We start from the raw sequence: 50,369 nt of genomic DNA on the forward strand, positions 1-50,369 counted from the left end.
TTGTTCGAAACCTAGGATTACGCCAATCCATGTCTAGAAGAGGGAACTGTTGGGATAACGCTCCTATCGAATCATTTTTTGGTCATCTTAAAGATGAAGTTGATATAAATACATGTAAAACAATTGAGGAGCTTCAACGGGAAATTGACCAATATATCCGTTATTATAACCAAACTAGATATCAATGGAACCTAAAAAAGATGACTCCTGTACAATACAGAAATCATCTTCTTCAAGTTGCCTAAGCCTTTTTTTAAATGTCCTTTACAAAGGGTACATTTTAAAATTGGAGGGCATTTTTTGTTATTTTTGTTTTGCAATTTCTGCTCTATTAGGTGCAAGTGGAGGTTGTTCTAACCATTTATTTTTCACCATAACATTAAACCAGTTTTTTGTAACCATAAGATTTTGTAAAATAGTTGCTTCATAAGTGGCCACGAGGTCAGTTCGCATGGCTGCTGCTAGACCTGTCCCATGATAGGTTTGTGCAGTTTGAAACAAAAATCCCATGTGATACATTAACAACTTATCAGAAAATGGAGAATCAGTTGAAATTGTCACCTCAGTTTCCAATGATTTTGGAACTGGTAAGTTATCAGCTTGGAGTATTTTTGCTAATGCTTTTATTTGTCCATCCGAAGTTTTCTCAGATTCAGTTAAAAATTTTCTTACTTCTTTAGACTCCGCCACCTGGCTGAATGCAATAGAAAGGGTTTTAGCAATAATACTTTTTTTTAAGTTAAAAGAAATAGTAATGATTTCGGTAGCAGCAAGAGTTCTACCCTTCCCAAAAAGACCGTCTTTGAAATCATTGCTTGAAATATATTGAGGGTGTTCATATGCATAAAATAATGGGTCTCGCTGAAAAAGTCCTTTATCAAGCAATAACTCAATCGTTTGGTGGTACATCTTTTTCGCATCGTTATCACATGAGTCGTAAAAATCCCTTAGGTCTTTTCTAACAGAAATGCCTAATGCTGTGATATGTCCTAGTAATCCATGTAAAGTCATTACATGTAAATATTGAAGGCAGAATGCATCTGTAAACAATCTCTGTTTGCCTAAATACAAGTCCGATTCGTTAAATCCAATTGGTACAGGAAACCCCTCATTCTCAAAAAAAGTGATAATTTGCCTCTTTTGTTTTTCGAATGTCTTGAGAGCATCATTAAAAATGGCTTTTATTGCTTCATCTTCAATAATTGAGTACATATATTTATTTACTACATCTACCGCTGTTCCGTTTACATACTCGCCCCATAAAGAACCAATTTCAGAAGATGTCAATTTTAATTTTTCCGTATCCATAATTTCACCTCCTAAGTATTATTTCCCGTTTTAAGAAGTGGTATAAATTTTTTTGGTTTTAATGTGAGCTGAGAGTTTTCTGTATTGCTTTTATAGGCCTATGGAGAAATTAGATTGTGAAGAATTGTACTTAAAGTAACAGTTGCTTTTGTTCCATAGGCTTTGCAATAATCTTGAACAATCGGGCCAGATTGTTGAAGAAAGGTTTATTCTTAGAATAATTAGCCTTTGAGAGAGGTGATGGTTAGCTGAGCATGATACAATGAATTTGAAAGTCTCGCCAAAAAATTGGTGAATTGCTAATTTAAGGAGGAAATGGAATGTTTACATCAGTAAATGATTTCTTAAACGAATGGAAGCAAGAAGCAGCTGTTACCCAAAAAGTGCTGGATGTGCTTACGGATGAATCTTTGCATCAGGAGGTTTCTCCAGGGTTATACAGCATTGGAAGCTTGGCTTGGCACATTAGTGGAGCAGCTTACTACTTTCCTTCACAGGTTGGAATAAAATTTGAGATTCCTGATCTTCAAAAAGAGGCACCGACATCAGCTGCTGAAATCAGCGAGACCTACAAGATAGTAAGTCAGAGGTTAACACAAGCATTTTCTGAACAGGTTTCAGATGAAAAAATGAACAAAATGGTGAATTTATTTGGAATGGACATGCCAGTACAAGCTGTTTTCCGTCTGCTAATTCAACATCAGGCTCATCATCGTGGACAATTGACTGTCCTTATGAGACAAGCCAACTTAAAAGTTCCTGGCATATATGGTCCTAGCAAAGAAGAATGGGAAGCAATGAATGCTCAAAAGAGCTGATATTGTTGATTTAAAAAAGGCCGGCGCCTGCCGGTTTATTGTACAAAAATTTCTCCAGGAGGTAATAAAAAATGGCATTCACATCCAAAAATATCTTTATCAATTTATCAGTAAAAGACGTGAATAAGTCCACCAATTTTTTCAAGGAGCTTGGTTTTGAGTTCAACCCACAATTCTCCGATGAGACCACATCTTGTATGATCATCAGTGACAACATCTTTGCAATGATTATGATTGAAGAACGTTTCAAGGGATTTAGTAAGAAGGAAATTGTGAACACTACCACTTCTGCCGAAGCAATTCTCAGCTTTTCAGCTGAAAGTCGGGATCAAGTGGATGAGATCGTAAATAAGGCATTGTCATCTGGTGGTAAATCTTTTAGTGAGCCTCAAGATCATGGATTTATGTATATATGGGGGTTTCAGGATTTAGACGGTCATTTATGGGAAGTTGCTTATATGGATGAAAGTGCAATGAATCAAGAATAAACTTTAAGGTTTAAAGTCGAAGCAAGCTTAATATATAAAGGAAAGGGATGATGCCTTAAATGGTATCATCTTTTTATATCTAAGGTAGCAGTTTAGTACAATAAGATATACATAAAAAACCTAGCTTTTTAGGCTAGGTTTTATCGCTATGCACAGTCTTCGACACAACACAAGAATCATAACAATTTTAAAAATCTATTCCTCCAGTCCTCTGCAAGGGCATCAACTGTCAATATTTTTTCAATGGATGCTTTATCTTGTTTTTGGTGAAATAGAATTTGTGTAGCAAAAGATACGGATATTTCTTTTGAGTGTTTTTCCAAAAGAGTTATTTCCGAATCGAACATAATCGTTCCTTCTTCCAATACCCGAAAAAAATAACCAGTTAGAGTTGTCTCAATCACTTTCTTTAAAAATTGTTTTTCCTCGTTATAATTGGAAATCGTTACACAAGGTACCCTCCCTTGTGTTATTTGAAGAATAGCATCCCCTATTTTATATATGTCACCAATACAAACCTGTTCTTCTGTCATCCCTGCTGCAGTAATATTTTCCCCAAAAGCAGGAAGCATAAGCTTTTTTTGAAATACCTCTTCCCAATAAGAGTAATGCTCGAATGGATACAAACATACTACACGGTCTGGTCCCCCGTGAAATTGGTGATTTGCAACATCATCACCAACAATGCCGGGTTTCCCCACCTTAAAGGCTTGTACAGCTGATTTTCCAATTCCAGAAAATTCTTTTTTATTATTCCAATTATATTCCTTCGGCTTTCCAACAGCTAAATTAATAATTTTTCGATTCAATTTGAATTTACCTCACTTCTACAGAACCCCAAAATCAAAATGCTAATATAAATTGTATTATACTAGTGTCACTTGAAAAAGGCACAGTTTTAAAAAAACAATAGGGGCAGAAGGGGTGGGATACAAAGAAGGTGGAAATCGCAAGCCTGCCACTATCAACAGACAACCTAGGGCGACGGTCAGGGAGTCGACCAATTCGAACTTGGAAAAGGTTAACATACTTTTAGAATATGTGAAGGGATGTTCTTAAACTTCTTAAAAAAACTTTAAATTTTGTAATATTAAAAACCAGCCTAATTATCAGACTGGTTTCGCTAAATTTAAGCTGTTTGCTTTTTATTTTTTCTATCTTGCTCGTTCTTCCTTTTTCTATCTTTTGACTTATTTGCTTTAGACTTTCTAAACATTAGAATTAATCCTGCATTGAACATGAGGGTCCAAACAAGTGCGAATTGATTGCCACTAAAATAGATTCCTACTATCGGAATCAATAGAAATACGATGCCTCTCGGAAAAGAGTATGTTCTAGGATTTAGCGCCATCAAAACGGAAACAGCAACAATCAACGAAGTAATCTTGTTATTCCCCAAAAAGGAATTTTGAGTATAATTTACATAGCCGTAATACGCGAATGATCCTATAACGGCTATTAAGGATAGATAAAATCTTATAAAGGCACGTTTATAAAAAAGAATCCAAATAGCAGCAAAATTAACGACTGCACATATTCCAATCACCATTAAAGTTGCGGTAAAAGGGCTGGCAGGACCTTTCATGTAGTTTAGTAGGAAATGGAAGTTATACCAAACAGCTGCTACTACAAAAATCTTAAAGACTAGCTTTACCCAGGACATCTCCAATTTCGTTTTCGATTTCGTTTTCTTTATCTTTTTTGACGATCTGGAATTAGAGGGGGTGGCACCTTCCGTCTTTTCCTCTACATCTTCTTGGTTCTTTTTCCTGTCCTTAAACGATTGTCTTGATTCTCTAGTAGGTTCCCTTCTCGCTTCCTGTCTAGTAGGGTACTCACTAACTCTATATTCTTCGTCATTCATTTTTTCTTCATCTTCATGTTGTTCTTCTGAATCTGAATGATATTCCAATGGATCTTCACCTCAAGGATTTTTTAATCATTATAGCTATTTCTATATTAGTAGGGTAACTAGGTCTTGTCCAATTTTTTTACCTATTCCATAAAAAATAGCTTCATTTTAACCATCGATGTGACATAATATTGAACAAATAAGGGGCGGAAGGATCCGTCCCTTTGATTATGTAATTTAATTTGGACTATCACCAAAGAGATTTTATGAGGTTAGGAGAATGAGAAATGAATCGACCATCCATTACGTTGGGAAATGCCAGGTCAATTGATGAAGTCATTTGGCAATTGGACCAAATTATTGCAATGAGTATCGAAAATAAAAACAAAATCGGCTATTTTGCTTCTTTGTACCGAATGGTAACTGTTCGAGTGAAAACAGGTATTCTGAATAACGAATTTGAAGACGGAGTCAGAATGGAGCGTTTGGATGTATGTTTTGCCAATTACTATCTGAATGCGCTGAATGACTATTTAAACGGAAAACCGACCAACCTCAGCTGGCAAGTCGCCTTTCGTTGCACACGAAAACGAAGACCGATTGTTCTTCAGCATTTACTGCTCGGCATGAATGCCCATATCAATCTCGATTTAGGGGTAGCTGCTGCCATGACCGGTAAAAATGCTGATATTTCATCGCTAAAAGATGATTTCATGAAAATAAACAGTATATTGGCTTCGCTCGTCGATGAGGTTAGAAGTGACCTGGATCAGATTTCGCCATGGATTGGATTTTTGGACCGGATTGATCCGAATGCTTCGAAAGCCATCATCAATTTCAGTATGGAGAAAGCACGTAATTATGCTTGGGACTTTGCACAGAAACTGGCTGCTGCAAAAGAATCGGATTGGGAGCAGCTCATAATCAATCGGAATCATGAGATTGAAGCAATTGGTAAAAAGGTTGCATATCCTGAGATTTGGATGTTAAAAGCCGGGCTGTGGCTGATTCGCCTTCGAGAATCCAATAATATTGGGCGAAACCTGGATCTCTTGAACCATCATAAATTTGAATCAAAAGCAGAGGGCGGTATTCAATTGTTATAAAAAAAGGGGGACATTTTTACGTTTTGGAGAATTCTTAATGCCTCTTTTTCATTAACATAAAAATTTCAAAAAGATATTTTGTGTTTTTTTGTCTAATTATGTAGGTCACATTATAGATTATAGGTACGTTCTTATTAGAATAAATGTGAAAGCGCTTAAGGGCAATTTATAAATAAGAGGTGTAAACATAAAAACGGTAGTGACGGTTTACAGTAATCAAGTGTACTTTGCGGATCACAAGGACGTGAAACACCCAAATTCATAATTTATAGGTCAGTTTGCTAATATGAAGGACTCTGTCCTAAGGAGTTTTTTGGTAAAAGTGGAATAGTTATAGTTTATCGGAGATGTTTTTTATATTATCACATTCTATTCGAATGAAAACACTCCAATGTTTTAGGGTTTATATTTTAATGACCTTGCTACGCTTCAGCAACTGCTTAGAGTCCTTAAATAATAATGAAGATTTATAGAAAGGAAAGAGGGATAATGCTTCTTAAGAATGCACTGGAATTAAGCAAGGGTATAAATGAAGACCGGCGGATTATGTATGATGCAGTACAGAATAAGGGGATCTATGATCCGGAAGTAAGAAAAATCAGCCAACAATTGAATAAGAAAATTATTGCGCTGCAAAAGATGATGAATGAAATGGATCCCTTACCAGGAGAATCATCCCATTAACAAGTTGCAAAACGTGTTTAGGTTGGGGGAGTCTATGTTAAACGGAATAGCTGATCCTCTTGTCGGGATCAGCTATTCGCCATTTGGAAGAGTGCAAACGCAAGTAAGAGGGTGGCAAACTCAGATGGCGAACAGTTCATATTCTATTTTTCTAAAAAAAGATGCTCAGACCAGGTCTGAACATCTTTTTTTATACATCTAATTTGCTATTTTTGAAGTTGAATCCTCTTCGGAATACTCCCAGCATTCAACGTTTTCAATACCTTCAATGCTATCTTTATAAAAAACAGGATCTTTGCCGGCTTTTTTCTGTTTCACGTAATCTTGTAAGGCAGCAAATGCCACTTTTGATAATAAAAGAATGGCGATTAAGTTCACAATAACCATGAAGCCCATAAATAAATCCGCCATATCCCATACAACCTGGATCTTTGCCACCGAACCGAATATTATCATGGCTAACACGCTTGCTCTGTATATTATCAGCCATACTTTGTTTGTGTTTAAGAATCGAATATTTGTTTCCCCGTAATAGTAGTTACCAATTAATGCACCGAATCCAAATAAGAAAATAAAGATTGCAAGACAGCCGGATGCCCAAGAACCGACATGTTCACTTAATGCCGCTTGTGTAAGGGCAATTCCCTCTAACCCTGGTTTTTTCCAAGCATCAGAAAGTAAAATAATAAAGGCAGTGCTTGTACAAACGATCAGTGTATCCGTTAATACGCCAAATGCTTGGATCAGTCCTTGTTTCACCGGGTGACTGGTTGTGGCTGTTGCGGCAACGTTTGGTGCACTCCCCATACCAGCTTCATTCGAGAATAAACCGCGTTTAACTCCATTCATCAGCGCAGCACCGATGGAACCGCCTGCGATTTGTTGAAGGCCAAACGCATTTTTTACAATAAGAGAAAGAACTTCTGGCATTTTTGTGATGTTGGTAATAACCACAAATAAGGCGCAACCAATGTATAATACGGCTAGAACCATAACTTTGTATTCAGCCATTTTTGCAATCCGCTTCACACCGCCAAAGATGATCGCAGCGAAAGCGATGGCCATGATAATCCCTAAAGTTAAACGATTTGCGCCAAAGGAGTTCTCAAAAGCAATGGAAACCGTATTGGATTGTACAGAATTGAAAACGAGACCGAAAGAAAGAGTAATTAAAATGGAGAAAAATACGCCCATCCAACGTTTGTTTAATCCTTTTTCCATATAGTAGGAAGGACCGCCGCGGAAACCATTTTTATCTTTTACTTTATATACTTGCGCTAACGTACTTTCAATAAAGCTGGATGCTGAGCTAATAATCGAAATAATCCACATCCAGAATACCGCTCCAGGACCGCCTAAAGCAATTGCAATCGCAATTCCGGTGATATTGCCTGTCCCGACGCGGGCGGCCATGCCTATACAGAAGGCTTGGAATGGAGAAACGTGATCTTTAGAACTCGTTCTTCCTTCCATTAAAACGCGAACCATTTCCTTTAACATTCGAAACTGTACAAATTTCGATTTGAATGTAAAATAAAGACCGGAGAAAACAAGCATAATAATGAGTAATTTTGACCAAAGGAAATCGTTTGTTACACCAACCAGATTTTGCAGTAATTCTTGCATTCCATCACCTCATATTAAAATTTTAGTAGCTTTATATAAACTCTTTTAGATAAAAGAGTTTCCCCTATTTTGAAAAAAGCGCTTTCATTCCATCTGGATGAGAATTTTGTCTTTACTATAAATTCTGTTTTTAATATAAATTGCGGACTACAAAAATAAACAAAAATCTACAAAAAGACTAAAAAAAAAAATTCAGGTTTTTGAATTTTTTTAAAATACACTATTCTAGTGCAATATGATCTCTATCTCAATAACACGGGAAACCTGGCGTCTTATCCCGTTGAATTGCAATATACTAGCATCTTCTAATTTAAAAGGTTTTTATTTAGATCAAGAATTAGATTATATTCTTATGATTATAGGTTCTCGTAATAATATTATGTCAACCATAAATTAAACTCAATTCGACTAGTTGTTAAAGTAAATTGGTAAAAAGAGTAGAAGTGGATATGGCTGTTTCTGGATTTATATTCGAAAAACCGATAGAAACAACAGAATAGGACAAAGGAGTTATTTTAATCTTCTGAATAATAAATTACAATATTGGTATATTTTAGAAAAGGTGGCGATGTGAATGAAAGCGCTTAGATCGATGTTATTATGGGGGCTAATAGCAGCTCTCGGTGCGGCAGGTTTTGCTGTGATGGCCTTAAACAGCGGCGAAAGCATTAATGCCGTGTGGCTTTTAACAGCTGCAGTATGTGTCTATGCCATTTCTTATCGATTCTATAGCAGGTTTATTGCTCATAAGGTGTTCCAGCTTGATGACAGACGCAAAACACCTTCAGAAATCCATAACGACGGAAAAGATTATGTACCAACAAACAAATGGGTACTCTTCGGCCACCACTTTGCAGCCATTGCCGGTGCAGGACCATTAGTCGGGCCCATTCTTGCAGCCCAAATGGGATATTTGCCGGGAACCATCTGGATTGTCGTTGGGGTGGTGCTGGCTGGTGCGGTTCAAGACTTTATCATTCTATTTGGCTCAATGCGGCGAAATGGAAAGTCACTCGGTGAAATGATTAAAGATGAAATGGGCCGCGTCACTGGTTTGATCTCGATGATTGGTATTTTAGGAATTATGATTATTCTATTAGCCGTATTGGCCCTGGTGGTCGTGAAAGCATTGACTGGCAGTCCATGGGGGATGTTTACCATTGCAGCCACGATACCAATTGCAATTTTTATGGGAATTTACATGCGTTATATTCGTCCAGGCCGGGTTGGTGAAGCATCCATAATCGGAATTGTATTATTACTTTTCTCCCTCTATTACGGTCAAACAGTAGCTGAAACTCCTGAATTAGCTAAGCTGTTCACCTTTAAAGGGGAAACCATCGCCATCATGATGATCATCTATGGATTTATTGCTTCAGTTTTACCTGTATGGCTTCTATTAGCACCTCGTGATTATTTAAGTACGTTTTTAAAAGTGGGAACGATTCTTGCATTAGCCCTAGGAATCATTATTGTTGCACCGAATCTGGAAATGCCTGGCCTGACGAAATTTATTGATGGGACGGGTCCGGTATTTGCCGGGAATCTCTTTCCATTCTTATTTATTACCATTGCCTGTGGGTCCGTTTCTGGGTTCCATGCCCTGGTCTCCTCGGGTACAACCCCTAAAATGATTGAGCGTGAATCACATGCACGACCAATTGGATATGGGGCGATGCTGACAGAATCATTTGTGGCCATTATGGCAATGATCGCGGCATGCGTATTGACTCCAGGGGTTTATTTTGCGATTAACAGTCCACCTGCCCTGATCGGAACGGATGTTGTCCAAGCAGCAAATACTGTTTCTAGTTGGGGATTTACCATCACTCCAGATATTCTGCAAACACTTGCCAAGGATGTGGGGGAGCAAACGATTCTTTCTAGAACCGGTGGTGCACCAACCCTTGCGATTGGGATGGCGGTGATTTTTTCAAAAATTATTGGCGGTAAGGCGTTAATGGCTTTTTGGTACCATTTTGCCATCCTGTTCGAAGCCTTGTTCATTTTAACGACCGTTGATGCTGGGACCCGAGTAGGGCGTTTTATGATTCAAGACTTACTTGGAACGGTTAATAAGCCTTTTGCAAAAACGGAATCTTTCTTTCCCAATATTATTGCAACAGCCTTGTGCGTTGCTTGCTGGGGGTATTTCTTATATCAAGGCGTAATTGATCCGTTAGGCGGTATCAATACGTTATGGCCGCTTTTTGGAATCGCCAACCAAATGTTGGCCGGAATTGCCTTGCTGCTCGGTACAACGATTCTTTACAAAATGGGCAAAAAAGCATATGTATGGGTCACACTGTTGCCAACAACGTGGCTGCTAATTGTCACATTAACGGCAGGCTGGCAAAAATTATTTCATGAAAATCCGAAAATCGGCTTCCTCGCTCATGCGGATATTTTTAGTGAAGCAAATGCTACGGGAAAAATCCTTGCTCCTGCAACGACGGCAGCACAAATGAAGCAAGTGATTATCAACGATTATGTGGATGCAACGCTTACAGCCATTTTCATGATTGTAGTCATTGTCGTGTTAATTTCTGCACTCCAAATTTGGTTTAAAGTCCTAACCAATCAAAAGTTACCGTTGAACGAATCACCCTATGTTGGACGGGATACAGGAGGCGATTTTCAACATTATGCTTAACAAAATAAGAGAATTCAACGCCTACAGGAAGCAATTCATCAGTTTGCTGGTCGGAGTTCCAAGCTATGAAACCTATGTCGAACATATGGAATTGCACCATCCGGACATGCCGGTTAAATCGCGAAAAGAGTTCTTCTGTGAAGCACAGGAGGCACGGTATAACGCGAAGGGCGGGAAGGTTTCAAGGTGCTGTTAAGCTTTTGTCTAACATGAGCACTGTTCGCCATTGATCGGTTGGCTTATGAAGACCATTTTCCAAGGGATCTCCCAGAGTTTTGTGCTTCTTGGAAGTTATGAAGACCATTTTTTAAGGGAATCCCAGAGATTTGTCCTTCATTGAGGTTATGAATACCATTTTCAAAGGGGTATCCTTGGGTTTCGTGCTTCATTGAGGTTATGAAGACCATTTTCCAAGGGGTATCCTTGGGTTTTGTGCTTCATTGAGGTTATGAAGACCATTTTTAAAGGGTGCTCCCAGAGTTTTGTGCTTCATTGAGGTTATGAAGACCATTTGCAAAGGGGGATCCCTTAAATTTGTCCTTCATCGAGGTTATGAAGACCATTTTCATAGGGGAATCCCCGAGATTTGTCCTTCATCGAGCTTATGAATACCATTTTCAAAGGGGTATCCCTTAGATTTGTCCTTCATCGAGGTTATGAAGACCATTTTCTAGAGGAATCCCAGAGATTTGTCCTTCATCGAAGTTATGAAGACCATTTTCAAAGGAGAATCCTTAAAACTTGTCCTTCATTGAGCTGATGAAGACCATTTTCAAAGGAGTATCCCTTAAATTTGTCCTTCATTGAGCTGATGAATACAATTTTCAAAGGGGAATCCTTAAAATTTGTCCTTCATTGAGCTGATGAAGACCATTTTCAAAGGAGTATCCCTTAAATTTCTCCTTCATTGAGCTGATGAATACAATTTTCAAAGGGGTATCCCTAAAATTTGTCCTTCATTGGGTATGAAGACTATTTTCCAAGGGGAATCCTTGATTTTTGTCCTTCATTGAGGTTATGAATACCATTTTTTAGGGGCATCCCAGAGAGTTGTCCTTCATCGAAGTTATGAAGACCATTTTCAAAGGGGTATCCCTAAAATTTGTCCTTCATTGGGGTATGAAGACTATTTTCCAAGGGGAATCCTTGATTTTTGTCCTTCATTGAGGTTATGAAGACTATTTTCAAAGGGGAATCCTTGATTTTTGTCCTTCATCGAGGTTGTGAAGACCATTTTCTAGGGGAATCCCAGAGATTTGTCCTTCATCGAAGTTATGAAGACCATTTTCAAAGGGGTATCCTAAAAATTTGTGCTTCATTGAGCTGATGAAGACCATTTTCAAAGGGGTATCCCTAAAATTTGTCCTTAATTGAGGTAATGAAGACCATTTTCAAAGGGGTATCCTAAAAATTTGTGCTTCATTGAGCTGATGAAGACCATTTTCAAAGGGGTGTCCCTTAAATTTGTCCTTCATCGAAGTTATGAAGACTATTTTCAAAGGGGAATCCTTGATCTTTGTCCTTCATCGACGTTATGAAGACCATTTGCAAAGGGGAATCCTTAAAATTTGTCCTTCATTGAGGTTATGAAGACCATTTTCAAAGGGGTATCCCTAAAATTTGTCCTTCATTGAGCTGCCGAAGAACATTTTTAAAAGGATATCCCTTAGTTTTGTGCTTCATCGAGCCGGTGAAGACCATCTTCAAAGGGGAATCCCTACCTTTTGTCCTTGATCGGAACGGTTGGATTATAAGAGGGTATATTGAATTTCCAAAAACACATGCACATATTCTAACAACCGCCCATATAGTAACTTCTGTGGGTAAAATGTTAGGAAGGAAGAGTGAACAATGAATAAAACTCAATTAATAATACCAGCGAAAAACATGTGTAAAGATGGGAAAAATGGTTATAAGGTAATAGAATTCAATGTATCGGATCCAAGCGAAAATTTATTTGCAGTAGTTACTCCAGTAAAAAAGCAATAAAAATAATCCCAAACTTGTAAAACTATCTTTTTAGTATTGAAACATAGAAAGATGGTTTTCTTTATTTTTGAAACATTCTATATGGTCCCTAAGTTACATACCTATGTACTATTCTTCATTATTCAATCAATGTCTCAGTAATGTTGTTAAATTAAATGAAGGGGGAAGTGGGATCATGTTTTATAGAAAAACAAAGGAGATTGATAGTCAATTCGAAGCGATTACAACTTTAGATGAAGTCCAGATTGGCGGACTTAAACAGACTATCCTCATTAGAGGAGAAAACACAAATAACCCGTTAATGCTGTTTTTACATGGCGGACCTGGAACCGCCCAAATCGGCTTGGCTCCTAAATTTCAAAGGGATTTAGAAAAACACTTTACAGTAGTGAATTGGGACCAACGGGGCGCAGGGTTATCCTACTCCAAGGAGTTAAAAAAAGAAGACCTGACGATTGAAAATATGGTAAATGATTCAGTTGAATTAATTCAATACCTGTTAAAACGCTTTAACCAGCCAAAGCTGTTTTTAATAGGACATTCATGGGGATCGGTGCTAGGGGTTTTAGTGTCCCAAAAAGCACCAGAATTCATCTATGGATACATAGGGATCGGTCAGGTAGTGAATATGAAGGAAGGCGAAAAAATTTCCTATGAATATACACTCAATAAAGCGAAAGAATCCAATCATAAGAAGGCACTAAAAAAATTAGCGGAGATCGAATATAATCCATTAGATATGAAATACCTAGGAGTTCAAAGAAAGTGGCTGGCCAAACTTGGAGGATCCTTCATCGGCGTAACCATGTATAATCTTGTCTATTCAAATATTCTATTTGCACCAGAATATACCATGAAAGATTGGTTCGTTTTTATCAAAGGGGGCAAGTTTTCTTTGGATTCTTTATGGGAACAGTTAATGGATATTAATTTCATCGAGACGGCTCCAAAGCTTGAGGTTCCCGTTTATCTTTTCGCAGGCAGACATGATTACCAAGTCCCATCTATCGTAGCAGAACAATATTTCCACACATTGGAATGTCCACATAAAGAATGGATCTGGTTTGAAAATTCAGGGCATCTTTTAAACTACGAAGAAGTGGAAAAATTCAATGCGGAATGCCTAAAGATTAAAGAGACAACGTTAACACCAGTCCGTTAAATCAAAGCAGGAAGCATAGCACACAAAAAAGAAAGCAAACTAAAAGGGTGGATGCTCGAATGAGGAAATAGGTGTAGGCATCCTTGATAAGATAACAAACTCAATTGGAGGATGGTGTAAAAATGTCTACAAAAAAGAACAAGGAATTTAGAAATAATCATGCTATGCCTAAGACAGATGTAGAATTTGCAAACAATGGACTGGAAAAAGTAGCCTTAAAATCCCAAGAAAGACAAGGAAAAAATAAGTGAACCGAGGGGACAGTATACCTGTCCCTCAAATAAACAGGCTAAAGGAGATCGTCAACAGGCGGTCTTTTTTGTGTGATAAGAAGGCCAAACATTGTTGATGAGATGATTTTCAGATGTGCAACCATTCAAGAAAATGGTTACTAGGTTTTTTTGTGAATGGTTTTATAAAAGAATCTTGAAATAAATGTCATTAGGAAGTATCGAGAACAAGTGACGAAAAATTGTTTGATATTCACTTTCAAGATATCCATTTTTACCAAAATGAGATCCAAAATAATATGGATAAGAGGTAATAGGATCCTATAAAACAACCCTGCCTTTGAAGAAGTAATGGTAGCGATTAGAGAGAGTATCAAACTGTATAACGGGATTATTTTAAAATGTTCAGTCCACGTATGAAAATATCCACGCCCAAATCGAATAAGACGTTTCATTGCAGAAATGTACATTAGAGTAATCCAAACTACTTCAATAGCCAAGTAATGAGCAATGTTCATTGCCCATCTTTTTTTTGTTGATAGTGCCTTATAAAACCCATCACTAATATAAAAATAAACATTTAATAAAACAAGAGTGTAGATAGGCTTCCACCAATTTACTTTATATATATTTAATCGGATAAATAATTTCTCAATACTATAATAAAAAATGCTGAAATTGATTTTCCATTTCCAGTTTTTGTTGAGTAGAGTTAGAAAAGTAGCTGTAATGGGTACATAAAACGCTTGTGAGAAGATCCCTCCTAAGATTGTATCAAAAACACGCTTTTTCATAATTGACGGTTTGTATCTATAACCATGAAATAAGTTGAGGGTCGGATACTCAAATAAATAAGCAAAACCAATATTGGATAATAGTAAAATCCACACATCCTTATGGTTTTTACGCTTTAGCAATATCAAAAACATAACTACGTGAATAATTGCTAAAATCAAAAATGGAGTTGAGTTCTTATTGAAAAGTTTTTTCTTTTTTCTCATTCTTCACACCGTTTTGGTTTTTGACATATAGATTTATTATTGTTCATTTGAAGGGAAATATTTATTGGGAGCATCTACCGTTAGCAAATTATTAAAAGGAGTGTTGGAATAGTGAAGCAAAGCAAAAAATTTATCTTAGGCTTTTTGTTAGCTGTTTCATTTGTTGGAATTTCAGCATGCAGTATTTCATCTGGTGGCGATAACTCAAATAACTATAATACACAGTCATCCACTACAGATGATCCAACAGAGAATAAAGAAGGAACATCAAACAAAGGCACAAGTTCAAGTACCAATAAGTCCGATAAGGCTGTAAACCGTCCAACAGGTGCTTGGGTGGATTCTTTTGAGAAAGAATTATATGATGGTTATCACGTTACGCCAAGTCGCTACAAGAATATTGGCAACGGCTATTGGGAAGTTTGGGTTAAAGAAGTTGATACTGGAGATAATCCATATGTAACGGTCAATCAAAATACAGGTGATTTTCATGGATAATAAACTTAAAAATGAGCTTGAAGATATCCAAGCTCATTTTTTGAGTATTCAATTTTGAATTTGTATGTACCAGTTCCTAATGTCATAGATTGTATAAACAAAAAAAGAGAGCGATTTAGATCCTGCTCCGTGGTATCAGCCCCATCCTTCGCTAACACCGGCGATAACCCCACTTGTTATCCAACCATCTTTATTATAATTGTAAACGCTTACAAATGACAAGGATTTTGCTCTTGTTAGATAAAGATTTACAGCATTGAAGAAAAAGACCGAGCGATCCTAAGCTTTTTCTTTAAAACTAACATATTTATACAGACTTATTAAGCTGTGCTTATTGAATTAACTGGCAGGTTAATAAGAGGTTAAAGGAAAACTAATACATTTTGGAGAATTACCTACATAGATAAATGACTAGAGGTGCGAAATAGTGAGAAAAAATGTATTTTTATTTGGGTCAATTTTCCTTATAGCATTTTTTGTTTTTAATATTTATCAATTGAATCGCCCAAAGATTGGTCCAATTGGAAATGGTGAAATATCTACAATATCTTGGAGTTTAACCTTTTTCCCACTAATATTGGCATTTATATTTTTATTGTTGTTTATCGCTTTGAGCGTCCGTAATAGAAAAAAATAAAGAGGCTAATTTTGTAGAAGAAAATTCAACATCACCAACTTACCAAATAAATCTAATACATTTACTATTAGCTTTGTAAAATATTACACTTAAACTAACGGAGTGAAGAGTTTAAGAGTAGGTTGCTGTGGCATTCCTTTTCTTGTTCTGCTAACGGGGAGATAGTTGAAGAAAAAATGGTATTATGGAGATATAGGGAGGTTATATTTTATGGTAATTCAATCAAATATGACTTCAAAAGCTATAACAGATGTGTGGGAAGAAACAGTTGAGGTTTTTCAAAAATACAATGTTCCAATTACAGAAAGGTATTACAGATATTGGTCAAAGAAAACACTCTCCAGGTTTTATTAACAGAATTAAACTATGTTGTAGGTAGTTCCACTGCAACTTGCATAGAAGGTGGCTGACAAATGCCATCTTAAGAGGAGTAGGTCACTCCTTTGTATACATATGTTTAAAATCAAGGAAAAGGTTCGTTTACTTTCATAAAGAATTTTATCATTGGAGGTATGTATGGGTTATTGTGAAGACATGAGAGAAATGATTGGGGATTCTCCACTAATCATTGTGCGGCCTAGTGTAGCTATCATTAATGACAAAGGAGAAATTTTACTGAGTCGAAACGTAGGTGGAATGTGGACTATTCCAGGTGGAACTTTACAGTTAAATGAGTCCGTGGAAGAGTGTATTACACGAATGGTCTTTGAAAATATAGGTTTAAAAATAAAGGCGTTAAAATTGTTTGGTGTCTATTCAGGCAAGGAATTAATAAATCGAGTCGATGAAAGGTATCATACTGTTGCAATTGGTTATTTATGTACCGAGTACGAAGGAGAAATAACTCTTGAGAGTGTTCAAGGAATAGAATCCAGATTTTTTAGATTAAATCAATTACCCGATGAAATCGAACCTTATATTAAGAATAAATTATTTGAATTAAAAGGTCACTTAAAATAAAAACATTAGTAGATTAAAAGTTTGCTGAGGCTGCCTTCTTTTTTTGAATTAAAGTGCAGGAGCTTCCAATAAAGTTTTTCACATTTTCTAATCTCCCTGTATTTAGGTACCTTATTTTTTACAATTTCATTTATTAAAAAGTAGCACAAACAAAAATCATTTTAATTTATCATAAGAGGTTATCAATGAAGTTATATACACTTAAACGGCAATTTAATGGATATAAAAAAGGAACACAATTTTACCTGATTACTGAATCAGAATTTATAGGGGTTAAAGAGTTTGTATTGAGAACGAAAGATTTAACGAATAGTATATCGATCAATGAAAGTGAACTTCTTAAGAATTTTATTTTCATAAAGGAAATCTTTTTTATCAAATGAAAGGCACCGAATAAGGAAGTAAATAGGAAGATATCAAAGGGGTAAAAATTGTTATAGACGAGGACTAACACTCATTGTACGAACATTTTTTGAAATAAGGAACTGGATTTTTTCTTATTTCACAAGGCGGATTGTAAAATATTGTTTTTAAACTATTGAGTTCCTTTCATTAAAAAACTGGCTGCAAAAAATGCAGTCTTTTTCTTATTCGATTAACGTGGCTGTATATTCGGAGAAGAGTAAAAGCTCCTTTATGTCGCTTATGTGCCAAACTGTGAAAAAAGAGTCAGGTTTCCCCACTAATTATTTAGCTCATCTAATTTTTTAATCTCGGGAATTTATAGGAATTTATAAAAGTTTTAGAGATATATTTAGAAAGTCAGTTTTTAAAGGGGAGGGATTTCTAAATGGCAAAATTGATTTATCATATTGCAATTACACTTGACAATTTTATTGCAGATTTGAATGGAGTAGCTGACGATTCTATATTTTTAAATCAGGGTGATCATTTCACAGATTTCATTTCCGATATTCAACAATATGATGCGGTATTAATGGGGGGAAAAACATATGAATACGGCTTTCAATTCGGTCTAAAGCCGGGTGAGCCTAGCCCATATAAGTTGAAGCATTATATTTTCTCAAACACAATGCAGTTTGAATCAAACGATGAAGTGAAATTAATTAAAAATAACGCGGTAAGCTTTATTCAAGATCTCAAAATGAAGGAAGATGGAAAGTTGTGGCTCTGCGGGGGAGGTAAATTGGCGGGTTCATTAATTCAACATAAACTTATTGACCAATTAGTCTTAAAAGTTAACCCTGTAATGATTGGCACGGGGATACCTCTATTTGGCAGTGTTAAACCTCGTTTAAATATGGAATTAGTTGACATGCAACAGTATTCGAACGGAGTCCTTAAATCAACGTATAATATCATTTATTCATAGCAATAAAGGGGAAAATCGAGTGTTAATTAATCCCTTAGTTATTATAATATAGAGAGGAGTAAGAATATGGAATTACAAACGGAAAGACTTAAAATCGTTCCGTGTACAGATGAATTATTATCAACGATTTCAACAGAAGAATACAAAATAGGCCCTCATATAAAGATGTTTTTGGAGAAACTTAGAGAGGATTCTACTCATTTAGGTTGGGGTGTATGGCTAGTTATCAATAGAGAAAACAATACGATTATAGGTGATATTGGATTTAAAGGTAAACCTAATTCAGAAAATACGGTTGAAGTAGGATATGGAATTATACCTTCGGCACAAAACAAAGGCTATGCAACTGAAGCCGTAAATGAAATTATTAATTGGGCGTTTACAAATGTTGATGTAGATAAAGTAGTTGCTGAGTGCCTACACGATAATATTCCATCCATTAAAGTGTTAGAAAAGCTGAATATGAATAAAATTGGAAAAGTGAATGAGATGTTAAAATGGGAATTAAAAAAAGGGAGATGAGCTTAATTTAATCATTTTAATAATTAGAGCTATTTTTATGGAAGTCAATGAGAAGTGTTTGAAGCCCTACATTGCTTAATAGAAACTCAAGACAGTAATTAATATTTCATTTTTAATCGCAATAGAAAATTAAATTTCAAATAAAACTTATTTAAGAAAAGGGCGCAATTCTGCAGTAAGAATTGTGCTCTTTCTTTATGTTAAGGGCTAGGTAGAAGAGGAAGGTAATATAAATAATTTGCAAAAATAAAAAACCAGGATTTCTCCTAGCAATCGCACATAAGATGTAGTTACGAAGAACAATGGTTGAAGGTTATTGTGAATATATTTTATTACATTCAAATTATTTTGCTTGTGTATTCGTCTATATAAATATTGAAAGAGCAAGGCATTTTGTGGAGGGTGTAATCTAAGGTGAATTTTCCCTTGCTCTGATATTAGTTTTCACTATTTGTATTTCGTTTTATACAAAAAATGGAAATTAATCTTTTCTTCTTCAATTTCGATTGCGATACGTGTTCTTCTATCTATCTCGATTTCACCGTAGATGTAGAAGATATCACAGAAACATCGCAAGTTTAATTTCGTATTTTCCACGATGGTTCTCAAATTTTTGAAGCGCAGGCGGGAGCTGAATCAGATCCTTCATCAGAATTATTTTATATAGAAACATTCCAAGCAATTGATACAAATGTAAGATCTGGGGCTCATACGTACATGCTTACAGTTGAAAATGCGACACCATGTGCGGAAGCAGCTGTAGTTGGTCCTATCTCGTTTAGTGCGTTAGCAATTGAAAGGAAATCTGATAAATCCGACCATTAAAAGTCGATATCGAAAAAACAAGTAATATAAAAAGTAGAGTCAATTAACTAATGGGTCCATTCTTGAAGACTGGCTGCAACAAAAGGCAGCCTTTTGTTATTGGATTAACGAATAGTGTAGGTGAAAACCTATATAGGTGTAAAGGATTTAAAGGAAATGATGTAGAATTACATATTTTTAGACATATCATTTAGTTAGCCAAAAAAATTACTAGTGACTTTATAGGAGGAAGAGTAGATGGAAATGAAATATCCAATTGGAACATTTCAATTTAATGGTGAGATTACTAACAACATTACAAAGGATTGGATAAGTGAGATTGAAAGTTTACCAAGATTATTACGAGATGCTGTAAAAGACTTAGATAATGAACAGCTTAATACACCTTATCGGTCAGGGGGGTGGACTGTTCGACAAGTAATACATCACCTTGCGGATAGTCATATGAATGCCTACGTTCGTTTTAAATTGGCTCTTACAGAAGAAAAGCCTGTAATTAAGCCCTATGACGAAACTAAATGGGCGGAACTTGCTGATTATACATTACCAATTGATATTTCACTATCATTGCTCGAAGCATTGCACCAACGCTGGACAAACCTTTTACGAAGTCTAAGTCCAGCTGATATGGAAAAGACATTTATCCACCCAGATTCGGGTGAAGTTTCAGTTGGTAGAAATATAGGAATCTACGCTTGGCACGGGCGACATCATCTGACACATATTACTTCTTTGTGTAATCGTAAGGGCTGGTAATGGACTTTGTGAACGATTACACTTAGAGTAACGGGGGCAAGAGTTGAAGGTTAACATTTACAGGAACACCAAGCGTATACGCTGTAACTAGTTTGAACTGTTGCCTGTACGGATCTATACGCCAGTTATAATAAGGTGAATAGTTCATCACATAAACTCCTTTAATGAAAAAAAACAGTACTGTGTATGTAATGTGTTTAAGTAATGCTCCACAAAACAAAATCCTTTATGTTTTTTTTGATTTCTTTTAATATAAACTTCACCTTTGACCCTGAGAAATAAAAACTTGACGGTGATAAATGTTTTCGTTAATCTTAATATCCCATGTTTCCATTAATGAGTAGAGAGGTGACGAAATTACAGGATGAGTGCAAAAGATCAGGTGTCTGTCCGGGACCATAAAGATTACCAGGAAGAAGTGGAGCGTTTAGAGTTTACCAAGGAATACATAAGAACTGTTTTAGAGATCTCAAAAGGAAATAAAGAATTCTTTGTTGAAAACATGAAACAAGCTCTTGCTGAACTAGATGACAAAGAGAGCAGTGCAAGTTACACAGACCTGCTTGCCAATGCACGGTTCCTTGAGCTAGCTCAAAGTGAACTGAAAAGATTAGAAAGTGTGGTAGGCAAGCCTTATTTTTCAAGAATCGATTTTACAAGCAATAGCACAAAAAAGGAAGAAAACTTGTACATTGGTAAAGTGTCCTTGTTTGACCGTGTGACACAACAGCCAATCATCGTGGATTGGCGGTCACCGATTGCCAATGTGTACTATGACGGCCGGCTCGGGGATGTTTCGTATGAAGCATATGGGGAGACCCAAACGGGTTACTTATCCTTAAAACGGCAGTATGAAATTGTCGAGGGGTATTTAAAAGAAATCCGCGACATTGATTTGACGACACATGACGAACTGCTGCAAAAATCCTTGTCAGGGAAAGCAGACAATCGCTTAACTGAAATTGTTGCGACCATTCAAAATGAGCAAAACGAAGTAATCCGAGCATCGCTGAAACACCCTATCATTGTTCAAGGGGCTGCGGGAAGCGGGAAGACAACCATCGCACTCCATAGAATATCCTACTTTCTTTATTCCTTTGGTTATCAATTTCCTCCAGAAAAACTCATGATTCTCGCACCAAACCGATTATTTATCGATTATATATCTGCCGTTTTACCAGAACTCGGCGTCAATAAAATCAACCAAACCACCTTTATTGATTTCATGAAAGCTTCATTAGGGCAGAAAATAAAACTGATGTCTCCTACTACAAAGTTGATGAAACTTCTTGAAGGAAAAGGAGCATCCAAATCCATCCAATGGATGTCCAGTTATAAGGGGTCCCTTGCATTTAAAGAAGCAATCGATGGGTATCTATATGAATTGGAAGTAAGTCTGGCTCCTGCAGAAGATTTTATCGTGGAAAAATCAATTCTTCTGAAGGGACAAAATCTCAAACGACTTTTTTTAAAAGAATATACGTACTTACCAATCTATAAAAGGATAGCGAAAATAAAATCACTGCTAGAGAGTGACTTAAAAACGAAAAAAGCCATCATCAAAACCAAAATCAACACGAAATATGATGAGGCGTTAGATCGGGCTCTTTATAGCAGAAGGATCGATACTGAAAAAAGAAAGCAAAAAGTAGTCGACCTCATGGATATGAAAAAACAAAGAATCGCTCAGGTAGAGAAAGAAGCGAAGACTGCGGTAAAAAAGTATATGGAACAGTTTGTGATGAAAGATGTTTTCACTTTGTACAAGGAATTGATGTCCTCACCTGAAGTCCTAAAAAAGTATTCCAACAATCTGACCGATCAAGAATGTAAGGTTCTAAGTCAATTTTGTCAGCGGATTTTTGATCGCGGGGCTTACGAACTCGAGGACTTAGCTCCGTTATTTTATATGAAAGCAAAACTAGAAGGCATCGATGAAAAATACAAAATGCGCAGTATCTTCATTGATGAAGCGCAGGATTACAGCTATTTTCAATTTGCAGCCTTGAAAGAAGGCTTCGAAACTGATTTGTTTACCATTGTCGGAGATTTAGCACAAGGGATTCATTCCTACCGCGGTTTAAATAGCTGGGAGCCGGTATTAAAAGAGATCTTCCCAAATGGGAATTATCAAGCCCTGCAAAAAAGTTACCGAACCACTGTTGAAATTATGAATTTGGCCAATGATATCCTGAAGTTGATTGATCAGGACTTACCAAAGGTTGAACCCGTCATCCGGCACGGTCAAAAACCATGGTTTAAAACGATTGATCCTGCTAATTTGGATCAGGTAAGGCTGCAGCTGGAACATGATATTTCTTCACTTAAAGAGGAAGATCTGAACTCCATTGCGATCATTGGACGTACTGACAAAGAATGTCAAAGAATCCATGCGATCCTTGAAAAAAGTCAGCTTTCGATTCAATTGTTAGAGGGAAAAGAAGATATGAAGAAGGGGTATGTGGTGATTGTGCCTTCTTATTTATCGAAAGGGTTGGAGTTTGATGCAGTTATGGTAGTATGCTTGGAGGAGCCATTCTCCAAAGTAGACTTAGACATTAAATTACTGTACGTCGCGATGACAAGGCCAATGCATCGGTTGTATTTGTATGGGAAAGAGCGATCGGATTTTTTATTAGATTGTACATCCCAATTACATTTTGATTTGTAAAAAGTGTCAGTGACCATCCGGAAAAGGATGGTACTGGCACTTTCTTTTATTTAGAGGATACCCTTTTGGGTTAAACAATCTTTTAATTCTGAATTTGAATGAATATTTTTGTAACAGCTAAACAAGGGGCGAATTCAATTTATGGTAATAATAGCACATAAGGGAAGGGTTCAAAACTAAAAGCCTGATAGGTAGGATTCCTTTAAAAGGATTTCGCTATAAATTTCTTTATGAACAAACTGATAACTAAGATTAATGGAATGACAATTTGAAATGGAATATGGAAATAAATTGGAACGACTTTCAATCCGATGAATAAGTGTTGAATAATATTTTTAGATAGCGTAAATGCGAATAAATAGGTTAGGATTGCTGAAATCATGGTTATCAGATTTAAATTTCTCTTTGGAAACAAGTGGACAAGAATCATTAACCCACTGTACATAAAGATTGAAATTTTAACAAATCCACCAATTAAATTAAGGAGAACAGCAAAAGCTTCTAAATGTGATAGGATATCTAAGATGTTAGTTAATTCTAAAGCTTTTACAAATGGGAATACATATAAGTTGACTGTTTCAGAACTTAATAAGCCCAGTATCATTTCTCCGACTACAAGCAGCAATAAACCTGTTAAACATATAGAAATCCAGCCATATTTTCGTAAAGTTTTAGTATTGTTTACATTTGGAAATAGCATCATAAATACGATAAGCTCGCCATAAGGAAACGTTAATCCGGTTGGGAAAACAGATGACATTATCTGTTTCCAACTTGTCCGGAATATTGGAGTTAAATTGCTCACCTCAAAATAAGGAGAAAGGTATCCAAATATCATGAGAACTAATATGATAACAATTGAAAAAGCACATAAAATCAATGAACTCCTTGCTATAGCTTCAATGCCAAGTAAACAACTATAAAACACCACCAAAAGAAACGTGAAAGATATAATCCAAAAAGGAATATTGTTAAAAAGCACTTCCCCGATGAAAAAAGAGAAATCTTTTAAAACCCTTCCTGCGATGTATAAAAAGTATAGACTATATATAAGCCCAAGTATTTTGGATACCCACTTTCCTAATCCTAGTTCTATAAGTTGAATCAAATTTCCCCATTCTCCTAAAGAGTGGAGGATGATGTAGAGATAAAAAATTCCTACCCCTATAAATATCGATAGTAAAATGGTAATCCAAACATCTTGACTAGTTTCAAAGTTCCAGCCTACGACGATGGCACTTCCAAGCAAAAAGTTAATCATTAAGGAGAATAATTCCAATGGAGCCAGTTTGATCATCATTTAATCTATTCCTTTCTATGGACAAAGCCTATTTTAAAGACGATGAAATTTCTCCTATATCCATAAGATCCACTTTTACATTTGTTTGAATTTGTGCAGTTGAGTATACGGAATTCCAGTTGTTTTTTACTTTGTTCCACCTTTTTGGTTGTTTTCGGTACAAAACTTCCCCAAATCCATTTATATCAGTCTTTTTATTTTGCGTTTTCACTATCAGCTGATTAATCTGTTTTTGGAGTTCAAGTTCTGCATCATGTTCCAAAGAGGAAATGGCTTTTATGGTAGAAGTATCTAAATTACATGATACGTCGGACAGCTTTCCTTTTATTTGAAGCTGGAGAAGAAAGGCTGGGGCCCCTTTTTTATCTTGTATTTGAATAACAGGTTTGCCTCGAACGTCTTTCCAGGTTACATATCCAGACCCTCTTTGGCACTTTGTTATCAAGGTGGTATCCCGAATTTTGGTTTTTGTTAACCCATATAAGTTACTTTCCGATGAAGAAAGCCAATATGAAAACCTTTGATGTTTGAATACGGCAAGTCCCTCTATCTCAATTAAGGCTTCTGGTGTAGCTTTTTCAATATTGTCCTTCGAAGATCCCTTTAATAAATCACCCTTTATGGAGATATAAGGGATGGTTAATTCAGTTCTTTTCCTATTTACCATTTCCTTAATTTTATTGGAAGTAATATCAGTGAGATTCCCCCAGGACTCTCGTTTTCTAGTGAGCATCTCATCCAATCGGTTTCCCGAAATTTTTTGAACAGGTGTAAAGATTTGAAGCAATTTTTCCGCTTTTACTCCCTTAGATATAACAATCTTGATGTTTGCGGGTAAATTTGATTCACGCATAAAGTAATGGGTGATGGAAGAAATTTCATCAGATTTTACAAGTGATTCCCCTAATACTGCGACTTCAGTATTATCCAAGAATATAGTTCGGGCTAATTTATTATGAATACGGTCGATTGCTTCAGGGATGGTCCTTCCTTGTGCACTGTATGTATACGCACCTATTTCAGCAGCTCCTTCTTTGCTGTTGGCGGTTGGATTATATATTTGTATGCTAGCAATGTATCCTTTCTCGTTTTTATCGATCCCAATTGCGGAAACTATACTGATTTTATTTAGCATACTATCCTGCACTTGTTTGCTAACGATTATGGAGATGATTAATCCAATCGCAAGAAACAAGGTTATCATTGATTTTGTGTTCGTTTGCTTTACCTGATTGTTACGCTTCATCTGTCTCATCCATATTTTCTTCTTTCGTAAAATGAGACTCATCATTGATCATTTCATCTAGTGATAGTTGAATCGCGCTATCTTTTAAATCATGAGCAACGAACGGAGCAAAAGGAGATAAATAGGGTACCCCAAAACTACGCAATGAACAAAGATGGAGTAATAATACAAGTGACAATAGGGCTATACCGTAAAAGCCAAGAGCTGCACCCCCGGCTATAAAACAAAGAGTGATATTTGCTGCCGTTATTCGCAGTTGGTAAATAGGGACAACACTAACTAAAATATACGTAACACTTACGATGACTAAGCTTGGAGGTTCGACTAATTGTGATTCAATTGCAGACTGTCCTAAAATAATCCCTCCAAAAATAGACACTGTAACAGCAATGTTTTGCTGTAAGCGGGTGGAGCTTTCGTTTATGGCTATAATCACGATAATCAATATGGTTACTTCTAACGAGGTAGGAAATGGTACTAATTCTCGCTGTGATACAAACCCCACTAACAGTTTGACTGGTAACAAGTTTGCATGGTACGTCATAAAAGCTACATATGCGCCAGGAATATATAAGGATAAAAAAAATAGTGAAAATCGAATTAAGCGCGTATTAATGAAACCTGTATTACTAAAATAATAGTCCTCCGGTGTTTGGAAAAATTGAATGAGCACCGCAGGAGCAATTAGGATATAAGGAGAACCATCTACAAAGATGGCGATTCTTCCTTCCAGCATTTCGGCTGCTACTACATCAGGTCGATCTGTATTGAGCACGAGTGGAAAAAAAGACTTGGACTCCTTTGTAAGAACGGACTCAATATAATTCGCTTCCAAGACTGCATCTAAATGGAGGTTTTCAAGGCGTTTATAGATTGTCTCTAGTATTTGTTTATCCACTATATTTTCAATGTACATTACAGATACGTCGGTATGGGTGTTAGTTCCATACTGTTTGGTGGATACTCTTACATTTGGATTTTTGATAATCTTTCGAACGAGAGAAATGTTTGTACTCCTATTTTCAGTGAAACCGACGTCAGGACCTTTAGCAACTCGTTGTCCTTTAGGGCTTTCTACACTGCGAGCATTCCATTTTGTCGTATCAGTTGAGAGGAAGGTACTTATTCCTTCCAAAATAACTAGGGTTTTGCCTTTCAGTAACTCAGATGAAGCAAGATTCATATCTTCCACTCGTGTAATCTTTTTTACTTGAATAACAGATAATTCTATAAAAGAAAGCAGTTCCACATCAGTTTGGAATCCCGGTAGCTTATACGATAATAAAGGTTCTATTACGTACTGCTGAACCGAATTCGAATCTACGATTTCATCGATGAACAAAACTGCTGCTTGCTTATCTATACTGGTCAAAGTAATTTCTCTTATTTGAAAATCCGAACTCTTCCCCAACATTGTATTTAAGGCTTGTATATTATAATCGAGAACACTTGATGTTTTGTTGTTAAGGTTCATTTGGATCACCTGAGATTCATTTCAATTTATTTTATTTTCTCTGCAAAGGTAAAAAAATATGCAGAGGAAAGGGATAATAACACGTTGTAATTGTTTTGGAGGTAGGGACAGAAATATAGCTTTTATAGGATATAAATAATAAATGAAAGAAAGCGAACTAGATTCCGTTCGCTCTCCCAGTGAAATTATTTAAAGTATGATGAACGGATGCGGTGAGGGGTGGGGACTTATGGAGTCATAATATTGAAATGAGGATCTATTTTATCCAGTACTCCCAAGAATGATTGCCATTTATTTTTATCTCCTTGGATAATAATTATGGAGTTATTGGTTTGAATATTAGTTGTTGCAAGTTCGTATAATCTATCTTTCCACATGGTAACAGTTAAATCAGCTCCACTAATTAGCTCATTTTTAAGATACCTAAATATGCCTCGCTTAATTTCTGTTGAGGCTAATTCATTTCGGTCGGGAATGACAAAATTAATTTTAAAATCAAAATCTCCTGCTTTGATTCCATCAACTCTAATGCTTAATAAATATAAAATACTTTGAAGGGGAATCGTATCTAACACATCATTTGTTATTGTCGAAATTGGAATTGTTTTTTTGCCGCCTCTTAGTTCTTGGGCCCCCATTAAATACTCATTTCTCCATGGAGCTGATTCCGCAATATATCCTAATTGTTCTAATGCATCTGCACATAAAAGCTTAGCTTCTTGATTGTTTGGATTATAATAAATGACTTGCTTAGTGACTTCTGCTACCCATTGATACTCGCCATCTTGATAAGATTTTTTTGCTTTTTCAAGTACAGCATCTTCCCCCCCCATAAATTCCACGTATTTACTAGCTGACTCCTCTGGAAGTAATTTATTTAAATCGACTGGATTTCCATTATACCAACCCATGTATTTTTGAAAGACTGCCTTTGCATTATGATTAACTGTCCCATAAAAAGAACTGTTATACCATTCGTCACTTAGGCTTTTTGGCAGTTTCACCATCCGTCCAACTTCTTCCAATGTGTACCCTTGATTAATAAATCGTAAGGTTTGATCATTGATATATTGATACATATCTCTTTGTTTTTCTAAATAGTTAATACAATTATTATTTCCAAACCGTGGCCAGTTGTGTACTCCAAAAACACTAGTCAAGTCGTCACCAAATAAATCGATGGTTTGCTGTAAATTGGATGCCCAAGCAATGGGGTCCCTAACTTGGGCCCCTCTTAATGTATATAAATTATGAAGTGTTACAGAACAATTTTCTGCAATGCATAAGGACTTTTCACTTGGAATATAAATGTTCATTTCAGCAGGTGCTTCAGTTCCCGGAGTAAGTTGGAATTGTAAAGTGACACCGTCAATTATTTTTTCTATAAAGGGTACGTGACCGTAAGATGAAATTTCTTCAACATTATTCATTAAAGTCACTGTCCCAGTAGGCAATGCTTTACCAATTCCATTATCTATCTGTCCTTTATTATCATGTGGCAAGTGTAGCCCGAACATAAATGCACCTCGTCTATTCATGGCCACCCCTGCAGTTATATTTTCTTCAATTACAGATTTCATAAAATCTTTTGGAACGTAGATGACAACTGACTTTTCATTATCAGAAAGAACTCCTGAAATTCCACCGTAATGATCAACATGCGAATGAGTAATTATAATTGCTTTTATTGGGAAACTCCCTAAATTATTTGTTATTAATTGAAATGCAGCATCTGCAGTTTCTGTGCTAGTTAGACAATCAATTACAATCCAACCAGTTTTCCCTTTTATAACACTCATATTTGCGATGTCAAAACCTCTTACTTGATAAATATTTTCTGTTATCTTATACAATCCTGCATGGAGGTTTAATTTTGCTTGTTCCCATAGCTTTGGGTTTACTGTATCAGGTGTTTGTTCGTTTAATAAAAAAGAATATCTGCTTAAATCCCAAACCGGTAACACTGTGTTTTTTCCGTGAATAACAGGGAAAGGGACAGGAACCAATCGATTCTTTTTTACTAATCCATCTTCTATTTCTAATTTTCCCCAATTGATATTTTTAAAAAAATTCTTATTTATTACCTGTGTTCGAAACGTTGCTCGTTTTCTAGTCGTATCGAATTCATTTTCACTATCTCGTTCATAAAAGTGCATCATAACACCTCGACTAATATTAATCTATGTATATATATAATGTAATAAAAGGGAGGTTTATGATAAAGTGGAGCACCACCTTGTAAACATGAAAAAGATGGTGCAATGTCTGTGGATGAATGTAGGAGTTTAGTCAATTTAATCATTTTGAGACGGATAATCAGCATTCGTGGAGGAAAAATTAAAATAATTTTCTTGGTGATTATTGAAAAATGATTATTTGCTTTAAAGAATAGTGCAGCAAGATTTCAAAGTAATTTTGCCTATACATTTCTGAATTAAAGTAAATTAATTCGGCGCAGCCATTAGTTCTTTCATATCTTTCTGCAAATCTTCAATTATGTTGCATTTATGTAAAAAAGCTTCCGTGTTTTCAGTTGGAAGAATTGGCGTAGTAGGATAATGTCTTTTTAAAGCTTTCACCAAATGCTTGCCGAATCCCTGATTTCGATGAGAGGGATTTATGGCAATATGTTGCAATAAGATTTGGTTATTTTTAAACAATATACCTATCAGGCCTACTATCCCTTCTTTTTCTTTCCACAGGTAGAGCGTTCGGTCTTTCTCCGTATCATACTCATTAATGGTGATCATCATTTTTTTAAGATCCTTTTCGCTTGGAATAAAGGATAGGAGCCCCATTGCAATTTTTTCATAACTTTTTTTATATTTTATTAGCAAAAAACATCCCTCACTTATTAAAACTCTACGTGACAATACCCTCAGAATCACCGAAAATTCTATCTGATTTTTCAGAATTATAACACAGCTATATATCAATTTCTTAATAAGAGCATTACATTTCAATATCAGAAAACTTACAAAAAATTAATTTGCTCCGCCTATGTACAAAAAAGGTATAGTTTAGGGTTTTATAAGTATTTTTTGAATGCTTTCTCTATTCTTAGCTAAAATTATGTGTACATAGTAGAGAAGTAGGTGCACGATTTTGCGAAAATGTTATCGGTCATTCATCATCATTTTTTTGAGTATGACCTTACTACCACTGACATCCTGTAGTCAGTCACAAAGCAAAGTGGAAACTAAAACAAATAAAACTCCTCGTGAAGTTCTAGGTTTCTACACTGAACAGGAAGGAAAATATCCAGGGTCTCAACCTATAATTGACGCGGAATTCACCAATTTGAGCATCATTGCTCCCTTTTGGTATAAGCTTGATGATCAACATCCGGGAAGTCTTATCGATTCTGTTACAGCGGACCATAAGCGAATGGTAATTCAGAATGCTCATAAAAAACATCTGAAGGTATATCTAGTTGTTCATAACCTTCTATATGAAACGGTTAAGGAAGGTAAACAAGTAGCGAGTGATGTGCTTGATCACGATATGAACCGCCATATGTTCATTCAAAACTTGCGAAAGGAAATCAATCAGTTTGAATATGATGGGATTAATATTGACATGGAAAATTTGTATTTATCTGACCGGGATTCCTTTAGTCTGATGATGAAAGAATTGTCTGATGCGCTGCATCATGAGGGGAAGGTGGTGACAGTTTCAGTCCCGCCAAACACAGGCGATTCCCGGGCGAATCCCTGGTCACCGTGGTTTGATTACGCAAAACTTGGTCAATTTTCTGATGGGTTAATGATTATGACCTACGATGAACATAACCCCAGAACAAAACCCGGGTCGACGGCATCAGTTGATTGGACAGAAGCAACCATTCTTTATGCTTTGAAACAGGGAGTGCCTTCCACAAAAATTTTACTCGGTATTGCTGGTTATGGATGGGACTGGGATACTACAACGAACAAAGCCGTTTATAGTTCTTATGCACAGGTAATGGGGCAGAAAACAAAATATAAAGCGAAAGTTAAGTGGGACTCTATTACGCAAACACCCCATTTTGGTTATACAGATGAAGAACATCATCGCCACCAAGTTGGTTCGAGAATAGCTCCAGTTTGCGGGTTAAACTAAACCTAATAGAAAAATATAACCTACGAGGCATTGGGATTTGGAGACTCGGCTTAGAAGACCCCAAGTACTGGACGGTCATACCGGAAAAAATAAAAGTAAAAAAATAGCGAGGGTATGATTTGCATTAACAATATGAATATCGGACAATGAAAGGATATAGAGAAAGAAAAAAACATTTGGATTATTCCACTAAAGGGGTAACATGGAGAGACATGGAAATTTTAAAACAGAAAAAAAAGATCTCACTACAACCTGCGCAATTAATCTTCATTTATTACTTCATTGCTGTGGTGGTTTCAACTATATTATTAATGCTGCCGATTACATTAAAACCCAATGTTCACTTAACGTTGATTGATGCGCTATTTACTGCTGTAAGTGCGGTTAGTGTGACAGGATTATCCACCATTACGATCAATGAGGTTCTAAGTGTTCCGGGAACATTTATTTTTGCGCTCATTTTGCAATTTGGCGGAATCGGAATTATGTTTCTTGGAACAACGATTTGGCTTTTAATCGGAAGAAGGATCGGAATAAAAGACCGAATGCTGATTATGACGGATCAAAACCTTCCCACTTTTTCCGGATTAGTTAAGCTCGTCAGAAATATCCTGTTCCTCTTTATAATCATGGAATTAGTAGCGGCTATTATTTTTGGTACATACTTTTTAAAATACTTTCCTACCTGGCAGGAAGCTTATTTACAAGGTTTCTTTGCGTCTGTTAGTGCTGCCACCAATGCGGGATTTGATATCACAGGAGAATCATTAATCCCATTTTCCCATGATTATTTTGTGTTAATCATGACGATGGTGTTGTTAATAATAGGAGCGATTGGTTTTCCAGTACTGATGGAAGTGATACAGTTTTTTAAACACCGGAAGAAAACACCTTATCGGTTTTCTTTGTTTACAAAAATTACGACGCTAACATTTTTTGCCTTAATTGTAGTCGGCACCATATTGATTTATGGATGTGAATATAATCGTTTCTTTGCCGATAAATCTTGGCACGAGTCTTTTTTTAATTCGCTGTTTTATTCGGTGTCTTCTAGGAATGGTGGACTTAATACAATCGATATTAATGAATATTCACCGCCAACTTTATTTATTTTAAGTATTCTTATGTTTATCGGAACATCTCCAAGTAGTGCGGGAGGAGGGATCAGGACGACTACTTTTGCGATTATGATATTAAGTATCTATTATTTTGCGAACGGAACAACGACCATAAAAATTTTCAGAAAGGAAATCGCGATGGAGGATGTCATAAAATCCTTTATCGTCATTACAACAGCGATGATGCTTTGTTGTATCAGTACCGTCATACTTAGCATCTTGGAACCGAATTTTTCATTATTGGAGATTATCTTTGAAGTTTCATCTGCTTTTGGAACGGTCGGTCTTTCCATGGGAATCACGGCAAAATTAAGTGTCATGGGTAAAGTTGTCATTATGATTTTAATGTTCATCGGAAGAATCGGCATCTTTACCTTTTTATTAATCATGGGTGGTAAACCACTTAAAACGAATTATCATTATCCAAAAGAGCGAATCATTATAGGTTAAAACTCAGTGCAGGAAATTTCCATTGAAGATAAAGGAGGAGTAACAATGACAAACACAATTCAAAAAATCGTTCCGCATTTATGGTATGACCGGGAAGCAAAAGAAGCAGCTGAGTTTTACGCTTCCATATTTCCAGATTCCAAAATTACAAATGTAACGACAATCCACGGCACACCCTCAGGTGATTCCGATATCGTTTCTTTTGAGCTATGGGGGGAGAAGTTCATGGCCATAAGTGCAGGACCTTATTTCAAGATCAATCCATCGGTATCTTTCATGGTTAATTTTGACCCATCGCGAGTAAAAGACGCGAGTGAAAAATTAAATGAGGTTTGGAACAAATTGTCCGAAGGTGGCACAGCATTGATGCCGCTTGGCCAGTATCCATTCAGTGAAAGGTATGGCTGGATACAGGATAAATATGGTTTGTCCTGGCAGTTAATCCTTACCAATCCTGAAGGGGAAGAACGGCCTGCAATCTTGCCATCACTTCTATTTGTCGGTGATAAATGCGGGAAGGCGGAAAAGTCGATTAACTTTTATTTATCCGTATTTAAGAATGCAAAGCAGGGACTGATCGCCCGTTATCCTAAAGGCATGGATCCTGACAAAGAAGGAACCATCATGTTCGCTGATTTCTGCTTAGATAATCAGTGGTTTACAGCAATGGATAGTGCGCATGGGCATAAATTCAGTTTTAACGAGGCCATCTCCTTTATGGTGTACTGCGACACACAAGAAGAGATTGATCACTACTGGGAAAAGCTCTCTGCGGTTCCGGAAGCCGAGCAATGCGGCTGGTTGAAAGATCAGTTTGGTCTATCCTGGCAGATTGTGCCAAGTGAGATGGATAAGATGATGAGTAAGGGCACACCTGAGCAGCTAGAGCGCGTAACGAAAGCATTTCTTAAAATGAAGAAATTTAATCTTGCGGAATTACACCAAGCCTACAAAGGATCATGATAATCCAGCTAATGAAAGATCTTGGATATTCAAACGTGTGATGGAGGAATTAAAATCGCTAGGTTTGAGAAAAATAATTCACCTATTTATGCTGCTACGATTGAACAATCTTAAGAAATAGCGTTGTAAATCCTTATACAAGAAAAGTTACGAGTGCCAGGACCTATTTAGAACTAGGACATGCTGGCACTCTTTTTTTATCTTTTTCCGATAAGGTGTTCCAGAGTGGTGATAATTCTGCCAATGTTTCGTTCATACTAAGATTGAATCAATCCTAGGAATAGTTTGAATTTTCTTTTCAAAAAAAAATAAAAAAGGGGAGTTTCTATAAATATGCTAGTGGAGCGTATCATCCTGATAGCAATGTGGTTGACCGGATTTATTTGCTTGATGCTGTTTATTCCGAACAATAATCGGCGCAAGGGAATCTTGGCATTATTGATTTTTCAAGCTTTCATCTGGCTTTGCGATATGCCTTCATTTCAACTAAATTTGCTAAAAGCTCCTGTACGGGTAAAGACCTTTATTATTGAGCGAGACGGTAGAAATCTTCTAATTCGATTTTGAATGGCTTATCTATCGAGTATGATTCCAATTGAAGGTAAATACTAATCAAAATCAGGTAGGAAAGGAGATACCATGGAAACAATTAAGCCAATTAAATTAGGTTCATATAAAGAAGATACTAGTGAACCATTAACTTCTGCAGAAATGGGCAAACTTTGGGCTACTTATATGGGAAACAGCATGTCAAAATGCATATTAAGTTATTATCTCCAACATGTTGAAGATAAAGATATAAAAACTTTATTAGAAAATGCATTAAAATTAAGCTTAAAATTTATGAATACTATTGAAGGAATTTTTGAAAAGGAGAACTTCCCTATTCCTAAAGGTTTTGGGGAAGAAGACGTAAACCTTGGAGCTCCTCGTTTATTTCAAGATCGATTCTATGTTCATTATTTGAAATACGTTGCAAAAGCAGGAATGAGTATCTATAACGTTGCAATACCGCTTATGATTAGAAGGGATGTTAAAGAATTCTTTAGGAACTGTATGGATGCCACAATGGACTTAATGGCGCAAATCAATGAAATATTAATGAATAAAGGATATATTATCAAACCTCCTATTATACCTGTACCAGATAAGGTGGAGTTTGTTCATCAGGACTTTTTAAATGGTTTTTTGGGACATGTGCGTTCGTTACATGCATTAGAAATTGCTCACCTTTACGATAATATTGAAAATAATACTGCGAGCAAAGCGCTGATTATGTCATTTGCCCAAGTGGTAAAGGATGAAAAGATACGGAAATTGTTTGAGTGGGGCAGGGACTTGACCTCCACAAGCATCGAACACTATATGCAAAAGCTACATGATGAGAATCTACCTACACCTTCTTTTTTGGATGATTTGGTGACAACTTCAACTTTTTCACCCTTTTCAGATAAAATAATGTTATTTCATAAAATGGATATGTTCTCGATGAAAATAAGAGCATTTGGAAATTCTACTGCTGTTAACGGAAGGCATGATATCGGGCTAATGTATTCAAAGTCGTTATTGAAAATCTCACAATTTGTTGAAGCGGCAGCAAAAATTTTTATTGAAAAAGGGTGGATGGAACAACCGCCACATGCTGTTGATCGAAATAAGTTAGCAGCTAAATGAGGTTTAACATGATGGAAGGTCACTTTTTAAAGTATGAAAAGTAGAAGTATTTAGATTAATCAGGGCAATTCGAAAACAAACACCTTCACAAATGAGTGAAGGTGTTCGTTTATTTAATGGGGAATAACCATCCATGCATTAGATAAATAACACATGACTACAGAAGTTTGGGTAGCTGGTTTCAGCTGAAACAGTGGAAAAAGTTAATTTTGATTTAAAAAAGACGGTGTTTCCTTCACTCAAGAATCATCGTCTTTATTAATGTAAAACATTAATTTTTTTTGCATTTTTTTAATAGATAACGAATCAAAAATCCAACCAATAATCCTGGGATTAAAAATAACATAGGAAGAAAAATTGGACCGAAAAATACTCCGAAAATAGTAAATTTCGTTGAATACATTAGTCCTACTGTAACGAAATATGCACCAAAAGCGAAAGGTAAAAAGGAAAACGGTCCACTATTCTCACCTGCATGCTTGAAGGCGTCATACATTGCAAACATGTAAACACATGGATAAAACATCAGCCATTGATAATCAATTATTTGCACTGCCTCACTTATTTCACCTAAAAAACTTAGCATAATAGCTTTATTAAATGAACTCATTACGTTAATAAGGAATTCTAGGAATATAAAAAGCATGCCTTTGATCAGCTGTCCATTAAGAATTTGACCAAAACCGGGAAGAGCAATGCTCCAAAATACAGCTTCAATTTTGTTTGTTTTCCTCATCACTCAACTAGCTCCCCCCTTGTTGCCACCAACTGCGGTTCCATCTAATTGTTGATTCATTACTCATTGATTCTTCCTTCAGCAACAGGACTAGAAGCTTTTCTAATCATTTTTCTATTATGTACTGAAACCATAAATGACAATTGCAAAACCAACACATATAACATACCAAATCGTATGAGTCATCTTTTTACTTTAAAAACTCCAAGGTTTTATCAACCACTTTTTCTTATTCGCAACAATGCTAAGTACACTTATGAACAAGTTGGTAAAACATGCCGCAGGCAAGAATCTAAAAAATGAATTTTTCCCCATGAAAGGAACCGATAGCCACGGAGAACACCATTTTTTTATTGTGGTTAGACATAAATTTGCTCCTTTACTATTTTGTTAAACTTAATATTTCCTTTTTGGAGAAAAAAATGATTAAAAGTATATACCCAAAACATAATTTCTGGAATTATTGACCTGTTTTACGAAATTGAAACGGTTGTTCTATTTAAGCTAAAGGGGCAGTCTGCACAAAAAGAAGGTTTCCTAGAGCATAGCATTATGGGGTACTTTTTAAATGGAGATAAATATTTAATACTAGTTTAAAGGTAAGGAAAAAACTACTTTTTAAAAGCAGCTGATAATCCAGACTAGAGTGCGATTGTGAAACAAAAAGTTGGAGAGTTATCTGTAAAGGAATAAATGGTTATTTTTTTGCTTTCCTTTCTGACATGTATACTTATTTATTTTTGTACCTTTTTCTATGTCAGAATCTATAATATTATTTTTTTATCGGATATTAATAAAAATTCAATGACAAGTTGAAAGGATGAAGATTATGTATATTCCCAAGCAATATCGTATGAATCATGATGAAGCAGTTCAAATGATGAAGTCTTATCCGTTTGCCTTAATGGTTACTGTTGATGGAAATCATCGCCCCTTGGTTACTCACATTCCGTTGGAAATTCGTGAAGAGGAAGGGAAAATCTATGCGAGCGGGCACATTGCATACGGAAACATGCAGAAGAAAACGTTGGATAACAATCGTGATGTCCTGCTAATTTTTCAAGGACCGCACGCTTATATTTCGTCAAGTTGGTATGAGATTGATGAGGTTCCTACATGGGATTATCTTGCTGTACATGCCTATGGTACGGCACGTGTAATTAGTGGGGACGAGCTGAAATCAGCTTTGGATACAATGCTTAAACGCTACGAGTCTCACCGTGAAAACGGCCGGCTCTGGGATACGTTTGACCCAGAGTTGCTTGAGAGTGAAATGAAAGGAATCGTTGGCTTTGATATTGAAATCACCTCTATTCAAGGTGCAGCCAAAATGAGTCAAAATCGCAGTGATGCCGATTATAAATCGATTATTGCAAAGCTTGAAAAATCAAATGAACAAGGGGAAAAACAGGTTGCTCAGTGGATGCGTGAGCAACGGAAATAAGGTAATTAAAATGGAGGGATCATATATGCCTAGATTTATTATTGAAGATGATTTTTGGTCGTTATTCCCTCATGCAAAGATCGGCACTATTATTTGCCAGGGGATTGATAATTCAATAAGAGATGTTGGAATCTACGATCAGCTGCTGCAGGAGGCAGAGAAAGAAGCACATAAGTTTCTCAATCTGGAGGACTTCAGTAAGAATCCAGTCATATTCGTTTGGCGAGAAGCTTTTCAGAAATTCAAGACAAAAAAAGGGGCCAAATGTTCCATTGAAGCTTTATTAAAAAGAGTGAAAAATGGCAGTCACATCGGAACCATAAATCCGCTTGTTGACATCTACAATTCCATTTCATTGCGTTATGGGTTTCCATGTGGTGGGGAAGATATCGACACTTTTGCGGGTGATCTTCGGCTAACGATGGCAAATGGTAATGAACCGTTTATTCCATTGGGAAATGATGAAAATGCTTCGCCATATCCAGGTGAAATAGTTTATAAAGATGATGATGGCGCAATATGCAGATGCTGGAATTGGCGTGAAGCTAAGAGGACGATGCTAACAGAAAATACAAAAAATGCATTCCTCTGTATTGAATTAATTGATGAAGCAAGAAGTGCTGAGTTTCATATGGCGCTTAAAGAATTGTCTGATTTAGTGTCACATCATCTTGGTGGTAATGTGAAGATTGAAGTGTTAGATCGTAATAATCGGGAATTGACAAACATTGGTTAAGCTCAATTTTTGAATGTTTGGACTAGGAGGAACCTACTTAGACCGACCACGTGATTTCCTAGTGCCAGTGGGCGTGGGGAATCGCATGTAGTGCAGCGCTTGGTTTACAGCCAAGCGTTTTTTTATTTGCTTACAACAATAGAGGCTCTGATTGTACTGACCTAGTCATTTTAGACACACATAAAACTACTTTCCAATTTAAGGAGAGCTAACGATTCCATTGATATTCGCAATAAATTTTTTACAAATAATAAATGTCCAAGGATATTTGTGTTTGATAATAAGTTATAAAGCATGATATAAGTGTATAAGGAGTGGAACATTTGGCTTTATATTTTTTTTGCCGAGTGTATGAGTTATATCCATAATGAGAGGATTTGAGTTTGAATTGATCGATAATTTTTGGCGTGATTTACCACGACCATTTTTTATACTTGCACCAATGGAAGATGTGACAGATGTTGTTTTTCGTCACGTAGTAAGTGAAGCCGGTCGGCCGGATGTATTTTTCACAGAGTTTACAAACTCGGATAGCTATTGTCATCCAGAGGGTATGAAAAGTGTGCGTGGCCGTTTGACTTTTACTGAAGATGAACAGCCAATGGTGGCGCATATTTGGGGGGATCATCCCGAATATTTCCGCCAAATGAGTATTGGCATGGCAGAGCTAGGATTTAAAGGCATCGATATTAATATGGGCTGCCCTGTACCGAATGTGGCATCGAGAGGGAAAGGTAGTGGCCTTATTCTGCGTCCAGATGTTGCGGCAGAACTTATACAAGCAGCAAAAGCGGGCGGACTGCCTGTCAGCGTGAAAACCCGACTTGGCTATAAGGAGGTACAGGAGTGGGAGGAGTGGCTAACGCATATTTTAAAACAGGATATTGCCAACCTATCTATTCATTTACGTACAAGAAAGGAAATGAGTCAGGTAGATGCGCATTGGGAGCTAATTCCGGAGATCAAAAAATTACGTGATCGTATTGCGCCAAATACGCTACTCACCATCAATGGAGACATTCCGGACCGTCAAACTGGACTGCAACTTGCCGAACAATATGGTATTGATGGCATTATGATCGGGCGAGGTATTTTTAAAAATCCTTTTGCTTTTGAAAAAGAGCCAAAAGAGCATAGCAGTAAAGAATACCTTGATCTTTTAAGACTGCAGCTTGATCTTCAAGATCAATATGCGGAAATACTGCCGCGTTCAATCTCAGGGCTGCATCGCTTTTTCAAAATCTATGTTAAGGGATTCCGTGGAGCTGGTGAATTAAGAAATCAATTGATGAACACAAAATCAACTGATGAAGTGCGTGCATTGCTTGAACACTTTGAGAAAAATGTTGATGAGACGTGAACAGAGTTATGATTTAACTCACAAAAAGTTCATTTATATATTAAAGTGAAGCTGTCCCAAAAGGGTTGTCATGAAACGACCTTTTGGGGCAGCTTCCATTTTTCCTCTTTCAACTTTTACCTTTATTTATTAGGATACTCTTTCCACACTCTCGTTCGCTTCCATGCTTTTCGCGGGTGAACCTCCCCGAAAGACAACGAGGATTATAATAAGGAGCAATAATACAAGTGTAACCAAGCCTTTACCGATTCCTAGACCACCGTGGCTCTGAGATGCCCCTAACCAATCCGAGAACGATGCACCCACCGGACGCGTCATGATATAAGCGAACCAGAAAGCAAAAATTTCATTTAGACCAAATAATTTGTAACCCAAAGCTGGAATAGCGAGCAAGACAGTAAACAATACACCTGATGAGAAGTAACCCAAATGCATGCTTGATGCGGTCATATCGCCTGCGGCGGTACCGAGTGCGAATGTAACCAGTACGGTTAGCCAGTAAAAGATTTCACGGCGACGGGTGAAAATGCTGTGTACGGACAAAGTTTTTTCTTTGGAAAACCAAGTGATGAGAACACCGGCAAGTGTCACTATAAAGAAGATGGTAGACACGATGTAGGGGATGCCGAGTCCGACACGAACGACATCAGCAGCCATTGTTCCAAATATACTGACCATCACAACAACTAACCAATAGACACTTGGTATATAACGGCGTACTTTGAACTGCAGGATCATGGCGGCTACAAAAATTAGTACACTTAAAGGTGCAGAGATAAGTGGATTTAGATTTTCGAATAAATAATCAGAGGCCACCTCTCCCATTCCAGTAGTCAGTAGCTTCGTAATCCAAAAGTAGAGTGTAATTTCGGGAACCTTCGCAAACATTTCATTTGCCTGATTCATGGAGACTGATAAAGCTTTGTTCATAGTAGACCTTCTTCCAATAATGATTAATAACTAGGATTAAATAGTTTTCATGTAAATTCCTATGCAAAAATTTTTACCAACAAATTATTTATAATAAAGCAACCTGAATTCTGACTGAATTAATTGTTAAAGAATGATTAAGAATGAATAAATAGTACATGAACTAACTCAGGTTTAAATTTGAAGGGGTGTGTACCTTCAACCGTAACCATGATAGAATTTCAAACTAAAAAACCTCGCCATACATTGACGAGGATTTGACCTAATATATCCCAAAAGCTAGGCCAAAGATGGAATAACCAGAAGAGCAAGGATCCGACTTTAGGCAAGCTTTAAGTATTTATTTAGAAACCGGAGAACACGACGCTCATACTCTTCTTTATTCAAAAGATACGAATGAATATGGTCACCATCTTCTGTCAGCCACAATTCTCGAGTGTTATCTGGTGAAATGGATTGAATAAGTTTTTCACTCTCGGTATAGGGAATCGCTTCATCCGTTTTACTGTGGATCAATAAGAAGGATTTTCCTTTCGTGTTTTTCACATTATTGATTGGTGAAACTTCAGTGGGGTCAATTTTGAGGAGTTTTCGCATGGAATGATAAATGATCGGTGTAAAAGGCTTTTTGGGTAATTTGCTCCAATAGGAAAGATTTTCTTTTAAAAAAGCTTCTAAATCACTAAAGGGACTGTCGGCTATGACGGCAGAAACCGCAGGATGTTCGCATCCAACAATAAGCGCAGTGGAAGCACCCATACTCCAGCCAAGCAGCGCAAGCTTTTTCTGCTTTTTTTTCTGAATCGAATACTCAATCGCTGCATATAAGTCGTGCTTTTCAAAAAAACCCAACCCTGTGGTTCTTCCTTTTGATTTACCTGCATTGCGAAAATCAAACATTAGCACATTATAGCCTTGTTTCGAAAGAGCTTTGGCGAGTTGCAAGCCATCAATCCCTTCCATGGCTCGTTCGTTCATATAACCGTGTGCAGTGATGACGGTTTTACTACTTTGCTTGGAAGCGGCAGGAATCCACCAGCCAGACAGCCTTACTTGATCTTTTCGGCTGAAAAATTCAATCTCTTCGAATGTAAGTCCGTAGTCCTTCGGGTTTTTTGTGGTTTTTGCCGGGAAAGGATGAGTAAGATAAAGTCCGATTCCAAGAGGGGCAAGAAAAAATACAGCGGGTGCTGCCAAAAGTGGTCCCCACAGTGATTTACCTTTTTTACTTTTTTTCTCCTCACTCAATATCAACTCCTCCTTTCTTTTTTCATTCATCGGTACATTATCATATGTCGGTGAACATCAAAACGGAAAAACATTTAGTCCCATTTTGTATCGTTTTTGAAAAGGATTGTGTTACTTTCGGAGCTATCATTGGCTCAGCTAAATTGGCGGAGAAATAGCGCACAAAAATGGTAAAAAGAAGGTAATAAGCAATTTTTGCACCATCAAGTAAGTGATTATTTTTTAATTCCTCAATCTTTTCTAATTTGAGCAAATAGGAATTTATCATTGACTAACCGTTCATTCAATAATAAAATAATACTGTATATTATGTTAAATAATGGAAGGTGTGGTGTGTATTTATTAAGACATGAACGGGAAATAGGATCTGGGTGTTCAAGTGAAATAGATTATGCAGAAACTTTTGTTGACACTGACATATTTGAACATTTATATGAAGAAATCACTGCTTTTATGGAGGATTGAAGATAAAATGCCGCGAACACCTGAAGAGAATGATCGTATTCGCCAACTGTCAAAACAAAAAATTCGTGCTGCCGCTATGGAGTTATTTATTAAACAGGGATATTATGCTACCTCTATTAACGATGTAGCTAAACAAGCGGGCATTTCTAAAGGGTTACTATACAATTACTATAAAGGAAAAGAAGAACTGCTGTCTGAAATGGTCGAGGCTAGAATCAGGGAAGTGATTGAAGTAATGGAAGGAGCAGCCGCTCTCGAGAAACCCAGTGAGCAACTTAAACACATTATTGAAGGAGCGATTGATAATATCCATCAAAGTCCAGAAGTCCATCGATTCTATCTGCACCTGCAAACTCAGCCAGAGGCAGACGAAGAGTTGATTAAATACAGTAAACTCCTTATTAAAGAGAACGCAAGAATGTTTGAGGTGCAATGTAAAATATTTGAAAGGCTGGGAGTAAAGCAGCCAAGGAAACGGTCGTTATATTTTTCATCCGTCCTTCAAGGTATTATGTTGATGATATCTACCTATCCACAAGAGTTTCCGATAGAAGAAATAAAAAAACAAATCATTCAAGAATTTTGTACCGCATAAAAAGGGAAGTGAAAATTTCAACCATGAAAATAGAAGAGCACTTCTTAAGTTAAAAGGTCTTCGTTTATCATTCCAGATTGATTGCAGATCGCAGGCAATAATCACATATTAGCTGAAATATGTAGGTATGGAATTAAATAAATCGGGTTTCAAATGGCGAAGCCCTTAGGAGATGAGCGAGATGGAAACACGGGTAAATCAAATTGAATTGAATGGACTCACTTTTCAATATCGAGAGAGTGGGGACCCTTCTGCAGCACCGCTTGTTTCTCTTCACGCACTGGGGAAAAGTGCAGAATCATGGGATCAGGTGGCAGTTGCTTTAGCAGAAAAATACCGCGTTTTAGCTTTAGATCAGCGGGGTCACGCTGGGAGTGCAAGAGCTGGAACTTACACCTTTGAACTGATGTGCGATGATTTGCTTCATTTTGCGAATGCGATGAATTTAGAACAATTTACGTTACTTGGTCATTCCATGGGAGGAACTGTATCCTATCTTTTCTCGGAAAGATTTCCTTCAAGGATAGAAAAGTTGATTGTTGAAGACACTCCACCTCCTTTTCCAGATAAGCCAATCGAGATTCCTTCTAAACCTCCTGCTCACCTGCCATTTGATTGGCTGGTTGTGCCTTCGATTCTAAGGCAACTTAATGACCCCAATCCCGAATGGTGGGCACGTCTTAAGGACATTATCAAGCCAACTCTTATTATAGGCGGTGGGTCCAGTCATGTTCCCCAAAATAAATTGAAGGAAGTTTCTGAACTTATTCCGAATTGCGAATTGGTGACGATAGATCATGCCGGGCACTTTGTGCATGATGATAATTTACCAGCCTTCTTAGCTACCGTAAAAAGCTTTCTTCGTTCATGAGTTTTCGAATGCTTTCGTTTTCCTAAAAGTGAAATAATCTCATTGACCATACGACATCATGAAAGTCCTGATTTTTTTGATCTAAAAAAATCTATAAAAAGAGTGGGGGATTGGCGATGCCATTTTTCAAAACCAAAGAACGTTTGCAACTGTTTTACCAAGAATGGGGAACAGGCAATCCGGTAGTTTTTGTTTCTGGATGGTCACTAAGTTCTAGAATGTGGGATTATCAGAGAATTTTTTTAGCAGATCAGGACTTAAGGTGTATAGCATATGACAGACGTGGTCATGGGCGTTCCGATGATCCGGGGAACGGGTACGACTTCGACACCCTGGCAGACGATCTCGCTGCACTGATTGAATACCTGGATCTTCGAAATGTCACGCTTGTAGGTCATTCTATGGGTGGTGGTGAAGTGATTCGATATCTAACACGTCATGGCAACGATCGGGTGGACCGTGCAGTGCTTGTCTCTGCCATTGTGCCACTTTTGATGAAAACAGAGGATAATCCTAAAGGAGTATCCAAAGATGTCGCAGAAATGGTGCGTGAAACGTGGAAACGAGACTTTCCAAATTGGTTACGTCAAAATGAGCTGCCATACTTCAATCGTTCTGATACCAGCGCAATTGGTGAATGGACTCGGTGGGATATGTTGCAGACATCGCTTAAAGCAGTGGTTGAGTGTAATAAAGTGATCATTGAAACGGATTTTCGCGAGGAGATGCGGTCCATATCTGTACCTATACTCATTATCCACGGTGATAAAGATCGATCAATCCCGGTAGAAATCTCCGGCCAAAAGTCAGCAATGTTATTACCCAAGAACCGGTTTATTTTGTACAAAGATGCCCCGCATGGACTATACATCACACATTCAGACCGGCTAAATAATGACCTTTTAACATTTATTAAAGGTTAGAAATGAAAAGATAATAGAATGAAATAAAGTAAGTATGAAATACGGAAAAATGATAATGTTAAAAATAATAAATGTCAGAAAAACCATGAAAAAACACCTTCACAAATGAGTGAAGGTGTTTTTTCATTTAATGCGGAATCACAATCCATGCATTGGGTAAATAACGCATGCCTACAGAAGTCTGGGTAGCTGGTTTTAGCTGAAGTACTCCATCCTTGATCATCGTAGTGGATCCTCCGCCATCCATGGCAACCGCGTTGGTAACGTGGTATTTCTCAAATAAATGAACGATATCAGACATGGTGGCACCCCGATGAGTTTTATCCCAATAATAACGGCCATCTGTGATAATCATGACGATGCTTCCGTTTTTTGCTTGACCAATGGCCGTCCGTGGTGCCCATCCCCAGGCATCATCAATGTTTGATGTTACTTGGTTTTGACCGTTGACAATCAATTGCGGACCAAAGCTTACCGCATCACGAACTCCCAAATTCTCTAGTTGGTTTACGGAATAACTTCCTGTGATAAACTCGCCATTTTTTAAAATTGCACCTACAAGCTGAGGCACTTTGTAGCCATGTGGAGAATTTATAACCTTACCATTGATGATAACGATCCCTTTTGGCTGGGCCCCGGAACCATTTCCTTTTGGATCATAAAATCCCCCGCCATTAATCCCTGCAACTCCATTATTTTCTTTAATCAAATCAGATAATGGCTGTCCTTTGGTAGAATACTTCGTTCCTACAAGGTGAACGGTTGTGGGATCAGGAACCACCATAACTTTTGCTGTGAAATTAGCTGTATTAATCGTGTCCACGTTAACCGATTCCTTCTTGCCAGTGGATTCCTTTTTATCTTTCGTTACTACAGGAGTAACTGACGATTGCTTAATCGGAGGGTGTAACATGGCTTGATACAATTCTTTTATTTCCGACTGTGGAAGCAAAAAACTCAAGTATTTCACATACTGAGGATGCTGTGATGAAAGGACAGTCCCAACGGTCATTCTTCGAAGTTGGTGTCCTTTATTTGTCCCATATAAAAATTCGCTACCGCTTAAGAAGAGTAGCAAAATCAAAATGACAATAATACGCCAAACTGTTAATTTGAGTGGATGGCGTGGAATATAGTTTCTTTTAGTCGTACTGAGTTCCATACCATTTCACCTCTTATAAATATTTTTCCGAACGAATTCGGGTGGGGAATTTGAAAACTTTAGATTAATGTGTTGAACTGTTAAAATAACGTTCTCCATTATACGTTATACAGCTAATTGTTTTAAGTCCCATTTCATTTCCTTAAAAGGTATTATTTTACTGATCCTAGAGGAGCTACTTCGGGGCTGTCTGAAGCAACACGGATTCGGACACGATGGCTCTTGGCATCACCTTAAAAGTATTACTTATTGTGCTATTGTGGCAGAATAGCGAAATAAACAAGGAGAAATACTAAATTTAATAATTCATTTTGGAAAAGAAGGGGGGAAATTCATATGTCATTGAAAAAACATTGGTTACTTAATATCGTACTGATATTACTCTCCTGGCTTACAATACCTTTATTAGGATGGCGGACTATAAAGAGATTTTTACCAGCCTCAATCCTTGCTGTTCTAATATGTAGTTTGGATGCTCAAATTGGAAAAAAACGCAGATGGTGGTCTTTTTATAATAAACCACAGTCCTTTTTTCAAAATGAATTTCCTTTTCTCATTGGCCCAATGCTGGCGATGGCTTTATGGACATTAAAATGGGGATACGGAAATTTTAAAAAGTTTATTATGTTAAACGTTATTGGCGAAGCAATTTTTGTATCTCCAATAACAAGGTTGTTCACAAAATTAAAACTATATAAATTAGTTCAATTTAACGAATTTCAATTCTTTCTATATTTCTTTTACAAGGCTTTTTGTTTATATGGATTTCAATATCTTTTTGAAAAATACAAGAAAACTAATGATTATTAAAGCAGCGAGGTGCGACTCTTCAATGAAGGTTGCCTTTTTTTATTCCAAAAGGGGAATTATGGAATTTTGTACTTAAATTCCCCAAACTGGATTAAAAAAATCAAGCAAGATACCAAGATGATAGGTATGGATTATGGGGTTGAAATATCCTTCTATATATATACAATTCAAAAACCGCTAAAAATTAGCGGTCCTATTAACTATTAGCTATTAAGTGGTAAAGTAAAAAAAATCCATCCTTTGAGACTTTTAGTTCTCCTTAAAGGATGGATTTTTTACCCGTACTAAGACCTTAGGGAAACAAAGTAATCATAGTTTGAATGTAATTACTTTTATTATTTAGTTATTTAAGAAACTTTGTCTAGTCGTTTCGTCTATAGGGCTTCATCCATAACATTTGATTCAATTTTGTTACTTTTACTATTTACAAACCATATTCCTACCAGTACGAGAAAAATCCCTGCTAACGTTACTATTTTTAAGGCTTCATGCAAAAATATACATCCGGACAGAACTCCTACGACAGGCACAAGTAATAAAGAAATGGATGCTTTGCTTGCTTCTGTACGGCTTAAAATATGATTCCACATCACAAACGCTAGGGCTGAGGCAACAATCCCCGCAAACAGAATATAAACGACCGGCATGAATCCCCAATGCGATTCACCGTGTTCAAATGAAAGAAAATAGACCAATAAGCCCATCGCCCCAATCGTCATTTGCCAAGTGGTATATTGAATACTATTACAATGCTTTAATTTCAGTTTGAACAGCAAGTTTGCTACAGCCCAAGAAATAGCGGAGCTTAATGCCAGTAACATAGCCCAGAGGGATCCTCCTAAATGGATATTCATAGCGAGAAATAAGCCAACTATCCCTAGAACAATTCCAAACGTCTTTCAGTTCTGACCTATAGTATGCCGCTATTTTTATCGATTATGGCTCATAAGTGGATTCCTGAAGAACAGTTGACGGCAAATATAAATATCGTAGTTTTAAGTCGAAAAACGACTTAATTAGGAGGGGAATAGTTTGGAACTACGTCAGATTGAATATTTCACGGTAGTGGCTGAAGAGTTGCATTTTGGTCGAGCGGCAATGCGCTTACAAATGACACAACCACCTTTAAGTCAACAAATTTTGGAACTTGAGAGGGAACTAGGAGTGAAGCTGTTTGAAAGATCAATGCGGCATGTAGAGCTGACAAACGCTGGAAGGGTTTACTTGAAAGAAGTTCGCCAAGTACTTACCCTATTAGAGCGAGCAAAGATTGCTGCTCAAAGGGCACAGATGGGAATCCTTGATCGGTTAGTGATTGGATTTGTCAGATCTGCCACATTCGATTTCGAACAGAAATTTTGTGAAAATGATTGATTGTGAAAGAATACACTTATACTAATGACTACGATACTTCAAGAAGAAGTCGCCTTTTTTCTTTTAAATAAAAAAATTGTATAAAATTATACTTAAACTCTCGCAGGTTAGTGTAATAAAGATTGAATGGTAAAATTATGAGAAATGCACTACACGATGGGACTGATCAATAGTGATTTTTATAAAGGAGTTGTGAGAAGTTGAAATATCGTAAAGCAAATAACGAGGATATTGATCTATTGGTGGAGTTAAGAAAAAAGCAATTAGTTGATGAAGGTATAGAACCTAATATAGATATTGAAAAGGAACTATATGTTTTCTTTAAAAATAAACTAAGCGATGGTACTTTAATTCAATGGCTAGTGGAAGATAAAGAAGAGATTATAGCTTGTGGTGCAGTAATTTTTTATGAATTTCCACCTAGTTACACCAATAAGACTGGAAAAAAGGCGTATATCGCAAATATGTATACGAATGAAAATTATCGTGGGCAAGGAATCGCTACAAAGCTGTTAACGAAGTTAGTTGATGAAGTGAAGATTTCAGGCATTTCAAAAATATGGCTTGGGGCTTCAAAAATGGGGAGACCAGTGTATAAGAAGTTTGGTTTTACGGAAACGGATGAATTTCTAGAATTAAATATTATTAAATAATTTGTGAAGTATAATACTCAAACGACCATATTTTAATAATACAATTTTAGACCCTGTCTAAAGTAACGGGTACGATATTCAAGAAAGAGATCGCCTGTTTTCTTTTGCACAAAAAAGATTGTGAAATGATGGACTTAAACGATCGTTAGTTGAAGGTTGGTTCAAATTATTCATAGAAAATGGAACGATGCGTTTTCCTTGAACTAAGCAAAAAACCTCTCTAAATTCCTGTTAATTTAGGAATTTCACGAGAGGTTTTTTATATGTTGTTGCTCTTCGAAAAATATTTCTGAGTATCTTCACGTATTTGTTTGGGTAAGACACGATCAAGCTCTTTATTTAACCATGACAGTGTTTTACTACGCAAGTAATCACGCATTTGTTCTTCTGCAGAGAGCATAACTAAATTGATGGTGCAAGAGGAGGGAGCTGAACAGCAGTTTTCTCTATACAATAATCCATTGTCTTTAATATTTTTACATTGAAAAATAGGTTTAGGACCCTCAACTGCTTCAATTACATCCCAAAAGGAAATATCTTCTGGGGACTTAGCTAACCTATATCCTCCCTTTACACCAGGCACAGAACTTACAATGCTTGCCCTAGATAATTTACCAAAAACTTTTGAAAGAAATGTCTCGGAAAGTCCTTGGAATTCTGCCAATTCCTTAATCCCAACACTTTCATCGGAAGGAACGTCAATTAAATAAACCAGACAATGTAAAGCATATTCAACTCCGACACTATACTGCATATAAACTCACCTGCTTTTTATTTTAAGGGCTATCAAATTGTATCTTAGGAATATTTAGAGTATTAGTCAAATAAAAGAAGTCTCTTTTGGGTAACTCAGATTCATTTGACAAAAATAATTATAGTCTATATTATAGACAATGTTAATCGTCGATTAAATAAGTCTTTTATTTATTTAAGGAGGTAATTAAATTGGAACAACGAGTTGATTATTACAATGTAGCACCAGAAGCACTTAAAATAATGATGGAAATGGAGAAGTATACGAAAACAACAGGCATAGACCGTAAACTTCGTGAACTTATAAAAATTCGGGCTTCACAAATTAACGGATGTGCATTTTGTTTGAATATGCATACAGCTGATGCTAGAAAAATGGGAGAAACGGAACAACGTTTATATTGTATTGGTGCTTGGAGAGAGTGCACATTTTATACGGATGCAGAAAAAGTAGCTCTTGAGTTGACAGAATACGTAACTTTAATCCCCACAAAACGCGTGCCAGATGAGCTTTATCAAAGAGTACGTGAACATTTTGACGAGAGACAATATGTAGACCTTGTACTGATTATTAATCAAATCAACAGTTGGAATAGAATTTCTATTGCAATGGGGAATACAGCAACCTTGACTACTTAAACAGAATGTAGAGGTTTCTTTTTCAAATAACGAGTGCACTAATACAAGAAGGGAAGGTTGCTGTGGCAGCCTTTTTTTATTGAACTGATATGAACGAAACTGTCAACCCACCACACCCAAATGTTTTTATTTAGCGTTTTATTCAGTATGAATAGAGTTATTCCTTGTTCAACTTATAGACCAAATATCCTTTCGGATCTAGCTTGTCAAGGGCGCACTTTCCCT

Annotated in this window: 48 protein-coding genes and 2 pseudogenes; 34 read left to right on the plus strand and 16 right to left on the minus strand. The window is 36.7% G+C overall.

Annotated elements, in window-relative coordinates:
• Nucleotides 1-245, plus strand: a 245-nt coding sequence (locus E2K98_RS26630) for an IS3 family transposase (protein ID WP_133339520.1), incomplete at its 5' end; no start/stop codon positions are given.
• Between the two features lie 58 nt (nt 246-303).
• Here E2K98_RS26630 and E2K98_RS26635 read toward each other — a convergent pair.
• Nucleotides 304-1,308 (minus strand): DUF3231 family protein, encoded by a 1,005-nt coding sequence (locus E2K98_RS26635; protein WP_133339522.1) that lies wholly within the window; start codon nt 1,306-1,308, stop codon nt 304-306.
• A 320-nt stretch (nt 1,309-1,628) separates the two neighbouring features.
• Between E2K98_RS26635 and E2K98_RS26640 the strand changes: the two genes are divergently transcribed.
• Together E2K98_RS26640 and E2K98_RS26645 are read left to right on the plus strand one after the other, a co-directional pair.
• Nucleotides 1,629-2,126 (plus strand): DinB family protein, encoded by a 498-nt coding sequence (locus E2K98_RS26640; RefSeq protein WP_133339524.1) that lies wholly within the window; start codon nt 1,629-1,631, stop codon nt 2,124-2,126.
• A gap of 71 nt (nt 2,127-2,197) precedes the next feature.
• The gene (locus E2K98_RS26645; RefSeq protein WP_133339526.1) at nt 2,198-2,614 is read left to right on the plus strand and encodes a VOC family protein; all 417 of its coding nucleotides are present in this window, start codon (nt 2,198-2,200) and stop codon (nt 2,612-2,614) included.
• A 176-nt stretch (nt 2,615-2,790) separates the two neighbouring features.
• Here the strand turns inward: E2K98_RS26645 and E2K98_RS26650 are convergent, their stop codons facing one another.
• Together E2K98_RS26650 and E2K98_RS26655 are read right to left on the minus strand one after the other, a co-directional pair.
• The gene (locus E2K98_RS26650; protein WP_133339528.1) at nt 2,791-3,423 is read right to left on the minus strand and encodes an MOSC domain-containing protein; all 633 of its coding nucleotides are present in this window, start codon (nt 3,421-3,423) and stop codon (nt 2,791-2,793) included.
• Between the two features lie 320 nt (nt 3,424-3,743).
• Entirely contained in the window at nt 3,744-4,526 is a 783-nt protein-coding gene (locus tag E2K98_RS26655; protein WP_133339530.1) for an APC family permease, read from the minus strand.
• Nucleotides 4,527-4,753: 227 nt separating this feature from the next.
• Between E2K98_RS26655 and E2K98_RS26660 the strand changes: the two genes are divergently transcribed.
• The 3 genes from E2K98_RS26660 to E2K98_RS31260 all read left to right on the plus strand — a co-directional run bounded on the left by E2K98_RS26660 (nt 4,754) and on the right by E2K98_RS31260 (nt 6,458).
• Complete coding sequence (locus E2K98_RS26660) at nt 4,754-5,572, plus strand: DUF5995 family protein (RefSeq protein ID WP_133339532.1); 819 nt, start codon at nt 4,754-4,756, stop codon at nt 5,570-5,572.
• A gap of 489 nt (nt 5,573-6,061) precedes the next feature.
• Nucleotides 6,062-6,256: a Spo0E family sporulation regulatory protein-aspartic acid phosphatase gene (locus E2K98_RS26665; RefSeq protein WP_165976392.1), complete on the plus strand. Its 195-nt coding sequence runs from the start codon at nt 6,062-6,064 to the stop codon at nt 6,254-6,256.
• 34 nt (nt 6,257-6,290) lie between these two features.
• The gene (locus tag E2K98_RS31260) at nt 6,291-6,458 is read left to right on the plus strand and encodes a hypothetical protein (RefSeq protein WP_165976393.1); all 168 of its coding nucleotides are present in this window, start codon (nt 6,291-6,293) and stop codon (nt 6,456-6,458) included.
• On the opposite strand, the gene E2K98_RS26670 is transcribed toward E2K98_RS31260, so the two are convergent.
• On the minus strand, nt 6,455-7,882 hold the full coding sequence (locus tag E2K98_RS26670; RefSeq protein ID WP_133339536.1) for an alanine/glycine:cation symporter family protein: 1,428 nt from the start codon (nt 7,880-7,882) through the stop codon (nt 6,455-6,457). The genes E2K98_RS31260 and E2K98_RS26670 overlap by 4 nt on opposite strands.
• Before the next feature lie 574 nt (nt 7,883-8,456).
• Between E2K98_RS26670 and E2K98_RS26675 the strand changes: the two genes are divergently transcribed.
• From E2K98_RS26675 to E2K98_RS32155, 5 genes are all read left to right on the plus strand, one after another.
• A complete protein-coding gene (locus E2K98_RS26675; RefSeq protein ID WP_133339538.1) occupies nt 8,457-10,535 on the plus strand; it encodes a carbon starvation CstA family protein in 2,079 nt (692 codons plus the stop codon).
• A complete protein-coding gene (locus E2K98_RS26680) occupies nt 10,528-10,731 on the plus strand; it encodes a YbdD/YjiX family protein (protein ID WP_133339540.1) in 204 nt (67 codons plus the stop codon). The genes E2K98_RS26675 and E2K98_RS26680 overlap by 8 nt, the downstream gene beginning before the upstream one ends.
• A gap of 1,655 nt (nt 10,732-12,386) precedes the next feature.
• Nucleotides 12,387-12,524, plus strand: coding sequence for a hypothetical protein (locus E2K98_RS31265; protein WP_165976394.1), 138 nt, complete (start codon nt 12,387-12,389; stop codon nt 12,522-12,524).
• A gap of 175 nt (nt 12,525-12,699) precedes the next feature.
• Nucleotides 12,700-13,686: an alpha/beta fold hydrolase gene (locus E2K98_RS26685; protein ID WP_165976395.1), complete on the plus strand. Its 987-nt coding sequence runs from the start codon at nt 12,700-12,702 to the stop codon at nt 13,684-13,686.
• Between the two features lie 122 nt (nt 13,687-13,808).
• Entirely contained in the window at nt 13,809-13,937 is a 129-nt protein-coding gene (locus E2K98_RS32155; protein WP_268884143.1) for a hypothetical protein, read from the plus strand.
• A gap of 140 nt (nt 13,938-14,077) precedes the next feature.
• Here E2K98_RS32155 and E2K98_RS26690 read toward each other — a convergent pair whose 3' ends face one another.
• Nucleotides 14,078-14,917, minus strand: coding sequence for a hypothetical protein (locus tag E2K98_RS26690; RefSeq protein WP_133339544.1), 840 nt, complete (start codon nt 14,915-14,917; stop codon nt 14,078-14,080).
• A 111-nt stretch (nt 14,918-15,028) separates the two neighbouring features.
• On the opposite strand from E2K98_RS26690, the gene E2K98_RS26695 reads away from it, so the two are divergent.
• From E2K98_RS26695 to helD, 9 genes and pseudogenes are all read left to right on the plus strand, one after another.
• Nucleotides 15,029-15,415, plus strand: coding sequence for a hypothetical protein (locus E2K98_RS26695; RefSeq protein ID WP_208025426.1), 387 nt, complete (start codon nt 15,029-15,031; stop codon nt 15,413-15,415).
• 847 nt (nt 15,416-16,262) lie between these two features.
• Nucleotides 16,263-16,406, plus strand: coding sequence for a hypothetical protein (locus E2K98_RS26700; RefSeq protein ID WP_328591994.1), 144 nt, complete (start codon nt 16,263-16,265; stop codon nt 16,404-16,406).
• A gap of 162 nt (nt 16,407-16,568) precedes the next feature.
• Complete coding sequence (locus tag E2K98_RS26705; RefSeq protein ID WP_133339546.1) at nt 16,569-17,012, plus strand: NUDIX domain-containing protein; 444 nt, start codon at nt 16,569-16,571, stop codon at nt 17,010-17,012.
• A gap of 185 nt (nt 17,013-17,197) precedes the next feature.
• The gene (locus E2K98_RS26710) at nt 17,198-17,395 is read left to right on the plus strand and encodes a hypothetical protein (RefSeq protein WP_026575535.1); all 198 of its coding nucleotides are present in this window, start codon (nt 17,198-17,200) and stop codon (nt 17,393-17,395) included.
• A gap of 407 nt (nt 17,396-17,802) precedes the next feature.
• A complete protein-coding gene (locus E2K98_RS26715; protein ID WP_133339548.1) occupies nt 17,803-18,345 on the plus strand; it encodes a dihydrofolate reductase family protein in 543 nt (180 codons plus the stop codon).
• Nucleotides 18,346-18,411: 66 nt separating this feature from the next.
• Entirely contained in the window at nt 18,412-18,867 is a 456-nt protein-coding gene (locus E2K98_RS26720) for a GNAT family N-acetyltransferase (protein WP_133339550.1), read from the plus strand.
• A 540-nt stretch (nt 18,868-19,407) separates the two neighbouring features.
• Nucleotides 19,408-19,692: pseudogene (locus E2K98_RS31840) on the plus strand (exosporium protein C); the annotation flags it as partial.
• 237 nt (nt 19,693-19,929) lie between these two features.
• Complete coding sequence (locus E2K98_RS26725) at nt 19,930-20,448, plus strand: YfiT family bacillithiol transferase (protein WP_133339552.1); 519 nt, start codon at nt 19,930-19,932, stop codon at nt 20,446-20,448.
• 364 nt (nt 20,449-20,812) lie between these two features.
• The gene (helD, locus tag E2K98_RS26730; protein WP_133339554.1) at nt 20,813-23,119 is read left to right on the plus strand and encodes an RNA polymerase recycling motor HelD; all 2,307 of its coding nucleotides are present in this window, start codon (nt 20,813-20,815) and stop codon (nt 23,117-23,119) included.
• Nucleotides 23,120-23,321: 202 nt separating this feature from the next.
• Here the strand turns inward: helD and E2K98_RS26735 are convergent, their stop codons facing one another.
• The 5 genes from E2K98_RS26735 to E2K98_RS26755 all read right to left on the minus strand — a co-directional run bounded on the left by E2K98_RS26735 (nt 23,322) and on the right by E2K98_RS26755 (nt 29,976).
• Nucleotides 23,322-24,419 (minus strand): GerAB/ArcD/ProY family transporter, encoded by a 1,098-nt coding sequence (locus E2K98_RS26735; protein WP_133339556.1) that lies wholly within the window; start codon nt 24,417-24,419, stop codon nt 23,322-23,324.
• A 28-nt stretch (nt 24,420-24,447) separates the two neighbouring features.
• Nucleotides 24,448-25,674: a Ger(x)C family spore germination protein gene (locus E2K98_RS26740; RefSeq protein WP_165976396.1), complete on the minus strand. Its 1,227-nt coding sequence runs from the start codon at nt 25,672-25,674 to the stop codon at nt 24,448-24,450.
• On the minus strand, nt 25,655-27,139 hold the full coding sequence (locus E2K98_RS26745; protein ID WP_133339560.1) for a spore germination protein: 1,485 nt from the start codon (nt 27,137-27,139) through the stop codon (nt 25,655-25,657). Before E2K98_RS26745 ends, E2K98_RS26740 begins: the two co-directional genes overlap by 20 nt.
• 227 nt (nt 27,140-27,366) lie before the next feature.
• Entirely contained in the window at nt 27,367-29,295 is a 1,929-nt protein-coding gene (locus E2K98_RS26750) for an alkyl/aryl-sulfatase (protein WP_133339562.1), read from the minus strand.
• Nucleotides 29,296-29,583: 288 nt separating this feature from the next.
• A complete protein-coding gene (locus E2K98_RS26755; protein WP_133339564.1) occupies nt 29,584-29,976 on the minus strand; it encodes a GNAT family N-acetyltransferase in 393 nt (130 codons plus the stop codon).
• 463 nt (nt 29,977-30,439) lie between these two features.
• Between E2K98_RS26755 and E2K98_RS26760 the strand changes: the two genes are divergently transcribed.
• From E2K98_RS26760 to E2K98_RS26775, 4 genes are all read left to right on the plus strand, one after another.
• On the plus strand, nt 30,440-31,240 hold the full coding sequence (locus tag E2K98_RS26760) for a glycosyl hydrolase family 18 protein (protein WP_235824941.1): 801 nt from the start codon (nt 30,440-30,442) through the stop codon (nt 31,238-31,240).
• 212 nt (nt 31,241-31,452) lie between these two features.
• Complete coding sequence (locus E2K98_RS26765; protein WP_133339566.1) at nt 31,453-32,808, plus strand: TrkH family potassium uptake protein; 1,356 nt, start codon at nt 31,453-31,455, stop codon at nt 32,806-32,808.
• Between the two features lie 45 nt (nt 32,809-32,853).
• A complete protein-coding gene (locus tag E2K98_RS26770; RefSeq protein ID WP_133339568.1) occupies nt 32,854-33,771 on the plus strand; it encodes a VOC family protein in 918 nt (305 codons plus the stop codon).
• Between the two features lie 639 nt (nt 33,772-34,410).
• Entirely contained in the window at nt 34,411-35,445 is a 1,035-nt protein-coding gene (locus tag E2K98_RS26775; protein ID WP_133339570.1) for a DUF3231 family protein, read from the plus strand.
• Between the two features lie 271 nt (nt 35,446-35,716).
• Here E2K98_RS26775 and E2K98_RS26780 read toward each other — a convergent pair whose 3' ends face one another.
• Complete coding sequence (locus E2K98_RS26780; protein WP_133339572.1) at nt 35,717-36,181, minus strand: hypothetical protein; 465 nt, start codon at nt 36,179-36,181, stop codon at nt 35,717-35,719.
• Between the two features lie 829 nt (nt 36,182-37,010).
• On the opposite strand from E2K98_RS26780, the gene E2K98_RS26785 reads away from it, so the two are divergent.
• The 3 genes from E2K98_RS26785 (at nt 37,011) to E2K98_RS26795 (ending at nt 39,721) form a co-directional block, all read left to right on the plus strand.
• A complete protein-coding gene (locus E2K98_RS26785) occupies nt 37,011-37,625 on the plus strand; it encodes an FMN-binding negative transcriptional regulator (protein WP_133339574.1) in 615 nt (204 codons plus the stop codon).
• A gap of 25 nt (nt 37,626-37,650) precedes the next feature.
• Nucleotides 37,651-38,361 (plus strand): B3/B4 domain-containing protein, encoded by a 711-nt coding sequence (locus E2K98_RS26790; RefSeq protein ID WP_133339576.1) that lies wholly within the window; start codon nt 37,651-37,653, stop codon nt 38,359-38,361.
• Nucleotides 38,362-38,749: 388 nt separating this feature from the next.
• Nucleotides 38,750-39,721: a tRNA dihydrouridine synthase gene (locus E2K98_RS26795; RefSeq protein ID WP_165976398.1), complete on the plus strand. Its 972-nt coding sequence runs from the start codon at nt 38,750-38,752 to the stop codon at nt 39,719-39,721.
• 129 nt (nt 39,722-39,850) lie between these two features.
• Here E2K98_RS26795 and E2K98_RS26800 read toward each other — a convergent pair whose 3' ends face one another.
• Both E2K98_RS26800 and E2K98_RS26805 read right to left on the minus strand, forming a co-directional pair.
• A complete protein-coding gene (locus tag E2K98_RS26800; RefSeq protein WP_133339580.1) occupies nt 39,851-40,651 on the minus strand; it encodes a COG4705 family protein in 801 nt (266 codons plus the stop codon).
• Between the two features lie 321 nt (nt 40,652-40,972).
• Entirely contained in the window at nt 40,973-41,899 is a 927-nt protein-coding gene (locus tag E2K98_RS26805; RefSeq protein WP_165976397.1) for an alpha/beta hydrolase, read from the minus strand.
• 472 nt (nt 41,900-42,371) lie between these two features.
• On the opposite strand from E2K98_RS26805, the gene E2K98_RS26810 reads away from it, so the two are divergent.
• The 3 genes from E2K98_RS26810 to E2K98_RS26820 all read left to right on the plus strand — a co-directional run bounded on the left by E2K98_RS26810 (nt 42,372) and on the right by E2K98_RS26820 (nt 44,753).
• Complete coding sequence (locus E2K98_RS26810; RefSeq protein ID WP_133339584.1) at nt 42,372-42,959, plus strand: TetR/AcrR family transcriptional regulator; 588 nt, start codon at nt 42,372-42,374, stop codon at nt 42,957-42,959.
• Nucleotides 42,960-43,140: 181 nt separating this feature from the next.
• The gene (locus E2K98_RS26815; protein ID WP_133339586.1) at nt 43,141-43,830 is read left to right on the plus strand and encodes an alpha/beta fold hydrolase; all 690 of its coding nucleotides are present in this window, start codon (nt 43,141-43,143) and stop codon (nt 43,828-43,830) included.
• A gap of 116 nt (nt 43,831-43,946) precedes the next feature.
• Entirely contained in the window at nt 43,947-44,753 is an 807-nt protein-coding gene (locus E2K98_RS26820) for an alpha/beta fold hydrolase (protein ID WP_133339588.1), read from the plus strand.
• A 127-nt stretch (nt 44,754-44,880) separates the two neighbouring features.
• On the opposite strand, the gene E2K98_RS26825 is transcribed toward E2K98_RS26820, so the two are convergent.
• Entirely contained in the window at nt 44,881-45,915 is a 1,035-nt protein-coding gene (locus E2K98_RS26825; protein ID WP_133339590.1) for a phosphodiester glycosidase family protein, read from the minus strand.
• 336 nt (nt 45,916-46,251) lie between these two features.
• Between E2K98_RS26825 and E2K98_RS26830 the strand changes: the two genes are divergently transcribed.
• Complete coding sequence (locus E2K98_RS26830; RefSeq protein ID WP_133339592.1) at nt 46,252-46,725, plus strand: hypothetical protein; 474 nt, start codon at nt 46,252-46,254, stop codon at nt 46,723-46,725.
• Nucleotides 46,726-47,099: 374 nt separating this feature from the next.
• Here E2K98_RS26830 and E2K98_RS26835 read toward each other — a convergent pair whose 3' ends face one another.
• Nucleotides 47,100-47,546 (minus strand): DMT family transporter, encoded by a 447-nt coding sequence (locus tag E2K98_RS26835; protein WP_235824942.1) that lies wholly within the window; start codon nt 47,544-47,546, stop codon nt 47,100-47,102.
• A 211-nt stretch (nt 47,547-47,757) separates the two neighbouring features.
• Here E2K98_RS26835 and E2K98_RS26840 point away from each other — a divergent pair.
• Together E2K98_RS26840 and E2K98_RS26845 are read left to right on the plus strand one after the other, a co-directional pair.
• Nucleotides 47,758-48,069, plus strand: a pseudogene (locus E2K98_RS26840) (LysR family transcriptional regulator); the annotation flags it as partial.
• A gap of 230 nt (nt 48,070-48,299) precedes the next feature.
• Nucleotides 48,300-48,752, plus strand: coding sequence for a GNAT family N-acetyltransferase (locus tag E2K98_RS26845; RefSeq protein WP_133339594.1), 453 nt, complete (start codon nt 48,300-48,302; stop codon nt 48,750-48,752).
• A 259-nt stretch (nt 48,753-49,011) separates the two neighbouring features.
• Here the strand turns inward: E2K98_RS26845 and E2K98_RS26850 are convergent, their stop codons facing one another.
• Nucleotides 49,012-49,506: an RrF2 family transcriptional regulator gene (locus tag E2K98_RS26850; RefSeq protein WP_133339595.1), complete on the minus strand. Its 495-nt coding sequence runs from the start codon at nt 49,504-49,506 to the stop codon at nt 49,012-49,014.
• A 191-nt stretch (nt 49,507-49,697) separates the two neighbouring features.
• On the opposite strand from E2K98_RS26850, the gene E2K98_RS26855 reads away from it, so the two are divergent.
• On the plus strand, nt 49,698-50,144 hold the full coding sequence (locus tag E2K98_RS26855; RefSeq protein ID WP_133339597.1) for a carboxymuconolactone decarboxylase family protein: 447 nt from the start codon (nt 49,698-49,700) through the stop codon (nt 50,142-50,144).
• Nucleotides 50,145-50,369 lie beyond the last annotated feature (225 nt).

Source organism: Bacillus salipaludis (genome assembly GCF_004358205.1).

Coding starts and splice junctions, on each gene's coding strand:
- E2K98_RS26815 (WP_133339586.1), top strand. CDS start 43,141: ATGGAAACACGGGTAAATCAAATTGAATTGAATGGACTCACTTTTCAA.
- E2K98_RS26740 (WP_165976396.1), bottom strand. CDS start 25,674: ATGAGACAGATGAAGCGTAACAATCAGGTAAAGCAAACGAACACAAAA.
- E2K98_RS26690 (WP_133339544.1), bottom strand. CDS start 14,917: ATGAGAAAAAAGAAAAAACTTTTCAATAAGAACTCAACTCCATTTTTG.
- E2K98_RS26785 (WP_133339574.1), top strand. CDS start 37,011: ATGTATATTCCCAAGCAATATCGTATGAATCATGATGAAGCAGTTCAA.
- E2K98_RS26720 (WP_133339550.1), top strand. CDS start 18,412: ATGGAATTACAAACGGAAAGACTTAAAATCGTTCCGTGTACAGATGAA.
- E2K98_RS26750 (WP_133339562.1), bottom strand. CDS start 29,295: ATGCACTTTTATGAACGAGATAGTGAAAATGAATTCGATACGACTAGA.
- E2K98_RS31265 (WP_165976394.1), top strand. CDS start 12,387: ATGAATAAAACTCAATTAATAATACCAGCGAAAAACATGTGTAAAGAT.
- E2K98_RS26775 (WP_133339570.1), top strand. CDS start 34,411: ATGGAAACAATTAAGCCAATTAAATTAGGTTCATATAAAGAAGATACT.
- E2K98_RS26745 (WP_133339560.1), bottom strand. CDS start 27,139: ATGAACCTTAACAACAAAACATCAAGTGTTCTCGATTATAATATACAA.
- E2K98_RS26635 (WP_133339522.1), bottom strand. CDS start 1,308: ATGGATACGGAAAAATTAAAATTGACATCTTCTGAAATTGGTTCTTTA.
- E2K98_RS26770 (WP_133339568.1), top strand. CDS start 32,854: ATGACAAACACAATTCAAAAAATCGTTCCGCATTTATGGTATGACCGG.
- E2K98_RS26825 (WP_133339590.1), bottom strand. CDS start 45,915: ATGGAACTCAGTACGACTAAAAGAAACTATATTCCACGCCATCCACTC.
- E2K98_RS26700 (WP_328591994.1), top strand. CDS start 16,263: ATGGTAATTCAATCAAATATGACTTCAAAAGCTATAACAGATGTGTGG.
- E2K98_RS26665 (WP_165976392.1), top strand. CDS start 6,062: ATGCTTCTTAAGAATGCACTGGAATTAAGCAAGGGTATAAATGAAGAC.
- E2K98_RS26835 (WP_235824942.1), bottom strand. CDS start 47,546: ATGTTACTGGCATTAAGCTCCGCTATTTCTTGGGCTGTAGCAAACTTG.
- E2K98_RS26790 (WP_133339576.1), top strand. CDS start 37,651: ATGCCTAGATTTATTATTGAAGATGATTTTTGGTCGTTATTCCCTCAT.
- E2K98_RS26850 (WP_133339595.1), bottom strand. CDS start 49,506: ATGCAGTATAGTGTCGGAGTTGAATATGCTTTACATTGTCTGGTTTAT.
- E2K98_RS26725 (WP_133339552.1), top strand. CDS start 19,930: ATGGAAATGAAATATCCAATTGGAACATTTCAATTTAATGGTGAGATT.
- E2K98_RS26735 (WP_133339556.1), bottom strand. CDS start 24,419: ATGATGATCAAACTGGCTCCATTGGAATTATTCTCCTTAATGATTAAC.
- E2K98_RS26680 (WP_133339540.1), top strand. CDS start 10,528: ATGCTTAACAAAATAAGAGAATTCAACGCCTACAGGAAGCAATTCATC.
- E2K98_RS26765 (WP_133339566.1), top strand. CDS start 31,453: ATGGAAATTTTAAAACAGAAAAAAAAGATCTCACTACAACCTGCGCAA.
- E2K98_RS26780 (WP_133339572.1), bottom strand. CDS start 36,181: ATGAGGAAAACAAACAAAATTGAAGCTGTATTTTGGAGCATTGCTCTT.
- E2K98_RS26705 (WP_133339546.1), top strand. CDS start 16,569: ATGGGTTATTGTGAAGACATGAGAGAAATGATTGGGGATTCTCCACTA.
- E2K98_RS26645 (WP_133339526.1), top strand. CDS start 2,198: ATGGCATTCACATCCAAAAATATCTTTATCAATTTATCAGTAAAAGAC.
- E2K98_RS26670 (WP_133339536.1), bottom strand. CDS start 7,882: ATGCAAGAATTACTGCAAAATCTGGTTGGTGTAACAAACGATTTCCTT.
- E2K98_RS26660 (WP_133339532.1), top strand. CDS start 4,754: ATGAATCGACCATCCATTACGTTGGGAAATGCCAGGTCAATTGATGAA.
- E2K98_RS26675 (WP_133339538.1), top strand. CDS start 8,457: ATGAAAGCGCTTAGATCGATGTTATTATGGGGGCTAATAGCAGCTCTC.
- E2K98_RS26710 (WP_026575535.1), top strand. CDS start 17,198: ATGAAGTTATATACACTTAAACGGCAATTTAATGGATATAAAAAAGGA.
- E2K98_RS26685 (WP_165976395.1), top strand. CDS start 12,700: ATGTTTTATAGAAAAACAAAGGAGATTGATAGTCAATTCGAAGCGATT.
- E2K98_RS26800 (WP_133339580.1), bottom strand. CDS start 40,651: ATGAACAAAGCTTTATCAGTCTCCATGAATCAGGCAAATGAAATGTTT.
- E2K98_RS26830 (WP_133339592.1), top strand. CDS start 46,252: ATGTCATTGAAAAAACATTGGTTACTTAATATCGTACTGATATTACTC.
- E2K98_RS26810 (WP_133339584.1), top strand. CDS start 42,372: ATGCCGCGAACACCTGAAGAGAATGATCGTATTCGCCAACTGTCAAAA.
- helD (WP_133339554.1), top strand. CDS start 20,813: ATGAGTGCAAAAGATCAGGTGTCTGTCCGGGACCATAAAGATTACCAG.
- E2K98_RS26640 (WP_133339524.1), top strand. CDS start 1,629: ATGTTTACATCAGTAAATGATTTCTTAAACGAATGGAAGCAAGAAGCA.
- E2K98_RS32155 (WP_268884143.1), top strand. CDS start 13,809: ATGTCTACAAAAAAGAACAAGGAATTTAGAAATAATCATGCTATGCCT.
- E2K98_RS26715 (WP_133339548.1), top strand. CDS start 17,803: ATGGCAAAATTGATTTATCATATTGCAATTACACTTGACAATTTTATT.
- E2K98_RS31260 (WP_165976393.1), top strand. CDS start 6,291: ATGTTAAACGGAATAGCTGATCCTCTTGTCGGGATCAGCTATTCGCCA.
- E2K98_RS26820 (WP_133339588.1), top strand. CDS start 43,947: ATGCCATTTTTCAAAACCAAAGAACGTTTGCAACTGTTTTACCAAGAA.